47 protein-coding genes and 2 pseudogenes (1 of these 49 running past the window's edge) are annotated in these 57671 nt (G+C 65.0%); 28 read left to right on the forward strand and 21 right to left on the reverse strand.

Translation table 11 applies throughout. From position 1 onward, the window contains the following. The 7 genes and pseudogenes from IV498_RS06085 to folE all read right to left on the reverse strand — a co-directional run. Positions 1-467 (reverse strand): annotated as a pseudogene (locus tag IV498_RS06085) (hypothetical protein); the annotation flags it as partial. Positions 468-603: 136 nt separating this feature from the next. After that, entirely contained in the window at positions 604-1572 is a 969-nt protein-coding gene (locus IV498_RS06090; protein WP_269045677.1) for a J domain-containing protein, read from the reverse strand. Between the two features lie 23 nt (positions 1573-1595). Then, entirely contained in the window at positions 1596-2465 is an 870-nt protein-coding gene (locus tag IV498_RS06095) for a pyrimidine reductase family protein (protein ID WP_269045678.1), read from the reverse strand. After that, positions 2462-3397, reverse strand: coding sequence for a dihydropteroate synthase (folP, locus tag IV498_RS06100; RefSeq protein ID WP_269045679.1), 936 nt, complete (start codon positions 3395-3397; stop codon positions 2462-2464). The genes IV498_RS06095 and folP overlap by 4 nt, the downstream gene beginning before the upstream one ends. A gap of 15 nt (positions 3398-3412) precedes the next feature. Beyond that, positions 3413-3652: pseudogene (locus IV498_RS18845) on the reverse strand (oxidoreductase C-terminal domain-containing protein); the annotation flags it as partial. 12 nt (positions 3653-3664) lie between these two features. Next, a complete protein-coding gene (locus IV498_RS06105) occupies positions 3665-4666 on the reverse strand; it encodes an NAD(P)/FAD-dependent oxidoreductase (RefSeq protein WP_330059193.1) in 1002 nt (333 codons plus the stop codon). Positions 4667-4724: 58 nt separating this feature from the next. Next, entirely contained in the window at positions 4725-5486 is a 762-nt protein-coding gene (gene folE / locus IV498_RS06110; protein ID WP_269045680.1) for a GTP cyclohydrolase I, read from the reverse strand. 99 nt (positions 5487-5585) lie between these two features. Here folE and IV498_RS06115 point away from each other — a divergent pair, with 99 nt between their 5' ends. Genes IV498_RS06115 through mnmA form a run of 5 tightly spaced genes read left to right on the forward strand, consistent with a single transcriptional unit; the run spans position 5586 to position 9865 of the window. Then, positions 5586-6497, forward strand: coding sequence for a helix-turn-helix transcriptional regulator (locus IV498_RS06115; RefSeq protein ID WP_269045681.1), 912 nt, complete (start codon positions 5586-5588; stop codon positions 6495-6497). A 41-nt stretch (positions 6498-6538) separates the two neighbouring features. Further along, positions 6539-6961: a hypothetical protein gene (locus tag IV498_RS06120; RefSeq protein WP_269045682.1), complete on the forward strand. Its 423-nt coding sequence runs from the start codon at positions 6539-6541 to the stop codon at positions 6959-6961. Between the two features lie 51 nt (positions 6962-7012). Continuing rightward, the gene (locus IV498_RS06125; protein ID WP_269045683.1) at positions 7013-7330 is read left to right on the forward strand and encodes a hypothetical protein; all 318 of its coding nucleotides are present in this window, start codon (positions 7013-7015) and stop codon (positions 7328-7330) included. A gap of 49 nt (positions 7331-7379) precedes the next feature. Beyond that, positions 7380-8684 carry a cysteine desulfurase family protein gene (locus tag IV498_RS06130; RefSeq protein ID WP_269045684.1) on the forward strand — a complete coding sequence of 435 codons (1305 nt, stop codon included), beginning with the start codon at positions 7380-7382 and terminating at the stop codon, positions 8682-8684. Beyond that, a complete protein-coding gene (mnmA, locus tag IV498_RS06135) occupies positions 8684-9865 on the forward strand; it encodes a tRNA 2-thiouridine(34) synthase MnmA (protein WP_269045685.1) in 1182 nt (393 codons plus the stop codon). The genes IV498_RS06130 and mnmA overlap by 1 nt, the downstream gene beginning before the upstream one ends. Positions 9866-9950: 85 nt before the next feature. On the opposite strand, the gene IV498_RS06140 is transcribed toward mnmA, so the two are convergent. Beyond that, on the reverse strand, positions 9951-10493 hold the full coding sequence (locus IV498_RS06140) for a DUF488 domain-containing protein (protein ID WP_269045686.1): 543 nt from the start codon (positions 10491-10493) through the stop codon (positions 9951-9953). 112 nt (positions 10494-10605) lie between these two features. On the opposite strand from IV498_RS06140, the gene IV498_RS06145 reads away from it, so the two are divergent. From IV498_RS06145 to IV498_RS06165, 5 genes are all read left to right on the forward strand, one after another. After that, on the forward strand, positions 10606-11379 hold the full coding sequence (locus IV498_RS06145) for a type 1 glutamine amidotransferase (RefSeq protein ID WP_269045687.1): 774 nt from the start codon (positions 10606-10608) through the stop codon (positions 11377-11379). Between the two features lie 141 nt (positions 11380-11520). Next, a complete protein-coding gene (locus tag IV498_RS06150; protein ID WP_269045688.1) occupies positions 11521-13167 on the forward strand; it encodes an ABC transporter substrate-binding protein in 1647 nt (548 codons plus the stop codon). A gap of 200 nt (positions 13168-13367) precedes the next feature. Continuing rightward, a complete protein-coding gene (locus IV498_RS06155; protein ID WP_269045689.1) occupies positions 13368-14459 on the forward strand; it encodes an ABC transporter permease in 1092 nt (363 codons plus the stop codon). 2 nt (positions 14460-14461) lie between these two features. Next, positions 14462-15484: an ABC transporter permease gene (locus tag IV498_RS06160; protein WP_269045690.1), complete on the forward strand. Its 1023-nt coding sequence runs from the start codon at positions 14462-14464 to the stop codon at positions 15482-15484. Further along, a complete protein-coding gene (locus IV498_RS06165) occupies positions 15481-17217 on the forward strand; it encodes a dipeptide ABC transporter ATP-binding protein (RefSeq protein WP_269045691.1) in 1737 nt (578 codons plus the stop codon). Before IV498_RS06160 ends, IV498_RS06165 begins: the two co-directional genes overlap by 4 nt. Before the next feature lie 60 nt (positions 17218-17277). Here IV498_RS06165 and IV498_RS06170 read toward each other — a convergent pair whose 3' ends face one another. Continuing rightward, on the reverse strand, positions 17278-17937 hold the full coding sequence (locus IV498_RS06170) for an NADPH-dependent F420 reductase (protein WP_269045692.1): 660 nt from the start codon (positions 17935-17937) through the stop codon (positions 17278-17280). Between the two features lie 160 nt (positions 17938-18097). Between IV498_RS06170 and IV498_RS06175 the strand changes: the two genes are divergently transcribed. Together IV498_RS06175 and IV498_RS06180 are read left to right on the forward strand one after the other, a co-directional pair. Continuing rightward, the gene (locus IV498_RS06175) at positions 18098-18526 is read left to right on the forward strand and encodes a chorismate mutase (RefSeq protein WP_269045693.1); all 429 of its coding nucleotides are present in this window, start codon (positions 18098-18100) and stop codon (positions 18524-18526) included. Next, a complete protein-coding gene (locus IV498_RS06180) occupies positions 18523-19680 on the forward strand; it encodes a hypothetical protein (RefSeq protein WP_330059195.1) in 1158 nt (385 codons plus the stop codon). Before IV498_RS06175 ends, IV498_RS06180 begins: the two co-directional genes overlap by 4 nt. A gap of 30 nt (positions 19681-19710) precedes the next feature. Here the strand turns inward: IV498_RS06180 and IV498_RS06185 are convergent, their stop codons facing one another. From IV498_RS06185 to IV498_RS06215, 7 genes are read right to left on the reverse strand one after another with little or no spacing between them, the layout of a single operon-like run. Then, positions 19711-20508 carry a DUF4166 domain-containing protein gene (locus IV498_RS06185; RefSeq protein ID WP_269045694.1) on the reverse strand — a complete coding sequence of 266 codons (798 nt, stop codon included), beginning with the start codon at positions 20506-20508 and terminating at the stop codon, positions 19711-19713. Between the two features lie 31 nt (positions 20509-20539). Next, a complete protein-coding gene (locus tag IV498_RS06190; protein ID WP_269045695.1) occupies positions 20540-21511 on the reverse strand; it encodes a phosphotransferase in 972 nt (323 codons plus the stop codon). 17 nt (positions 21512-21528) lie between these two features. Then, positions 21529-22821 carry a DUF58 domain-containing protein gene (locus IV498_RS06195; protein WP_269045696.1) on the reverse strand — a complete coding sequence of 431 codons (1293 nt, stop codon included), beginning with the start codon at positions 22819-22821 and terminating at the stop codon, positions 21529-21531. 8 nt (positions 22822-22829) lie between these two features. Beyond that, entirely contained in the window at positions 22830-23864 is a 1035-nt protein-coding gene (locus IV498_RS06200; RefSeq protein WP_269045697.1) for an AAA family ATPase, read from the reverse strand. Then, complete coding sequence (locus IV498_RS06205) at positions 23861-25090, reverse strand: DUF4350 domain-containing protein (RefSeq protein ID WP_269045698.1); 1230 nt, start codon at positions 25088-25090, stop codon at positions 23861-23863. The genes IV498_RS06200 and IV498_RS06205 overlap by 4 nt, the downstream gene beginning before the upstream one ends. Further along, positions 25091-25801: a DUF4129 domain-containing protein gene (locus IV498_RS06210; RefSeq protein WP_269045699.1), complete on the reverse strand. Its 711-nt coding sequence runs from the start codon at positions 25799-25801 to the stop codon at positions 25091-25093. After that, positions 25798-27156 carry a hypothetical protein gene (locus IV498_RS06215; RefSeq protein ID WP_269045700.1) on the reverse strand — a complete coding sequence of 453 codons (1359 nt, stop codon included), beginning with the start codon at positions 27154-27156 and terminating at the stop codon, positions 25798-25800. Before IV498_RS06215 ends, IV498_RS06210 begins: the two co-directional genes overlap by 4 nt. Positions 27157-27496: 340 nt before the next feature. On the opposite strand from IV498_RS06215, the gene mtrA reads away from it, so the two are divergent. The 7 genes from mtrA to secA all read left to right on the forward strand — a co-directional run bounded on the left by mtrA (position 27497) and on the right by secA (position 37990). Then, positions 27497-28171: an MtrAB system response regulator MtrA gene (gene mtrA / locus IV498_RS06220; protein ID WP_269045701.1), complete on the forward strand. Its 675-nt coding sequence runs from the start codon at positions 27497-27499 to the stop codon at positions 28169-28171. A 23-nt stretch (positions 28172-28194) separates the two neighbouring features. Continuing rightward, positions 28195-30138 carry an MtrAB system histidine kinase MtrB gene (mtrB, locus tag IV498_RS06225; RefSeq protein WP_442951303.1) on the forward strand — a complete coding sequence of 648 codons (1944 nt, stop codon included), beginning with the start codon at positions 28195-28197 and terminating at the stop codon, positions 30136-30138. Next, positions 30138-31865 carry an LpqB family beta-propeller domain-containing protein gene (locus IV498_RS06230; protein WP_269045702.1) on the forward strand — a complete coding sequence of 576 codons (1728 nt, stop codon included), beginning with the start codon at positions 30138-30140 and terminating at the stop codon, positions 31863-31865. Before mtrB ends, IV498_RS06230 begins: the two co-directional genes overlap by 1 nt. Before the next feature lie 91 nt (positions 31866-31956). Beyond that, positions 31957-32922, forward strand: a complete 966-nt coding sequence (locus tag IV498_RS06235; RefSeq protein WP_269045703.1) for a ComF family protein — start codon at positions 31957-31959, stop codon at positions 32920-32922. Positions 32923-33065: 143 nt separating this feature from the next. Beyond that, positions 33066-33794 (forward strand): ribosome hibernation-promoting factor, HPF/YfiA family, encoded by a 729-nt coding sequence (gene hpf / locus IV498_RS06240; protein WP_269045704.1) that lies wholly within the window; start codon positions 33066-33068, stop codon positions 33792-33794. A 15-nt stretch (positions 33795-33809) separates the two neighbouring features. Then, positions 33810-35132 carry a winged helix-turn-helix domain-containing protein gene (locus tag IV498_RS06245; RefSeq protein WP_269045705.1) on the forward strand — a complete coding sequence of 441 codons (1323 nt, stop codon included), beginning with the start codon at positions 33810-33812 and terminating at the stop codon, positions 35130-35132. A gap of 41 nt (positions 35133-35173) precedes the next feature. After that, a complete protein-coding gene (gene secA, locus IV498_RS06250) occupies positions 35174-37990 on the forward strand; it encodes a preprotein translocase subunit SecA (protein ID WP_269045706.1) in 2817 nt (938 codons plus the stop codon). A gap of 90 nt (positions 37991-38080) precedes the next feature. Here secA and IV498_RS06255 read toward each other — a convergent pair whose 3' ends face one another. Both IV498_RS06255 and IV498_RS06260 read right to left on the reverse strand, forming a co-directional pair. Further along, positions 38081-38542, reverse strand: coding sequence for an Rv3235 family protein (locus tag IV498_RS06255; protein WP_269045707.1), 462 nt, complete (start codon positions 38540-38542; stop codon positions 38081-38083). A 248-nt stretch (positions 38543-38790) separates the two neighbouring features. After that, entirely contained in the window at positions 38791-39594 is an 804-nt protein-coding gene (locus IV498_RS06260; protein ID WP_269045708.1) for a LysM peptidoglycan-binding domain-containing protein, read from the reverse strand. A 135-nt stretch (positions 39595-39729) separates the two neighbouring features. Between IV498_RS06260 and IV498_RS06265 the strand changes: the two genes are divergently transcribed. After that, positions 39730-40347 (forward strand): hypothetical protein, encoded by a 618-nt coding sequence (locus tag IV498_RS06265; protein ID WP_269045709.1) that lies wholly within the window; start codon positions 39730-39732, stop codon positions 40345-40347. A gap of 148 nt (positions 40348-40495) precedes the next feature. On the opposite strand, the gene IV498_RS06270 is transcribed toward IV498_RS06265, so the two are convergent. Then, positions 40496-40756: a helix-turn-helix domain-containing protein gene (locus IV498_RS06270; protein WP_269045710.1), complete on the reverse strand. Its 261-nt coding sequence runs from the start codon at positions 40754-40756 to the stop codon at positions 40496-40498. A gap of 291 nt (positions 40757-41047) precedes the next feature. Between IV498_RS06270 and IV498_RS06275 the strand changes: the two genes are divergently transcribed. The 4 genes from IV498_RS06275 (at position 41048) to IV498_RS06290 (ending at position 49476) form a co-directional block, all read left to right on the forward strand. After that, positions 41048-41692 (forward strand): hypothetical protein, encoded by a 645-nt coding sequence (locus tag IV498_RS06275; protein WP_269045711.1) that lies wholly within the window; start codon positions 41048-41050, stop codon positions 41690-41692. Then, positions 41689-43011, forward strand: a complete 1323-nt coding sequence (locus IV498_RS06280) for an AAA family ATPase (RefSeq protein WP_269045712.1) — start codon at positions 41689-41691, stop codon at positions 43009-43011. The genes IV498_RS06275 and IV498_RS06280 overlap by 4 nt, the downstream gene beginning before the upstream one ends. A 59-nt stretch (positions 43012-43070) precedes the next feature. Further along, entirely contained in the window at positions 43071-47936 is a 4866-nt protein-coding gene (locus IV498_RS06285) for an NAD-glutamate dehydrogenase (protein WP_269045713.1), read from the forward strand. A gap of 61 nt (positions 47937-47997) precedes the next feature. Continuing rightward, entirely contained in the window at positions 47998-49476 is a 1479-nt protein-coding gene (locus IV498_RS06290; protein ID WP_269045714.1) for a sensor histidine kinase, read from the forward strand. 155 nt (positions 49477-49631) lie between these two features. Here IV498_RS06290 and IV498_RS06295 read toward each other — a convergent pair whose 3' ends face one another. After that, entirely contained in the window at positions 49632-49880 is a 249-nt protein-coding gene (locus tag IV498_RS06295; RefSeq protein WP_003804966.1) for a WhiB family transcriptional regulator, read from the reverse strand. Positions 49881-50058: 178 nt separating this feature from the next. On the opposite strand from IV498_RS06295, the gene IV498_RS06300 reads away from it, so the two are divergent. After that, entirely contained in the window at positions 50059-50595 is a 537-nt protein-coding gene (locus IV498_RS06300) for a hypothetical protein (RefSeq protein ID WP_269045715.1), read from the forward strand. Positions 50596-50664: 69 nt separating this feature from the next. Here IV498_RS06300 and IV498_RS06305 read toward each other — a convergent pair whose 3' ends face one another. Continuing rightward, positions 50665-54957: an FtsK/SpoIIIE domain-containing protein gene (locus IV498_RS06305; protein ID WP_269045716.1), complete on the reverse strand. Its 4293-nt coding sequence runs from the start codon at positions 54955-54957 to the stop codon at positions 50665-50667. Positions 54958-55285: 328 nt separating this feature from the next. On the opposite strand from IV498_RS06305, the gene IV498_RS06310 reads away from it, so the two are divergent. The 3 genes from IV498_RS06310 to IV498_RS06320 all read left to right on the forward strand — a co-directional run. Continuing rightward, positions 55286-56575, forward strand: coding sequence for a nucleotide sugar dehydrogenase (locus tag IV498_RS06310; RefSeq protein ID WP_269045717.1), 1290 nt, complete (start codon positions 55286-55288; stop codon positions 56573-56575). A gap of 68 nt (positions 56576-56643) precedes the next feature. Next, positions 56644-57240 carry an acyltransferase gene (locus IV498_RS06315; protein ID WP_269045718.1) on the forward strand — a complete coding sequence of 199 codons (597 nt, stop codon included), beginning with the start codon at positions 56644-56646 and terminating at the stop codon, positions 57238-57240. Beyond that, positions 57237-57671, forward strand: partial view of a DegT/DnrJ/EryC1/StrS family aminotransferase gene (locus IV498_RS06320; RefSeq protein WP_269045719.1) — the 5' portion only. It continues 657 nt past the right edge of the window; 435 of the gene's 1092 nt are visible here — the first part of the coding sequence; it begins with the start codon at positions 57237-57239; its stop codon lies off the right edge, out of view. Before IV498_RS06315 ends, IV498_RS06320 begins: the two co-directional genes overlap by 4 nt.

A 57671-nucleotide genomic window follows, 5' to 3' on the forward strand; every position in this document is an offset into this window, starting at 1 on the left:
GCCCCGGCCGGAACCGCAGAAGCCACGGCACCAACCACAGCAACGACGGGATCGGGACTGAGATCGGCAGCAGTGATGGGATCGGCGCCGGGGTTACTGGGGGGAGGAGCGGTGGCGCCGGGGTTGCTGACGGGAGGAGCGGCGGCGCCGGGGTTGCTGACGGGAGGAGCGGTGGCGCCGGGGTTACTGACGGGAGGAGCGGCGGCGCCGGGGTTACTGGGGTCGTTCATCCACGCCGGCAGTTCCGCCAAATCCAGCAGGTGTTGAATCCCGCAGGGGTCCAGCCCCAACAGTGCAAGCACGGCCCCCATCGGATCCAGCACTCCGGGCGCGTCATCATCGCGGCCCAGCCGGGCCAGCTCATCACAATGGGCCGCCAGTTCCCACGCCAATGGATTTTCGCCGTGCCGATCGGCCTCCTCGAGCCGAAGCCCAAGAACCGCATCGAAACCCTGAACCAAATCCATACCAACAGCCTACAAACAGCCACCGACAAAACTCCCGGCCCATCCACACACCATCAATGCACACACACGTCGAACCACACACATCGCCGCGAACCGGCATCAGGGCCAGGTCCCGAAATGGCGGAAAGCGAACCGCTCAGTACATGCCACCCAGCAGGCGACTCAGCACTGAAAGATCGACCACATTTGGGGTAGGTCCGGCGGCGAGGAAGTGTTTCACATCGCGAATCAGCCGCGACCCGTTGAGCACGTGGACCAGATCCGAGCCATCGGGCTCACTGCCCCGGGCGTAATCAATAACCGGCTCATACAGGTTTCCGCCGGGGCTGTGGACGCATATCCAGCCAGTTACATTGCATTCCGGAAAGAGCTCCTGCATGCGGCGGACGGCCGGGAGCATCCTCGGCGGTTCAAGAACTTTGGCGCCGTGGACCAGAGTGCCGCCGTTCCAGCGGTAGGCGCCTTCGGGCAGCAGCATGGACCCGATCAGCACCAACCGGTAACCGGTCAGCAGGGCATGATCGATGTAGCTGTTGTCCGCTGGGGAAACCAGGCCATTGATCAAACGCGCTGATGGTATGTCCGGCAGCACCTGCTGCATCAGCAGTTGGATGGTGCGTGCTTCGCGCTGAAGCCGGGCCTGTGCGCCAAACAAGCCACGCTTGCGCGGTGCACCGTGCACCTGCTGGGCGGCTCGGGCCAAGGGCAGCAGGGGCTGGGCACCCGCCGGAACGTCGGCATAGGCAGGCACGAAGACGGCGTCGTCGCGGGCGGAGACCTTCTGCTCCCGGGCCGACGTGCTGACGTTGAAGGATTCGGAGGCGCTGCTGCCGTTCGGCGATCCGAAACCGGCCGACGACGACGGTGCAAACCACGCGGGTTGGGCCCGGGATCCAGCACCGTAGGATTTATCGTAAGCGGCGCGGCGCTGGGGATCCATCAGTGTCTCGTACGCCGCCGTTACCATTCGGAACGCCTCGGCGTCTCCGCCGTGGTCGGGGTGGGCATGTCGGGCCGCCTTTCGGTAGGCCGTCTTGATATCCCGTTCGGTAGCGGTCACCGCGATGCCCAGTACTTGGTAGTGCGTGAGGATGGGGTCACTCACTCATTGGCCTTTCCGATGGGCTGTCATAGAGCGGTGTGGGGCGTCAGGCCCACTCCCGGCTTGGGCGCTGCCAGGTAGCGCAGGAAAAGCATATCCGCACTTTTAAGGATATGAGCCAGGGCCATGGCCTGTGGACCCGCGTCCGGGCTGCCGGCGGACCCCGCAACGGTGCCGACGGCGATGCCCGCTGCGATCCTAGGCGCCCCGCCGCCCACGAGGAGGGGGGAGAGGGAAAGGCACAGTTCGTCCACCTGACCGGCTTCCTGGAAGGAGCCAAACAGATGCGGGCCGCCCTCTGAATGGATGCGGCTCAGGCCGCGGGCTGCGAGTTCGGCAATCACTGTGGGGATGTCCAAAACCCGGGTGCCCGCGGAGACGACATCGGCCACGGCTGACAGCGCCCTGCGGTTGTCGGTCGGCGCCGCTTCGGTGGTGAAAATCAGCGGACGCACTGGAGCTGCCGCGAAAAGCTTGCTGTGTGGGTCAAGGTCAAGGTGGCCGGAGACGATGGCGAAAGCCGGGTGGGCGGGCTTGCCGTGCTGCAGGCGCCATTGTTGGGCGGCGGTGTCCAGCAGTTCGCCGGCGTAGCCCTCCGTGCGAACCGTTTGCGCCCCTACCAGCAGAACATCCGCGGACCGGCGCATCAGCGTGAAGATGCGCTGATCGGCAGCATTGCCCAATCCTCCGGAGCGTCCGGAAAGGGCGGCCGCGCCATCAAGGCTTGAGACGAAATTGAAGCTGACCCACGGCGCAGTCCCGGTTGGACCGGCATACCAGTCCAGCAGCTGCGCATCCGTGGCGTCCGGTACCGGGTCGGGAAAGATCCGGTCCACAGGTTCGCGGTAGGCGCGCTCCCTGCTCTCGGACTGTTGGTCTTCGCGATTCTGGCTCACCGGTGCACCGGGGCGTTGACATCGCCCATGTTGTGCAGCAAGTATTCCGGTTCCCTCCAGCCCAAGGCCGCCTCGGTTAACCGCACGGCCGAGTGGGCAGCCGAAACGTTGTGCATCCGCACGATCCGGGCACCGCCGAGCACACACATCACGGCGGCTGCCAGTGACCCTGCCATCCGCTGCTGCTTCTCTTGGCCCAATGTTTCGCCGATAAAGTCCTTGTTGGACACCGCCGCGAGGGATGGGAATCCGAGGGCGGCGATGTCGCGGAATCGGTGCGTCAGCTCGAGCGAATGCAGGGTGTTTTTGTTCAGGTCATGACCGGGGTCCAGAATGATCCGATTCTCGGCAATGCCCAGCTTCAGGGCGAGATCGACCTTGGCGCGCAGGAAACTCACGACTTCCGCCACCACGTCCTCATAGTGCGGTCGTGGAAAAACGGTCCTCGGGGATGCCAAACTGTGGGTGATCACCAGGTGCGCGTCGCTGGCGGCGACGACGGCAGCCAGGTCCGGATCCTGCAGGCCCGTGGTGTCGTTGATGACGTGAGCGCCAGCCGCGATGCTCAGCTCGGCTACCTTCGGTGTAAAGGTGTCCACGGAAATGATGACGTTGCTGCGCGCCGCCACCGCTTCGATGACTGGAACTACCCGCTCAGCCTCCTCCCAGGGGCTCAGCGCGGGACCTGGGGAAAATGGCACTCCGCCGATATCCACCCAGTCCGCGCCGTCGTCGACGGCCTGCAGCGAGGCGGCAACTGCGGCGTCCAGCGAGAAGGTGCGGCCGCCGTCGTAAAAGGAATCCGGCGTCCGATTAATGATCGCCATTAGTGCAACCTTGCGGCTGAAATCCAGTGTTCTGCCACCGAATTCGTGAATCGGATTCAGCAGCGGCGGCTGGAAAAACGGCGAAACTCCTGCGGGCTCGGGCATGTTTCTCCGTTCCTGTTAGACGTCCGTCAGCGCGGTCTGCGGGTCGGCGAGGCGCTGCGTATCCACTCTACGGCCGCTGCGGATCAGATCCTGGATGCCCTCCTGGACGTCCCAGACATTGACGTTCATTCCGGCCACCACCTTCTCATCGCGAACCCAGAAGGCGATGAACTCGCGCTGCTCCAAACTGCCCCGGACCACCAGGTCGGCGTTCCTGGCGCGCGCCCCGTAGCCGGAGTACTCCATCCCGAGATCGAACTGGTCGGTCTAGAAGTAGGGAATGGCGTCGAGCACGGCATCGTGGCCGAGCATCGACTTAGCGGCCACTTCGCCGCCGGCCAGGGCATTAGCCCAATGCTCGCTGCGCGCGTATTCCCCTGTGACGGGGTGCAGCACATTGGCCACATCGCCGGCTGCAAAAATGTCCACACTGCTGGTCCGCAGGCCGGAATCAACCTGTATGCCGTTGCTGATTTTCAGCCCGGCGGTCTCGGCCAGGGCGATGTTGGGAACGACGCCGACGGCGATCACCACCAGATCCGCGGGAAGAATTTCGCCGGTGCTGACGACGACGGCACTGACGTGTCCGTCGTCGTCAGCGTTGAGGCGGTCCGCGGAAGCCGGGAGCCGGAACTGCACGCCGGCCTCAAGCTGCCGGGAAACGAAAACAGATCCCGGTTGGCGCCCTATCGCCGCGCTCAGCGGCACCTCCTCGAGTCCAAGCAAAGTGACCTCATTGCCCAATTCCCGGGCGCTGGCGGCGACCTCCATCCCGATCCAGCCCGAACCGATGATGACCAGCCGACGCCCGCCCTTGGCTAATTGAGTGCGGAGCTGCCGGCTGTCCGCTTTGGTGCGAAAATACTGTACGCCCTCCAGTTCCGTACCCGGGAGCTCAAGAATGCGGGGTACGGCGCCGGTGCTCAGCAGCAACTTTGAGTACCTTAGGCTGTGGCCGCTGGTTAGGGTGACGCTGTGGTCCGCCGGATCGGTCCGGGCGGCCGTTTCGTCCGTGATCAGCCGCACGTCGTTGTCGCCGTACCAGGACTGCGGATAGGGCAGCAGCGATTCCTCGGTTTCCTTGCCGGTCAGGAAACCCTTGGACAGTGGCGGGCGCAGGTACGGAATGTCCTGCTCGGCCCCGATCAGCACTATGGGGCCGGTATATCCTTCGGAGCGGAGCGTGGCCGCAGCAGTTGCTCCCGTCAGTCCCGCTCCCACTATGACCATTGCTTCGCCGCTGCCATCGGCGCTGTTCATGCGGCTCATGGGACATCTCTTTCCACTGTTTAACCAAACCTTCCGGCGGGCGCCGGAGGGGATGGAGTCAGTTCGGGAACTGGCTCCGCAGCGGCCCTGACGTGCTCAGTTCTCCATCGAACGTGGAGGTGCGGGTGATGGTTCCACTGCTGAGCACACCGCGGAGCGACATGCAGGTATGTTCCGCTTCCAGGACAACGCCGACGCCGCGCGGATTCAGTGTCTGAACCAGCCAATCCGCCAGCTGCTGAGTTAGGCGTTCCTGGACTTGGAGGTCGCGGGCGAAATGCTCCAGACCACGGGCCAGCTTCGAAAGCCCGAAAAGCCGGTCGCCGGGGAGGTAACCCAGATGCGCAACGCCGCGGAACGGGAGCAAATGATGCTGGCAGAGCGAATGGAAGGGGACATTCTTCACCAGCACTAAGTCGTGGTAGCCCTCGTCATTGGGGAAAGTGGTCCAGGTCGTCGGCCGCGGAGTCAGCATTTCGGTAAAGGCGCCCACTACCCGGCGGGGAGTGTCCAGCAGGTGCGGATCATTGGTGTCGCGGCCCAGCGCATGCAGGAAATCCCGGATCGCCCGCTCAGCAGCTACCGCGTCAATGGCCGCGGCTGTGGGGGCCTTGTCGGGACCGATCCGGTCGGGACCGATCCGGTCGGAGGCCGCTGCGGAGCGGCGGCCTTGTGTGAACAATTGCAGATCCTCCAACCCGGTTTCCGGAAATTCGCGCTCCAAGTCGTCCGAAGCAGCCAAATCGGCAGCGTCCGCGTCGATGGCTTCCGGGTCGAAACTGGGCAGCAGCCCGGGGGTTTGCTGGGACTGAATGGACATGGTTCGCCTTCGTTCCTGGTCCTTCTAAAGCTTGTTTTTCTGACTTTAGAAGCGCAGACTCTTTAAGTCAAGAAGATTACTTTTAGAGATGGATTTCTCGTGACTGATGGAAACCGGAAGACGGCGGGACGGTTGTCGGCCCGCGAAACCACAGCGGATCGTTTCCTGCCGGATCCCAGCGCGTCCGGGCTGGTGACTGGATCCGCCCCGGTGACTGGATCCGATGGGCGGGCGGCCGGGGCCGGCGGGCTGGCGGGCGCACCCGATGAGCAGGGGGCCGGCGTGCCGTCGATCAGGCACCGTGACGCAGTGTCCGGCGAGTGGCCCGCGGCGTCAGGTGGGAATGGCTTGGAGCGGCAGGACCAGTTGGCTGCCGTTGCGGCGCTGGGCGATCCCGTTCGCCGGGCCTTGTTCGAGGCCGTTCGCCAAAGTCCTGTGCCCCTGGGCGTCGACAGCCTGACCCGGACGCTCGGGATTCCGCGCAGCACTGTGGTGTTCCAGCTGCAGAAGCTGGTGGACGCGGGCGTGCTCAGCATCGAATTCGCTAAGCCCGGCCGGCGCCGCGGTCCGGGCTCGGGACGGCCGGCGAAGCTGTATCTGCCCAGACAAGGTGAGGTGGCGGCCTCGGTTCCGGACCGGCATTATGATTTGGCGGCGCAGCTGATGGCTGCGGCGATTGAACGCTCCACCGCCAGCGGCTCAGCTGTCCAGCAGGCGTTGGCAGAGGTGGCGTTCGACGTCGGAAGCCGGCTGGGTGCCGACGCCGGCAGCATCGGCGAGGCATTGCGCCTTAACGGATTCGCGCCCCGGACCGACGGGAAGGGCGGATATTTGCTGCATAATTGTCCGTTCCATCGGCTGGCCCGAAGCCACACCGACGTGGTCTGCGGGATGAATGGTGCCTTACTTACAGGCGCCCTGCAGGGATGTGCGGATAAGGATCATGACGTGGTCCCCGACCCGGATGGACCCTACTGCTGCGCCCGGATCGTGCGCCGTCAGGTGGAGTAGCGCCGGTTCGGGCAGAGCGGATTCGGGCATAGGCTCACGGCATGGGGGCAAAAAGTGAAGACCTGGACGGGGCGGACGCCGGAGAATGGATCGCGGAGCGGCTTAGTGCTTACCGCGGTGTCTCCGGGGGCCGCTCGCCAGCCGCGGCGGTGGGCGGGACGGTCCCGGACTGCTTTGAAGCCTACGTCCGCATCTTTCACGCCGCCTCCTGGCCCGACGGCAGCCGCGCTGGCTGGCGCGACGTGGCCGCTGCCCAGGGCACCGTTTGGCATCCGGAGATGCAGTTCAACGCGATTGCCGGGCCGGCACACCGCCACCCCGGAGCGGATCTTTTTGGCGATCTGGGAGGGCTGGGAACTGGCCAACGACGCCAGCAACATGTCCAGCGCCACCTTCCTGGCGCAGGAGCAGGATGTGGACGAGCAAGCGCGGATGCAGGCGCAGCAGGGTTTTACCGGGCATAAGGAGCGGCTCCAGGTGCCCGTTTTCCCGTCCGATTTGCTTGCGGCCGACCGTTGGACGTCGGCAACGGGTTCCGCCGCTATTTGGTGGTCCGTGGCTCCGTACCAAATTTGCAGGTCCCACCCTGGCTGGACACCGGAACGGGGCTAAACTCCGAAACCCCGAATCTCGCCTGGCCCGCGGACCGGGCCTGGTGCCTCGCGACGGAGATCGACTTTGACTCCACGTTGGTGGGCGGCAGCGCGGAACTGATCGCCGCCGTCGTCGAACATCCGGGCCTGGAAGCGCTTGAGGTCGGCGTCGAAACCAGCTTGCATTGGGACGCGGACACCGTCAATCCCACCCCGCGTCCACCCAGGGCCGCCTCCTGAGAGCATCCTCCGTCTCCGGCCGGGTTCTCGGTTTGGGTAGAATGGGACTATGCCCGTGTACCTTGACCATGCGGCAACCACGCCTATCTCCGGACCCGCGTTGGCCGCACTCACTTCCGAACTCAGCCGCAGCGGCAACCCCTCGTCGCTGCACGGCTCCGGTCGCCGTGCCCGCGCTGTGGTGGAGCAGTCGCGCGAGACCCTCGCCGCGGCCGCAGGAGCGCACCCCTCTGAAGTGATCTTCACGTCGGGTGGGACCGAAGCGGACAACCTGGCCCTCAAGGGGCTTTTCTGGTCCCGGCGGGATGCCGATCCGGTACGGAAACGCATCCTGGTCTCGTCCGTGGAGCACGCGGCGGTGCAGGACACGGCGGCCTGGCTGGAAAAGCATGAAGGGGCCGAGGTCGTCTGGCTGCCGGTCGACGACGACGGCGTGCTGCGGCTTGATGCGCTGGCGGCGGAGCTCAACGGGGACAGGAGCAGCACCGGGGCGGGCGCGGATTCGGTGGCCCTGATCTCGGTGATGTGGGCCAACAATGAGGTGGGCAGCATTGCGCCGATCGCTGAGATCGTCGCGCTCGCAGCGGAGTATGGCATTCCGGTGCACTCGGATGCGGTCCAGGCGTTCGGGTCGGTACCGGTGGACTTCAGTGCCTCCGGCTTGGCCGCCATGTCCATCAGCGCACACAAGATCGGTGGCCCGGTGGGAATCGGCGCGCTGCTGCTGGGCCGCGCGGTGAAGCTGGTGCCGGTTCAGCACGGCGGCGGCCAGGAGCGCGACGTCCGCTCCGGCACCCTGGATACCGCCTCCATTGCCGCCTTCGCCGCTGCCGCCGCTGACGTCGTCGGGCATTTGCCCGAAGAAAGCGGACGTCTGGCGGCGCTGCGGGACGCTTTGATCAGCGGGGTGCGGGCCGCCGTTCCGGATGCGGTCCTGCGCGGCGTGGACCCTGCGCTGCGGCCCGAGGGGCGGCTGCCCGGTAACGCGCATTTCACCTTTCCCGGCTGCGAGGGCGATTCCCTGCTGTTCCTTTTGGACATGGCGGGCATCGAATCCTCCACCGGGTCCGCCTGCACCGCTGGTGTCCCGCGACCCTCACATGTGCTGCTGGCGATGGGTATAACCGAGGAAGCGGCCCGCGGTGCGCAGCGGTTCAGCCTGGGGCATACATCCACACCCACGGACGTTGAGCAATGCGTGGCAGTCCTGCCACAGGCATACGCGCGCGCAAAACAGGCGGGCATGGCCTCGCACGTGTCGAGCATTGAAACCGCAGGATCGAAGAGCAGGAATGCCGGGACCGCGCACGCCCCGGTGTCCGCGCCGCTAAGCCAGTCTGGAGTTGGAAAGTAATGCGAGTATTAGCCGCCATGAGCGGGGGAGTGGATTCCGCCGTCGCCGCCGCACGCGCCGTGGAAGCCGGGCACGACGTCGTCGGCGTGCATTTGGCTCTCTCCCGGATGCCCGGGACGCTGCGCACCGGCAGCCGCGGCTGCTGCACGGTCGAGGACTCCAACGACGCGTGGCGTGCGTGTGACAAGTTGGGCATTCCGTACTACGTGTGGGACTTCTCCGAGCGGTTCAAGGAGGACGTGGTCCAGGACTTCATCGACGAGTATGCCGCCGGCCGCACGCCGAACCCGTGCATGCGCTGCAATGAGCGGATCAAGTTCGCCGCACTCCTGGAGAAGGCGCTGGCGCTGGGCTTCGATGCCGTCTGCACAGGTCATTACGCCAAGGTGATCGACGATGGTCACGGCAATAAGGAACTGCATCGCGCCGCGGACTGGGCGAAGGACCAAAGCTATGTGCTCGGTGTGCTGACCCACGAGCAGCTCCAGCACTCGATGTTCCCGCTGGCGGAGACGCCGTCCAAGGCCGAGGTGCGTGCCGAGGCGGAGCGCAGAGGGCTGTCCGTGGCCAAGAAGCCGGACAGCCATGACATCTGCTTCATTCCTGATGGCGACACCGCCGGCTGGCTGGCGGAGAAGATCGACATGGCCACCGGGGATATCGTCAATGAAGCAGGGGCCAAGGTCGGCGAACATCCGGGCGCCAATGCGTTCACGGTGGGCCAGCGGCGCGGCCTGAAACTGGGAACACCGGCCGCCGACGGCAAGCCGCGCTTCGTGCTGGAGATCCGGCCCAAGGAGAACAAGGTGGTGGTCGGGCCGGAGGCCATGCTCGCGATGGACGAGATCCGCGGGATCAAGATCTCCTGGGCCGGGCTGCCAATTGCCGAGGCCGCGGCGGACGTTTCCGGGGAGGTGCAGGGTCCCGGGTCCGTGCGCCGGTCCCTTGACTTCGACTGCATGGCTCAGGTCCGAGCGCATGGCGATCCGGTGCCGGCCCGCGCCCGGGTGGAGTGGACGGCCGACGACGACGGCACCGTGCGTGAGGAGCTGCTGGTCACCCTGATTGAGCCGCTGCGCGGCGTCTCCCCGGGCCAGACGGTGGTGCTGTATCAGGGCACCCGGGTGCTGGGCCAGGCCACCATCGACGCGGCCCGATCACTGGCCCGCCCGGAGCTGTAAGCCAGCCGCGCGCAAGGTTGCGCCCGGCCGCAAAGGCCGGCTTCCGCCGTCGTTCGCGCCATCCGACCGCAGGCGTCCTGCGACGTCACCGCTTCGTGGACGAATCCGTGGTCTCATCCGGCGGATACGTGATCGCTTCGCCGTCCACCTGCGCAAAACTTGTCAGTAGGTGCTCCTTGGCGGACTTCGGGCTCATGATGTCCAGGACCTCCACGCCGCGCACCAGCAGGGCGTCGCCGATCAGCGATCGATGGCACCGCCAGGGCACGGCCTCCGCGCACATGATCGCCGTCGGCGCGGCGGCCGCAAAATCCATCAGCTCGGTAATCCCCGCGGCGAATTCGCCGGTCTGCATGTAATCCGCGTAGCCGCGGAAGGAGGCGTTGCGCCAGGCCGCGTTGATGCTGTCCTTTCGGCTGTGCCGCAGGCCACCCAACTGCGCCATTCGGCGGTAGCGGATGTCATGGGCGGGCAGGCTTGCGGCCAGCGCTTCCTCGGAGAACTGCGGATTGTGCCTGGACTTGGCGATGGTTCGCACGTCGACCAGGGCGCCGATGGAATGCGCTTGAAGCAACGCCACGAACTCGTCGATCGGATGGGTGGAGTGGCCAATCGTGAATATCCTCACCCAATGACCGTACCTCCCCGAACGCATCGGCGGTGCTGGTGGGTGCCGGCATCCTCTTTCACACGCCAAGAGATCTGGACCGAGGTCCAGCACGGAGGAATAGGCTGTTCTCGTGGCGAATAGTGTGCAGCAAGGTGTCCTGGTCCTTCAGCATGTGCCCTGGGAAGGCCCCGGGCTCATTGGCGCCGCGTTGGACCGCGTCGGCGTCCCCTTCAGCGTGCGCAACATTGTCGCCGAAGCGGATCCGCGGCTTCCCGGCATGGATGAGCTGGCAGGCCTGGTGATTATGGGCGGGCCGATGGACGCCGACGACGTCTTAGGCTACCCGGGACTGGCGCGGGAGGTGGCACTCATCCGGGACGCTGTGGCAGCCAATGTACCGGTGCTCGGGATCTGCTTGGGCCATCAGCTGCTCGCGATGGCGCTCGGCGCGCAGCTGCGCACCGGCGTGACCCGGGAGGTCGGCATGGCACCGGTGGAGGTCGTGGCCGGCGACCCCGTGCTCGGCGGGCTCGGCACAACGCCAGTCGTGCACTGGCATACGGACAACGTCGGGCTGCCTTCGGGGGCAACGTTGCTGGCGCGGACGGCGCAGTGTCCGAATCAGGCATTCCGCTATGGCAGCGCGATCGGCATCCAGTTCCATTTGGAGCTGGATGAGGTGCTGCTGCGGGCATGGCTTGACGACGGGCAGATGGCGGACCAACTGGTGGACACCACCGGGGCGCAACTGCTCGCAGACTTCAACATCGATGCCGCTGCGCGAACAGCCGGCGCGGAACAGGCGTTCGGGCCCTTTGTCCATGATGCCGCGGAACAGGCGGCACGGGCGCCCATTCGGGTGCGTTTCCGGGTAGGAACTTCGCCCCAGCCAAACGTTCGGTAGATAAATATCTGGTTGCAAATGCCGGGCCGGTGCCAGAAAAGCCCGCCGGGTCTGATAGAAACAAGGAATCACGAATGTGCGCTATCCCACAACGCTGTGGGCAAAAAGCGCATGTCGAAATTCCCGAAAGAAAGTTTGTAGATGGCTAAGAAGAAGATGGGCCTGCGTTGCGTTGCGACGTTCGCGGGCGTCTCGGCCCTGGCATTGACGGCCTGTACTGGCCCCAGCGGTGGCGGAACCGGCGCGAACAGTCCCGGTGCCGCCTCCGGCGGAGCCCCGATCGTGTTCGGCACCACCGATAAGGTCACCTTCCTGGACCCGGCCGGCTCCTACGACAACGGTTCGTTCATGGTGATGAACCAGATCTACCCCTTCGTGCTCAATTCCAAGCCCGGCAGCGCCGATCCGCAGCCGGATATCGCCGAATCGGCCTCCTTCACCTCGCCCAAGGTGTACACCGTAAAGCTGAAGCCCGGTCTCAAGTGGGCCAATGGATCCGCGCTGGACTCGGCCGACGTCAAGTTCAGCTTTGACCGCCAGCTGAAGATTAATGATGCCAATGGTCCGGCAGCTCTACTGGGAAACCTGGCCAGCGTGGACGCCCCGGATGCGACTACCGTCATCTTCAACCTCAAGGCCGGCAATGACCAGACCTTCCCGCAGGTTTTGACCAGCCCGGCCGGTCCGATTGTCGACAACGAGGCCTTTTCCGCGACCAAGGTGATGAATGACGAAGACATCATCAAGGCCAAGTCTTTCGCCGGCCAGTACATGATCGAGTCGTATAAAAAGAACGAGCTGATCAGCTTTAAGGCCAACCCGGACTATCAGGGACTGCTGGGCAAACCGGCCACGAACAACGTGACGGTCAAGTACTACGCGGACTCGAACAACCTCAAGCTGGACGTGGAACAGGGCAACATCGACGTTGCCTCCCGTTCGCTGACGGCCACCGACGTGGCCGACCTGAAAACCAAGACCGACAAGGTCAAGGTTGATGTGGGCCCTGGCGGCGAGCTGCGCTACATCGTTTTCAACTTTGACACAATGCCGTTCGGTGCCAAGACCGCACAGGCGGACCCGGCCAAGGCTCTGGCCGTCCGCCAGGCCATGGCGGATTCGGTCGACCGCCAGGCTATCGCGGACCAGGTCTACAAGGGCACCTACCTGCCCGTGTATTCCTACGTTCCGCAGGGCTTCGCCGGTGCCACGGAACCGCTCAAGGAAATGTATGGTGACGGCTCCGGCAAGCCGAGTGTCGACAAGGCCAAGAAGGCCCTTTCCGATGCCGGCGTCAGCACCCCGGTGGAGCTGAACCTGCAGTACAACCCGGACCACTACGGCAAGTCCTCCGGCGACGAGTATGCAGCCGTCAAGGACCAGCTGGACAAGACCGGACTCTTCAAGGTCAACCTGCAGTCCACCGAGTGGGTCACCTACACCAAGGACCGGGTTAAGGACGCGTACCCGATGTACCAGCTCGGCTGGTTCCCGGACTACTCGGACGCGGATAACTACCTGACTCCGTTCTTCTCCAAGAACAACTTCCTAAAGAACCATTACGACAACGCCGCGGTGCAGGACATGATTGCAAAGCAGCTGACCACGACCGACAAGGCCGCACGTGAGAAGCTGCTCGGCGACATCCAGACCGCGGTGGCCAAGGATCTCCCCACCCTGCCTCTGCTGCAGGGAGCCCAGGTTGCGGTTTCCGGCAAGGATGTGAAGGGCGTGAAGGACACCCTTGACGCTTCCTTCAAGTTCCGGTTGGGCGTGCTCTCGAAGTAGTCCCGCAGATGGCGGCCTAGCCGCTGACCAACACGGACCTGCATGTGGGGAGGCGGGGCGTCGTGCAGACGCCTCGCCTCCTTATGCGTTGAACGCCGGGCGGATCGGTGCTGGGTGTGTTCCGCGACGTGCCGGACGTGGACTTAGAAATGCCGCACGTGGTCTTGGAAATGAACTGAACAAAATAGAGCTAGGTAGCAATGACAACGTTGATTGATGCGCCCCCCAATGAGCAGGATGGTTTACTTCCCCCGAAGAAATCCCGTTCCGGCGGCGGGCTGGGCGCCTATATTGTGGTCAGGTTCTTCCTGATCTTTCCCACCATCTTCATTCTGGTGACGCTGGTGTTTTTCCTGATGCGGATCACCGGCGATCCAATTACTGCGGCGCTGGGGGACCGGCTGCCGCCGGAGGCCCTGGCAGCCAGGATCCATGAGGCCGGCTATGACCGGCCGGTAATTGTGCAGTACTTCGAGTACCTGGGTCAGATCGCCACCGGTAATTTTGGTCGCACCATTTCGGACAACCTGCTGGTGACGGACATGTTGGCCAGCTACGGCACCGCAACCCTTGAACTGGCGATCAACTCGCTGGTGGTGGCCCTGCTGGTAGGCATTCCGCTGGGCATGGTCGCCGCGCGGCACCGCGACAAATGGCCGGATGCGGTGCTGCGGTTCTTCGCCATTCTTTGCTACGCGACCCCGGTGTTTTTTGCCGGTCTGCTGCTGAAACTGGTATTTTCCGTGGCCCTGGGCTGGCTGCCGGTGGCAGGGCGGGCCAATTCGGCGGACGAAATTGCGCTCACCTCGCTGGTTTCGCCCACCGGCATCTACTGGCTGGACGCTATCCGCAGCGGAAATATGGCAGCCCTCGGTGACGTGATGGCACACGCCGTGCTGCCCGCCGTCGCCCTGGGCCTGCTGACTGGCGGCGTGTTCCTGCGGCTGGTCCGCACCAACGTAATCGGCACGCTAAGCAAGGACTACGTGGAAGCGGGTCGTTCCCGCGGCGTCAGCGAATTCCGGTTGGTGACCAAGCATGCTTACAAGCCGGCGCTGATCCCGATCATCACGGTGATGGGCCTGCAGATTGCCCTGCTCCTGGGAGGGGCGGTTCTGACCGAAACCACCTTCGAGTGGAAGGGACTCGGTTTCCAGCTGGCGCATTATCTGACCGCGCGCGACTTCGTGGCCGTGCAGGGCATTGTGGTGCTGCTGGCAGTCATCGTGGCACTGACCAACTTCATCGTGGACATTGTTGCCGCGCTGATCGATCCCCGGGTGAGGTACTGACCATGGCCAGGAAAAACCAGACTCTGGCTCAACGCCTGCCCATCCTGTCCCATCTGCGCAAAAGTGTCGGCCTGCAGCGCGGCATGCTGGTGACAGGACTGATCATCACGGCCATCTTCCTGCTGACCGCCGCGTTGGCTCCCGTGATCGCGCCCTACGGTTTCGCGCAGCATTTCGATACCCAGCAGCCCCCGTCGTCGGCCCATCTGTGGGGCACGACGGCGGGTGGTTACGACGTACTCTCCCGCGTCGTTTGGGGAACGCAGACGGCCGTCTTGGTGATTGTCATTGCCGTGGTTTTGTCCATCTTCCTTGGCGTGGCGCTCGGGCTGCTCTCCGGTTATCTGGGCGGCTGGCTTGATCGCGTTCTGGTGGTGATCGCGGATGCGATTTACGCGTTCCCGACGCTGCTGCTGGCAATTGTGATGTCCATCGCCATCAGCCACGGCCGCTCCGACCTGTGGAGCGGCATCTTTTCCGCAGCCATTTCCATCACCGTGGTGTTCATTCCGCAGTACTTTCGGGTGATCCGGGCGGAAACCATCCGACTCAAGGCGGAGCCCTTTGTGGAGTCCGCCATGGTGGTGGGCGCCTCCTCGGTGCGGATCATGGCACGACATATCTACAAAAACGCCACCCGGACGCTGCCGCTGATCTTCACGCTGAATGCTTCGGAGGCCATCCTGACCTTGGCCGGTCTGGGGTTCCTGGGCTTCGGTATTGAGCCGACCTCTGCCGCCGAGTGGGGGTACGACCTGAACAAGGCGCTCTCGGATACGACCGCCGGCATCTGGTGGACGGGCGTCTTCCCGGGTGCGGCCATTGTGCTCACCGTCCTGGGTCTGACATTGGTTGGTGAAAGCATGAACGATCTCAATGATCCGCGACTGCGCGGCCGGCGCCGTGCGGGCAAGAGCGCACCGCCGGCACCGATCGGTCCCGCCGGAATGGGCGCCGTGGGAACCAGAGGCGCCGGCACCAGCACGGTCGGAATCAGCAATACTGAGGATGAGGTAAAGGTATGAGTCGCCACGCAGCCCAGCTGGGCAAGGCCAGCAGCGTCAGCAATGCCAGCAATGTTCTCGATGTCCGGGACGGTCCGGTACTCAGCATTGAGCACCTGAGGGTCACGTTCGCCACGGACAGCGGGGACGTCAAGGCCGTCGACGACGTCTCCCTCACAGTGGCCGCGGGCGAGGTGGTCGCCATTGTGGGGGAGTCCGGCTCCGGTAAGACGGTCACGGCCAAGACCATCCTGGGCCTGCTGCCGGAGACTGCGATCAGCTCTGGAGCGGTGCTGATCAGCGGCAACAATGTGATCACCGTGACCCCGGCGCATCTGCGCCAGATCCGCGGCCAGGAAGTTGCAATGGTGTTCCAGGAAGCATCCACTGCGCTCAATCCGGTCTTCACCGTGGGATGGCAGATTGCCGAGGGCCTGCGGGCGCATGCGCCGCATGGCAAACGGGTCAGCAGAAAAGAGGCACGGGCCCGGGCCATCGAGGCGCTGAGCAAGGTGGGCATTCCCGATCCCCAGAAGCGGGTGGACTATTATCCGCACCAGTTTTCCGGTGGGCAGAAGCAGCGAGTGGTGATTGCCGCCGCCTTGGCCCTGAATCCCGGGCTGATTGTGGCCGACGAACCCACCACAGCGCTCGATGTCACGGTACAGGCGGAAATCCTGGAGCTGCTTCGGGATTGCCGGGACATCTTCGGGACATCCATTGTGCTGATCACGCACAATATGGGCGTGGTCGCGGATCTCGCCGACCGGGTGGTGGTGATGTATCAGGGCGATGTGGTGGAGGAGGCCGAGGTTGCCACGTTGTTCGCGACGCCGCAGCAGGAGTACACCAAGAAGCTGCTGGCCGCCGTGCCACGCCTGGGCCGTAATTCGGCCTCCGCGGGGCTGACGGAGCGTGCGCATCAGGAGGCCGAGGTGCTGGTGGAGGCAAAGGATCTGGTGATCGAATATCCGGGCCGGCTAGGCAGCCCGGGGTTCCGGGCGGTGGACCGGGTCAACTTCACCATCTCCGCCGGCGAGGTCTCTGGCATGGTGGGCGAATCCGGCTCCGGCAAGACGACCATTGGCCGGGCGATTGCCGGGCTGAACCGGACCACCGGCGGTTCCTTGCGGGTGCTGGGCTACGAAATGCTCAACTTCAAGGAGCGCACTTTCCGGCCGTTGCGAAAAGATATCGGGTTTGTTTTCCAGGACCCGGCGGCATCCTTTAATCCTCAGCTGACCATTGGCGAATGCGTCGCCGAGCCCATCGTGATCCATGAACAGCGCTCGCCGGCCGAGGTGGACAAGAGGGTTGCCGAGCTGCTGGAGGCGGTGCAGCTGCCACGGGCCTACGCGGAGCGCTATCCGCATGAGCTCTCCGGCGGGCAACGCCAGCGGGCCTCGCTGGCCAGGGCTTTGGCTTTGAATCCCAAGCTGCTGATCGCCGATGAGCCCACGTCCGCACTGGATGTCTCGGTGCAGGCCAAGGTGCTGGAGCTGTTCAAGGAGATCCAGGCAGAGTTCGGGTTCGCCGCTTTGTTTATCAGCCATGACCTGGCCGTGGTGGACATCCTCTCGCAGTGGGTCGGCGTGCTTTACAAGGGACAACTGGTGGAGCAGGGGATTGGCAGCCAGGTGATGGGCTCTCCAACGCACGACTACACCAAGCGGCTGATCGCCTCGCTGCCGGTGCCTGATCCGGCAGAGCAGGCCAAACGCCGCGAGGCGCACCAGGCGCTGCTGCGCGGCTGAGGAGGTTCCGTTCGGGCCGGGTCAGGCTCCACCGGCAGCACGCGGGTGGAGCCTGACCAATCAGGCCGAAACGATCCGGATATTGAAACGGCCACTTTGATCGAAGGTCATCATCAGCCGCAGCCACAGCGGTAGATACATCTCCAATGCACGGGCGGCGTCCAAGCCGCCCAGATCCCGGATGTGTCCGGCTTCCCAGCCCAGCTCACCCAGCAGGCCGACGACGACGGCCTTGGCATCGCCGTCGTCGCCGGCCACAAAGACGTCATGGTCGCCGCCCGCAACGAGCTGCGGGTTGACCATCAGATCCGCCGTCATCGTATTGAGCGTCTTCACCACGCGCGCCGCAGGGAAGACCCGCTGAATGGTCTCGGCCAGGCTGTCCGTGTTCACAACGGACAACGACGGCGGGAACCCGGCGGAAAAATCCAGCGGATTGGCGACATCGATCAGCACTTTGCCGTCCAGGTTAGCCGATCCGGCACTCTGCAGTGCCTGCAGTGAAGCCGTCCCGGCGGTGGCGTTGAGGATGACCTCGGCACCCTGGGCCGCGCCGGAGAAACTATCCGCGCGCGCCGATCCGCCGGCCGACGCCGCCCATTGAACCGCTTTGGGATTGGCGGCGTCCCGGGATCCCATGGTCACTTCGTGGCCGAGCTGGACAAATTTGCCGGCCAGCGTCTGGCCGACGCGTCCGGTCCCTAAGATTGCGATTTTCATGCTCACTCCTTTGACGGCATAGCACCACTACAGCCATCGCCGGCGACGCTGTCAATGGCCCCGCGGCGAACTGGCGTGAGCCGCGCCATTGCCGGGGCCCGCACCGGGCAGCCGGCGGTCACATTGTGGGCCGCCCAGGCCCAGCGCCTAGACTAAATCCATGACCGATTCCACCGACAGCCCCGCCGACGTGCCGGCTTTTGATGCCGAGGCCAGCTCGCTCGCCGGCCGGATCGCCCCGGAAGTCATGGCCGAACTGCTCTCCGTCCGGTCCAGCATCGACAATATTGACGCTGCCCTGGTCTATCTGCTCGCCGAGCGGTTCAAGGCCACTCAACGGGTGGGATTCCTCAAGGCCGCCCATCGGCTGCCGCCGGCGGACCCGGATCGAGAGGCCGCGCAGATAGGCCGGCTTCGGGCGCTTGCCGCGTCAGCCCATCTCGATCCCGGTTTCGCCGAAAAATTCCTCAACTTCATCATCAGCGAGGTCATCCACCACCATCAGGCCATCTCCGAGAACCATGCCGCGGGCCAGGATGACGCTGGAGATGGGTCGCCGACCGTCCGCAGCAACCCGGCACAGCAGTGAGCCGCCGCGAATCCGAAGCTCCTACGCCGAAACCGGAGTCCGGGACGCCAGCGGAAAACGGCCCTGTCCGAACCGGACCGGCCCAGGTCACCGCCACGGCGCTGGGCAGCTGGCCCGGCAGCGATCCGATGGAAGCGGTGCGCATTACCCGCGGCGAACTGGGCAGTCCGCATCTGCCGTATCTGGTGGAATTACCGGACCGTGGGGTGGGGGCGGACACCATTGGCCGCACGGCAGCAATGCTGGTGGAACTTCCGGTGGACGTGCAGCCCTTTGGCTGGCGTCTGGTGGATCGCGCCGGCGCTGACTACCGCCGAGCGGTGGCGATGCTCAGTTCGGACGTCAATATGCTCGCCGATGTTATTGGCACCGAGGAGCAGCCCGGCGCCGAGTTGAAGATCCAGCTGTGTGGGCCGTGGACTCTGGCCGCATCGCTGCATCTGCACTATGGCGAGCGCGCGCTTCTGGATTCCGGCGCGCGGCGCGAACTCGCCGAGTCGTTGGCCGCGGGGATGGCGGACCACTTGGCGAAGGTTGCCGCAGCAGCGCCGAACGCGCGGATTACCGTGCAGCTGGACGAACCGGAGATCAATCGGGTGCTGGCCGGCTCCATCCCCACCGCGAGCGGATACCGCACGCTGCGGGCCATTTCGAAAACCGAAGTGGCCCGCGGCTGGGAGCTGGTTCTGGCCGCGGCGCGTGCCGCGGGGGCAGCGGAAGTGGTGCTGGCCGTGCCGGGTGCAGGCTCCTCATTGGGGCTGGCTTTTTCCACCGGTGCCGACGCCGTTGCGCTGCCGGTCGGTGAGCTGGGAACCCAGGACTGGGAGCAGCTGGCCACCGCAATTGAGGCCGGCAGGAAAGTCTGGGCCGGGATCGCTGCGGCGCAGGAGCCGGGGGCCGATGCGGTGGCCGGCAAGCGCCGTGGTGCTCAGGGGTCAGCGCCGGGAAGGGACCAAGGAGCCCCGGGTGTGTCCCGGTTGGTGCAGTCGGTGACGCAGCCATGGCGCGGGCTGGGACTGCCCGTCAAGTCGCTGTCCGCACTGCGCCTTACCCCCTCGACCGGGCTGGCCGGGTACGCGCCGTCGACCGCGCGCGCCGCGCTGCTGAGGCTGACAGATACGGCTCGTGCCCTCAACGATGTGATGGCCGAATAACCCGGGCACCAGCGCGGAGCCGGCGTTCGGTTAGAGCCGGCTCTCCCATCGCTGCGGCCAAGCATAGGCAGGCAGCGAACCAGGAACCCCGTGGGCGGCGGCCTCGCTCTGGGGGTAGGGTATTAGCTCGTAGTCGAAGCTGCCGGCGTAGACCAGGACCACGCCTACCTGCGGTTGGATCACTTTGACCTGAATACGATGCTTCTTGGCTCCTTCATCCCACCATTGCTGCGCATAGGCCTTGGCGTCGAGGAGCGGCGGCAGGGGCAGACGGATCGGGCCGGCAAGCAGCCGCGATGCCTGTGAGACGCCTCGCAGCAAGCCGTTGTCGGTGACTTCCACCGCAAGGTCAGTGAGGAGCCGGTGGTGCTTTCCAACGTAGTCCACGAGGGCACTGGGGTTCGTCCGGTGAAGCCGGCCTGCCGATGAGGCGCCGCGGGCTTGGTCAGAGTTCGAGTTCCGGTTCGGGTCCGCGCTGCCGGCCGCCTGGGGCCGGCCCAGGCTCGTGGTGTCCTGGAACAGCCGGGTGCGGGACGGGAAAAAGATTTGTCGGCGGGCGGTCAGGCTGGAGCGGCCAAAAGGATCCAGTTGGGCGTGATTTTCGATCCGGAACGGCACCTGTTCGCCGTATTCCGGAAAGAACGCCTCCTCTGAGCTTGCCAGGCTCAGCAGCGGGCGCATCCACGGCTGCGGGCAGCCCGCGACGTCAAAGGTTCCGGTCCCCACCCCGTAGTTGCCGGAGCCTGGCTGGAGCGAAAAGTACTGCTGAACTTCCGGCTGCAGCCGGCCGAAGTCAGCCCCCAGTGCCTGCTCATAAATGCCACTCATGGTTGAAACCCTACTGTGCCGTCCGCCTCCGCTAACTCCAACCGCGGCGCTGGGCCAGCCAGCCGGTCAGCATTCGGGCGCTGTGTCTTCCGTGTGCGCGCAGCCGCGGACTGCTCGGAACCTCGGCTCGTGCGCCATTGAAAACGAAATAGGCGGCCAGTATGGCCAGCCAGGCGTCAATGTCCTGCGGATCCGCGCCACGGCTCAACTCTGAGCACTGCAGCCAGGCGTCCGCGTCCAAGCCGTCCTGCCAGGCATATGCCAGCACCAGCACCCAGTCCGCCCAGCGCGGGCCAACCGTGAGGAAGTTCCAATCGCAGAATAAGGCCACTGAATCGGCTTCCCGAATCAGGATATTGTCTGGACGCAGATCGTTGTGCAGTACGGACTGCCCCCGCAATGCTGATGCGCTGAGGTCCACCAGCATTTGCAGATCCGCAGCACTTTCGGGAGTCACCAGCGGCGCAAAAGCCGGCAGTTCGGCGCCGCTGGCGAGGTCGCCAAAAAGCCGCTTGAGGTCCGGATCTCCGGCCAGCTGTTCCGCGAGGGTTTGGCCCTTGAGCTGCGGCGGCAGTTCGCCCACTCCGGCTTCCACTGCCAGCAGCGATGCGTGCACTGCACCCAGCTCGGGTTCCGTCCATGGCCGGCCGGGCATGTGAGCTTGCACCGCATCGAAGCAAAGCAGCTGCCAGCGGATCCCTCCTGCATCGACGCCGTCGGCGGTCCGAAAGCCTGGCATGGGCAGCCCCGCCGGTAATGACTTCAGCACCTGGCCTTCGAGCAGATATGCGCCGTAGAGGAAGTCGTCGGTTTCCGGAGCCGCCTTGGCGAACATGCATTTGGACCCGCCCCGCAGGATCGCGGCAAAACCATGCGTAAAGCCGCCGCCGGCTGGCTCCACCGAAAGCACATCTTCGCCCAGATGCAAGGTCAGCGTCTTTCGGACGAGGGGCGGAAGGGCAGACCACGGAGCGCGCTGAGCCGTCTGCGCGTAATCGAACATGAACCTACCCTAATGGGCTACAGCCGGCCTGCGGCTTTGAGCTGGATGTACCGCTCCGCCAGCTGTGGTGGAAGTTCGTGTGGTGCGGCGTCAACCACCTCGGCTCCCAAGTGCCTCAACTGTGCCGTCACGGCCGCCCGGTCCAGCAGGGCGCGTTCGGCGGCGGCCGCGCGGAATATTGCGGAGACCGTGCTGCGGTCGGCGCGCATCCGTTCCAGCAGCGGATCCCGTACGGTGGCGACCAGCACAATGTGCTGGCGCACCAGCGTGGCGACCAGGGGAAGAAGACCTTCCTCGGCTGCTCCCGAATCCAGTGCGGTCAGCAGCACCACGAGCGAGCGGTGTGCGGAGACGGCGTGGACCTGGGCGGGAATCTGTGTCCAGTCAAGCTCGATCAGCTCAGGCTGCAAGGGCATTATGGCCTGGACCAGCGCGCTGAGCAGGTTTCCCTTCGCCGCAGAACCGACACGTGCGCGCAGCCGCCGGTCGAAGGCAAGAAAATCCACCCGGTCCCCGCCCCGGTCCGCGAGCACTGCCAGCAGCAGCGCGGCCTCGATGCCGGTGTCCAGCCGCGGCTCGTCCTCAATCCGGGCTGCGGAGGTCCGCGAGGTGTCCAGCACTATCACCACCCGGCGGTCCCGCTCCGGCCGCCAGGTGCGCACAACGATGTCCCGGCGGCGGGCGGTGGCACGCCAGTCGATGGAGCGGACGTCGTCGCCGCGGACATAGTCGCGCAGCGAATCGAACTCGGTACCAGCGCCGCGGATCTGAACCGCTGCCTTTCCATCCAGCCCGCGGAGCTGCCGCAGTTTGGCGGGCAGGTGCGCTCTGGCATGGAAGGGCGGCAGCACACGCAGGTGGCCCGGCGCCTGGATCGTGAGTTGGCGGGCGGCCATGCCCAGCGGACCAGAGGACCGGACGGTAACGTGCGGAACCGACAGTTCCCCGCGCCGGGTGGGGTGCAGCCGGACCGTGATGCGGTTCCTTCCGCCGGCCGGAATGCGGACACTCTGGCGCGGATTCAGCGCCCCGGCAGACGGCTGCCAACCGTCCTTCACCCATGCCCGCATCGTCCGGCGGGAACCATTGCCGATGACCAGGACGGCCGTGGCGGATTCCGTCAGCCGCACGCTGTGAGGTATCTCCCTGCGCAGCGTGGCCGTCCGGGGTGACGCGGCCAGCGTCAGGTCCAGGGCGAGCACGGCACCAAGCAGCAGCAGCCACAGCAGGATGGTCGGCGCCGCGGGAAAGCGCAGGATCGGAAACAGCCCGGCCAGCGCCAGCAGGACGAATCTCCCCGTGATGGCCATTCGGCGGCTCAGCGCGGAACGGGAACGGTGGCCAGGATGCTGGCGAGGATGTCGTCCGGCTGGACACCGTCCATTTGAGCTTCGGCGCTGAGCTCCACCCGGTGCCGCAGCGCCGGCAGCGTCAGTGCCTTGACGTCGTCGGGCGTGACAAAACTCCGCCCTCCCAGCCAGGCCCAGGCACGGGAGGTGTTCAGCAGCGCGGTCGCTCCGCGCGGTGAGACGCCCAGCTGGAACGACGGCGCTGCCCGGGTGGCGCGGACTATGTCCACGATGTAGGCGAGAACCTCCGCGGATATCTCCACTTGGCCAATGGAGGAACGCGCGCGGGCCACATCATCCGCCCCCGCCACCGGCCGCACCCCGGCCCCGGCCAAATTACTCGGGTCGAAGCCGTTGCTGTGCCGGCGGATCACCTCGATTTCATCCTCGCGCCCGGGCAGCGGCATCGTGAGCTTGAGCAGGAATCTGTCCAACTGCGCCTCCGGCAGGGGATATGTACCCTCAAATTCCACCGGGTTCTGTGTTGCGGCCACCATAAACGGCGAAGGCAACTGGCGCGAGACCCCGTCCACGGAAACCTGATGCTCCTCCATCGCCTCCAGCAGCGAGGCCTGGGTCTTTGGCGGCGTCCGATTGATCTCATCAGCCAGCAGTATGTTGGTGAACAGCGGGCCCTGCCGGAAGTTGAATCCGGAACTTTGCACATCGTAGATCAGGGAGCCCGTCACATCCCCGGGCATCAGATCCGGGGTGAACTGGATCCGATTTGTCTTCAGATTCAGGGCAGCGGAGAGGGCACGCACCAGCAGCGTCTTGGCGACACCCGGAACTCCTTCCAGCAGCACATGGCCGCCGGTCAGCAAGGCAATCAGCAGGCCCGTTACCGCGGAATCCTGCCCGACGACGGCTTTTGCCACTTCGGTGCGGACGTTGAGCAGGGCCTGCCGCGCTGGATCGGCCGCCAGCTGGGATTGGACTGGGGTGGCCGGCCCCGGCTGGAAGTTACCGTAGTCTGTCCGGGCCTCCGGAGAGGAATTGCTCATCGGGAAGTTACTTCTTTCTCTAGGATGTCCAGGTCCTGCGCCCACCGCAGCAGGGCCGCGTCCGTCGTCGGCCGGACCCAGACCAGGATGTCCGCCAGCTCCGCGGCGGAGCGGTTGCTGTGTCCGACTGCGGCCCGCAGTACGTCGTCCACGCCCGCAGCAGCCCCCAGTCGGAAATGCTGCGCCAGCCGCATCAGCGTACCCGCCCGCAGGCCCGCGGCCGCATGTTCGGTGGCTCGGGCGTCCTGATAAAGCCTCGCCCGGCCGACGGCGGTTTCGGCTGCCTTGACCACCACTGGCAGCGGTTCGGGCACCAGCGGACCGTCCCGCCGGCCTTTGAAGAGCATGCTCAGACAGGCAACGATCAGAAGCCAGATGCCGGCGGGCAGAACCCATCGGGGGGTCAGCTGCGAAAGATCTTTCGGTGCCGCAGAGGTCCGGAGATCCTTTAACGAGGGTGTGTACCACACCAGCTGTGGCGTTTTACCCAGTGTCCTCAGGGCCAGAGCGGCGTTCCCGCTGCTGGCGAGCCTGTCATTGCTGAGGATGGCGCTGTTGCCCAGCACCGTCGCCCGGCCGTCCGCCGTCGCAGCGAAAAGGCCGGAGCGCACCTGGCCGGCTCCGGCTGCCCGGACCGGAAAGCAAACCACCTCACCGTGGTACAGCTGGCCGTGTCCTGCGTCGATGCGCCCGGCCGCCACCGCGTCGCCGTTACTGCAGCCAGCCGGAACTGCGGAGCTGGCCGAGCTGTCCGGCACGGGCCCGGCTGCGGTAATGGAGCCGGTGACTGCCCGCAGCGTCAGCGGGCCCGGCTGCACCAGCACCAACGGCCCCGCCGCCGCCAGCCGGGTGAGCCCGGCCTTATCGAGCAGGGATCCGGGATCGTAAAGCAGCACCGTGCTGCGTCCGGGCCCCGCGCTGCCGACCGCAGTCATAGTGGCGTCGAGCGAATCGGTCGCCTGCACCGTGACGCCCTGGCTGTGCAGCACTCTGGCAACGGCCATGGCTCCATTGGGCCCGGGGTTGTCCACAGCCAGGGCCGCGGAACTGCGGGGGCCGAAATTGCCCAGCACAAGGATTCCCAGCGTAACCAGCAGGAAAGCTGAACCGATCAGGAGCCAAAACCTGTGCCGCCGCAGCCCCTCGCGGAACCGCTGTGGCCAAACTGGCAGGTTTTTCCGCCGCGCCGCCCCGGGAAAAGCCTCCGGACTCCGCTGCAACGTCATCTACAGCTCACTGATCGTGGCGGACGGCTGGTCGCGATAGTGTGGGCTGCTGGCTCCGACATCCGTGTCCAAGTTGCGCAGCCGTTCGAAGTCCTGTCGGGAAGGCAGAGTCCGGCCGTATCTGACACCGCTGAAAAGCTCGGCGGCGCTCCGCAGCGGGACAGCGAGGGAACCGAAGGCATGCATGAGCTCGTCGGCGGCTTCGTGGGCAGTTCGGCCAGGCTGCGGATCGAACACGGCCCGTTCTTCGCAGCCCCTGATGAGGGCACGGAACTGCGCGGTGACGGCGCCCGGGTAGTCAGCGGCGGCCGCCGCTGCTGCTGCCAGTCTGCGGTGTTCGGCCGAGGTCAATGGCTCGGCGTCCGCGAAGACCTCCGCGGACGGATCCAGTTTGCGGTTCAGGCGGGGCCGGACCAGCCACCCGGCAACGACGACCAAGGCCACGACCAGTGCCGCCAGCAGCACCAGACCCAGATTGGCGTTCAGAGCATTGAGCCCATCGAGGAGATCTGAAACGAATTCGGCCACCCAGTTCAAAATGATCTGTGCCAAGCCGGGTTTGGCCTGCTGATAGACCTGCTTGGCGAGTTCATCCGCGGCCAGACGTCGGGCCATCGCGCCGCTGGGCTGCACCGGAACGTCCAGCGCCAACACCCCCAGGATCGCCAAGGTGCCCGGGCCCGGTTGGACCGGCCCGCACCGTTGCATCATGGTGACGCGGGTTTCCACGGCGCAACAGTGGCGGCCCGGCCAGGAATACCGGCCGGGTCCGTTCCCGGGCCGCCTTCGTGCTCCTTCATCAGGACCACGTCGAAGCCCTCCTTCCGCATCCTCAGGTCCAAGTAGATCAGGGCCAGCACGCCGGATTGGAAGGCCAGGGCCACCGCACCCAGCAAGCTGGAGATCACCGTGGAGATGGCCTGCACTATGAGCAGTTGGGTGATCTGCTCCTGTGCTGTGGGATGCGGATTGACCAGCAGCGCGACCATGTTGGCCAGGAAGCTTACCGGCACGGCGATGACTCCGGTGATAACGCCCACGATCAGATTCGCCAGGAATGCGGTGCCGAACGTGCGCCACCAGTTGTTGGTGGTCAGGGTCCAGGACCGGCCAATGGAGCGGAAAATCCCGATGTTTTCGATGACCAGCGCGGCTGGGGCCACAAGCAGTTTGGCTCCAACCCAGACGAAGCCGAGAATCAGCGCCACCAGCAGCAGCAAAGTGATGACCGCTCCGCCGGCACCCATGGCCGTCACCAGACCCCAGCCAATGAGTCCAACCATGGTCAGCGCCAGCAGGACAGCGAGCACATAGAGCAGTGACAGCCCTATCAGCGAGGCGATCCGGCGGCGCGCCAGGGACCACATCTGGCTGAAGCCGGTGCCCCGGTTCAGGACGGCGCGTGCCACAGGTATGACCAGGACACCCTGCAGGATCATCGTCGTTACGGTCTGCAGCAGGACCGCGACGATGACGGCGCTCAGTGAGCCGACCAAAAATGAACTGAGCTGGCTGTCCGTGACAGTGCCGCTGGCCAGCGAGAGCAGCGGAAGGCCGCTGCCGACAACGACGGCGAGCAGCAGCAGGGACACGACGGCGGAAAAAGCCTGCATCAGCAGGGCCGAACCGAACATCGCCTTGCCGTTGCGCCGAGCCGCCTGGAAGGCGCCATCGAGCACCTCACCCAGACCGAGCGGACGCAGCGGAATCACGCCCGGCTTGGGCGGGGGCGCGTAGTGCTGGTAACCGGGCGCTGCCGGCTGTGGCCAACCGGATTGCTCTGGCCGGCCCGGTTTCTGTGGCCAACCGGATTGCTCTGGCCAGCCCGGTTGCTGCGGCTGTTGGCTGCCCTGGACCGAACCCGGTGGCGGGGCATACTGACCCCATCGCGGCGCCTGGCCCCATGGCGAAGGCGATGGGGGCTGGGAATAAGTCGGCGGCGCGGGCTGGACTGCAGGCTCGGCGATCGGGTCCGGCGGGGACACGTCCGGCCCGGGCACCGGGTCCGCGGAAAGTTCATCCTGCGGGTCCTGCCCGCCATTGGGTCGTTCCGGTCCCTGCGTCATGAACTACTCCCCAAAAAAGCTGGCCCCGGACCCGCCCGGCGGATCTGCCAGGATGGGCGATGATGACTGCTGTTCAGCCTATCCGTTGGCGGGGTCCTGGAGCCATATAAGCCGACGCCTTCCATGGCGGATTCCCGGCCGCTTTATTCTCCAGCCGGTCCGCCGGGCTGCACCGGGCCACGTCGGTAAGGCCTGAGCCGTTCGCACCTTCGGAGGCGCCCGCCCTGACGTTCTGCGGCGCTCCGCAGGGCCGCCGTCGTTCGCTCCGATGTGCAACCTGCCGGCGGGCGCGTCCGTTGCCCAACGAGACATTAGGCAGGGGATAGGCGAACATATAACTATGAAGGCACGCATTTTGGTAGTAGACGATGACGAAGCCCTGTCTGAAATGATAGGCATTGTGCTGCGTAACGACGGGTTTGATCCGGTCTTTTGCGCCAATGGGGAGCAGGCGCTGGCCGTCTTCCGCTCGGCCAAGCCGGATCTGGTGCTGCTGGACCTGATGCTGCCGGGGATGGATGGGATTGAAGTCTGCCGGCAGATCCGCGCCGAGTCTGACGTTCCGATCGTCATGCTGACCGCCAAGTCCGACACGTCCGACGTCGTACGTGGCCTTGAATCCGGGGCGGACGACTACGTGCCGAAACCGTTCAAACCGGCCGAGCTGGTGGCGCGGGTGCGCGCCCGGCTGCGGCCAGGTGATACCAAGGCCCCGGAGACGCTCACGATCGCGGATGTCAGCATCGACGTGGCCGGACACGTGGTGAACCGCGGCGGCAGGAAGATCTCGCTGACACCACTGGAATTCGATCTGCTCGTGGCACTGGCGCGCAAGCCGTGGCAGGTCTTCACCCGCGAGTTGTTGCTCGAGCAGGTTTGGGGATACCGGCATGCCGCCGACACCCGGCTGGTCAACGTCCACGTCCAGCGGCTGCGGTCCAAGATCGAACGTGATCCGGAGGCTCCCGAGGTGGTACTCACCGTCCGGGGCGTGGGATACAAGGCGGGACAGTAACAAAGGCAGCTTGGCGCGGGCGGATGGAAAATACCGAAGATTTCGAGGCGCCCGGAAAAGCCATGCCCGGTGCCGGGGCGCCGGCCGCGCCACGCACGGCAGCCGTGCCACGCACGCCAGCCGTGCCACCCACGTCGGCCGCCGCGCCACGCACGGCAGCCGTGCCGCCCGCGCCATCCGTGCCACCCACGTCGGCCGCGCCATCCGTATCTGCCGGAGCGCCCGGGCAAACGGGGTGGGAAGCCCGCCGGCGGCTGCTGCAGGATTTCCTGCTGCACCGGGCACGGGACTTTACGGCATGGCTGCGGCGGATGCGCACCCGGCTGGTCCGGCGCTGGCGGACCTCACTGCAGTTTCGAACCGTGCTGGTGACGCTGTTGGTTGCCTTCCTGGCCTTCGCCGGCGTGGGCGCCTTCTTGTCCAACCAGATTGCGAACGGGTTGTTCCAGGAGCGGCTGCAGCAGGCCAAACAGGAATCTTCACGCGGCATGACGCAGGTGCAGGAAAGCTTTGACAATGCCCAGCTCAGCGATCTGCCCAGCGTATCCACTTACGTCCGCGACACGCTGAAGCTGCTGGAGGCTGGCGGAGCCGATGAAAACCGCAAATATCTCATGGTGGAGATCCCCGGTCAGACCAATTCGCTTTCCGTCTCCTCGTCGGATTCCGGCGGAGTCACCCGGGCCATTATTCCGGCCGAATTGAGTACTGCGGTGCAGCAGAATTCAGGCCAGTTCTGGCAATCGATTCCACTTCCGATCGGAAGCAAGGACGTGCACCCTGCGCTTGCCTTGGGCAGCAGGGTGAATTTGCTGGGAACTGACTACGAGCTGTACCTGATTTATGACCTGAACAATGCTCAAGACACCTTGAACTACATTCAGTCCGTCCTGTGGCTGGGCGGCGGCGTCCTGCTGCTGCTGATCGGCGGGATTGCCTGGTATGTCACGCACAACGTGGTCCAGCCCGTCAGCCACGCTGCTGCGGTCTCCGAGAAGCTCGCCGCCGGCCAGCTGCAGGAGCGGATGACGGTCAACGGCGAGGACGAAGTGGCACGCCTGGCTACCTCATTCAATAAGATGGCCGCGTCCCTGCAGGTGCAGATAACTCAACTGGCGATGCTCTCGCAGATGCAGCAGCGGTTCGTTTCCGATGTCTCGCATGAGCTGCGCACACCGCTGACCACAGTCCGGATGGCTGCCGAGGTGCTCTATGACGCCCGCGGGCAGTTCGACCCGATCAACAAGCGCTCCGCCGAGCTCCTGTACCACCAGGTGGAACGTTTCCAGGCCCTGCTGGCGGATCTGCTGGAAATTTCCCGCTTTGATGCCGGAGCCGCGGTGCTGGATGCCGAGCCGCGCGACGTCTTCGCCGTCGTCGAGCATGTCCTGGATGGTGCCGCACCATTGGCCGAGCAGTGTGGATCCGAGCTCAGCGTGGTGTCAACCGTCCCGGGCAACAGCAGTGTCGCGGATATGGATCCGCGCAGGATCGAACGAATCCTGCGCAACCTGGTGGTCAACGCCCTGGAACATGGCGAAGGTCGAAAGGTGGAAATCTATGTGGGTTCCAATGCCGACACCGTGGCTATTGCCGTGCGGGACCATGGAATCGGCATGACTCCCGGCGAAGTGGGCAGGGTCTTCGACAGGTTCTGGCGGGCGGATCCCGCCCGGGCCCGGACCACCGGCGGCAGCAGTGGGCTTGGTCTCTCAATTGCCACCGAGGACACCAATCTGCATGGCGGCCGGCTGGAGGCATGGGGTGAGCCCGGCAACGGGTCCTGCTTCCGTCTGACCTTGCCGCGCCGAAGCGGGACGGCACTCTCCGTTTCTCCGCTGCAGCTTCCGCCGGATGGCGGTGATTCCGGCCTGGGCGGCCTTGAGCTGCACGGCGAGCCGGTGCCGGCGGACGAGGCGGCAATTAAATCAGCAACGGACGTGGTGTCCGGAAAGATAACACTCTGATGACAGTGCGGCCCCTGAGAAAACGAATCGCCCAGGCCCTTTGCGCCGGAATCACGGCAGTGCTGATGCTGCTGTCCGCGGGCTGTGCCGCGATTCCCAAGGACGGGCCGGTGGGCAGGAGTGATCTGCTGCCCGGGCGCAACAATCCGGTCAACATCGACTTTCGGCAGAACGCTCCAGTGCCCGGGGCGAGTGCGGCCAGCATCGTGGAGGGGTTCATTGCCGCGGGTACCGGCGTGGCGGACGACTTCCAGGTTGCCCGACAGTATCTGGACCGCAGCATAGCCAAGACCTGGAAAGCCGATACGCGGACCCTCGTCTACCAAGGAGGGTTCAAGGCCGTCAGCGACGGTTCCGGATCGGAGTTCAAAGTTGACTTCGACGTCGAATCGACGGTTGATCCCAACGGTATCCGGACGCCGGCGGCGCCCGGGGCGGTGGAAACCGTCAAGTTCTCGCTGACCAAGGTCGACGGGGAGTGGCGGATCAGCAAGGTGCCGGACGGCATCATGCTCCAGACAGCCAACTTCGACACCCTGTTCAGCGCCTATTCACTGTATTTCTATGATCCGACGTTTGCCTTCGCCGTCCCGGACGTCCGCTGGCTCAGCGGAAAGGCAACGACGACGACGACGTCTATTGTGCGGGCGCTGCTGAATGGCCCCGCGCCATACCTTTTGGGGGCTGTCGCCAGCGCCTTCCCCAATGGGATGGAACTTGTCCGTGATTCTGTGCCGGTGAACAACGGGGTGGCGCAGGTGGACCTGACCGCGCAGCCGCTGCTGGATGCGTCGGTGAAATCCCGGCAGCAGATGCAGGCCCAGCTGATGCTGACGTTGCGGAACCTTAACACCGTGACCTCCGTGACTTTGCGGGCGGATACCCGTGAGGTGGATCTGGGGACGCCGGACCAGGGCGTGCCGGCTCCGCTGGTGAACAATCAGGTGCCGCCGCATCAAGTGGCGCTGTACAAGGGCCAGTTGGTGCGTTACGCCGATGGTGCGAGCACCCAGATTGAGGGACTGCCCGCGCTGGCCAAGTACGCGCCATCGCACCCCGCTGTGTCTTACGGAAACAATTTGTACGCCTTCCTGAACGGTGATCACGGCCGGCTCTACGCGGTCAGCCCGGGGCAACCTGAGCGGCAGGTGGCCAGCGGAGTCGAGCTGACGGCGCCGTCTTTCTCCCCGCAGGACTGGCTCTGGACTGCCACCGGGGATCAGCGCGGAACTGTCATCGCCGTTCCGGCCGGAACCAGCAAGGGCCAGCCGTCGGCCGGTGTGGTGCTGAAGGTGCAGTGGCTGCAGGGGCGCACTGTGACATCCTTCCGGGTTTCACGCGATGGCAGCCGCGCCTTGGTGATTTCCGAACAGAACGGCGTCAGCACCGTGCAGATCACCGGCATCCTGCGCAGCGGCGATCTACCCAAGGACCTGACCCAGCCCATCACGCTGCTCAATTCGGTGAATGCCAGCGAGGGAGTGTGGCTGAATGAGACGTCGGTGGCCGTCATGAGGCCCTCCGCCACCGGCCCCGTGGAGGTGGAAATATTGAACCTCAAAGCTGCGGCTTCGCGGCTGGCACCCTTGAAGGGCATGCTGGGGTTAAGCGGCGGCAACGGCGTACTGGATCTCTATGCCGGAACGGCCGAGGGTCTTTTTGCCCGGGTCGGCAATGGCTGGTCGCTGGAAGCGAAGGGAGTGACCGATCCGGCCTTTGCGGGCTGACCCCTCCTGCACAGCCTCCGGCTGACCCGTCCCGTCCACCTGCCGGCGCTGTGGCATTGCCTGGCAGGCCGCCGCTGGCGAGGCTGGATGCATGAATGCACCAGTCCAGGATTCCCGGCCCGACCCCGGCGTGCCCACCCTCCGAGTGCCCGCCCCGGTTCTGCCTGCGCCCGGGCGGCCCGCCCGCGGCCGCGGCCGCGGCGTGCCCGCGCCCGGGCTGTCCGCCCGCGGTGTGCCTGCGCGATGCGGGCCGGGCCTCTACCTGCGGGCGGCGCGAGTGTGGCATGACTTCAGTTTGCTGATCTTGCCGGTCGATTGCGTGATTTGCGGAGCCGAGGACGTTGCGCTCTGCCGTTCATGTGCGGGATCGCTGCGCAAAGGTGTCAAGGCTCCGTTCCGTGCGGAAGAGGCGGCCCCGGCGCTGATGGATGTGGATGGGACGGTGCTGCTTCCCGCCGTTGCGGCCGGAGCCTACCGGGACGAGCTGGCCCAGGTCCTTCTGGCCTTCAAGAACCACGGTCGGACGGATCTCGCCGCAGCCCTGTCGGCAGCCCTGGCTGCGGCCCTGCAGGCGGCTGTGGGAAACCAGCCAAGGTCGAGCGATCCCATCCAGCTGGTGCCAGTCCCGACGAGCGGGACCAGTTTCCGGCGCCGGGGCTACGACCCGGTACGGGCCCTGTTAGCCGCCGTGCAGCGCCGCCGTGCCCTTCCTCCGAACACGGAGCCGAGCTGCCCGCTGCGGCTGCGCTACCGGGCGCCCTGGCGCCGCCTCAGCCAAAAAGGTCTGGGCCGAACGGCCCGCCGCGCCAATGTGCGCAACAGCATGTACGTCGCGGCCGGATTCCGGGATTCCCGGCGGCGCAGTGTGGCCGGCAGAAGGGTGCTTATAATCGACGACGTCCTCACCACTGGTGCGACGGTGGCGGAGGCTGCCCGTGCCCTGCGACACGCCGGTGCACTGGTCGGTGGAGCGGTCGTTATTGCCGCCGCGTCCGGTGCGGGACGGGTGCCGGGGGAGCACCCCTCCGCTCCCTTTGCGGGACTGGAGAAAAAATAACCGGACAAAAGGTGAATAACGTCAGCGGGTGAACTAACGTGATTGAACGGGTACCTCGCAGAGGATTGCCACCCGTCGGCGGCCAGGTGATGGCCGAACATCATTACCTGTCGTCGTGTCACCGAAGTCATTTGGAGGGCACCATGGAGTTCAAGATCAGCGGCCGGAATCTCATCGTTTCGGACCGTTTCCGCGAGTACGCCGGCGAAAAGATGTCGAAGATCGAACAGCTCGGCGACAAGGTCCAGCGCATCGATGCCAAGGTTTCCAAGGAGACCAATGCGCACGCGGCGGACGCCCAGCTCACCGTCGAACTGACGGTGCAGGGAAGGGGCCCTGTTATCCGCGCAGAAGCCTCCGCCGGAGACAAATTCGCGGCGTTTGATGTGGCCTACAACAAACTGCTGGAGAGACTGCGCAGGGCCAAGGACCGCAAAAAGGTCCACCATGGCCGGCATACGCCCAAGGCCGTGAGCACGGCAACCTCAACTTTGGAACCAGTCAGCGCCACCGGACCCATCTATATTCAACCGGAGGCCGCATCGCAGGCACCTGCGGCAGAGGCCGAGGAACGTTCGCCGTACGAGATTGACAATGATATTCCCGCGGGCGATTCGCCGGTGCTGATCCGCCGGAAAGTCTTTCCCGCCGCGCCTCTGACCCTTGATGACGCGGTGGACAGCATGGAGCTTGTGGGGCACGATTTCTACCTTTTCGTCGACTCCGCGACTAATTCACCCTCGGTGGTATACCGGCGGCGCGGGTGGACCTATGGCGTGATAACCCTCGACGCCGACTGTCACGATGAGGAGTCCGCTCCGGCGGACCAGATTCTCGCCTACCGCTCCCAGGACCAGGCGGCCCGCGCCTAAGACCAGGAGGCTTTTATGGGCGCGGTGCTGACCCTGTCCCAAGCACGGCGGATCGCCCTCGCAGCCCAAGGATTGGCCAAGGAGCGGCCCACCGGACCCGTCACGACACGGGCGGTGGGCCGGACCTTTGACCAGCTTCAACTCATCCAGATTGACTCCGTCAATGTGCTCGCCCGCAGTCACTACCTGCCTTTCTTCTCCAGGCTCGGGAACTACGACAGGACAATGCTGAAGCGTTTGGCCGGCACAAATCCCCGCCGGATGGTCGAGTACTGGGCCCACGAGGCCAGCTTTATCCGTCCCGTCCATTTCCAGGATCTTCGGTTGTGGCAGAGCCGCACCTGGGTGGGAGCCCATGTGCTGGCGCCCGAGCTGCGCAGTTCATTGGAGGAACGGATTCTTGCGGTTCTGGCACGCGGGCGCCCGCTGACGGCCCGCCAGCTCACCGAAATTATCGACCACAGGGAAGACAAGGCCGTTCAGGGCTGGGGCTGGAACTGGAACGCGGCCAAACGGGTGCTTGAGGATCTATTCGAACAGGGAACCATCAGTGTGGCCTCACGCACCGAACAGTTTGAGCGCCGGTACGCCATGACGGAGAAGGTGATGCCGTCCTCGGCCGCGCCGGCCGCACAGACCGGCCCGATCTGCATGCCGCACCGTGGGGCCGGCGTGCCGGTCGATCCAGGATCTGCTGCTGCTGGATCTGCCGCCGGGGAAGCGATGCTCAGGCTCATTGAGGCCGCAGCGAGGGCCCATGGGATCGGCACAGTGCGTTGTTTCTCGGATTATTTCCGGCTGCCAGCCAAGCCAGCCGCGCTGGCGGTGCGCACCCTTGAGGCGCAGGGGGTCCTGGAGCGGGTCTCCGTGCCGGGCTGGGAAGCCGAGCTCTACCGCCATAGCGAGGCGGTTCTGCCGCGTCGTGCCACCGGCCGGGCGCTGCTGAGCCCATTTGATTCCCTGGTTTTTGAGCGGCGCCGGCTGGAGCGGCTGTTCGGCTTCCACTACCGGATCGAAATATACACACCGGCGTCGAAGCGGCGGTTCGGCTATTACGTGCTGCCGTTCCTGCTGGGGGAGCGGTTGGTTGCCAGGGTGGACCTCAAGGCGGACAGGCAGCGAGGCCAGTTGCTGGTGCGGGGATCCTATCCCGAAACCGACGCGCCGCCACATACGGTCGAGGAACTGGCGGCTGAGCTCATCCTGATGGCCGGTTGGCTGGGACTTCAGGACGTCGTTGTCGAACCGGTGGGCTCCCTTGCGGCCGAACTTCAGCAGGCCCTGCAAAGCCGGCAGAGGAACGGAAGCGGCGTCCCATACGTCTCTCACGTAGACTGAACACGCCAGTTTTAGGCAGCCATAGATTGGGAGCTAGATCCGTGCCATCACTTCTCGAGCGAGTCCTCCGTACCGGTGACCGCAAGACACTGAAGCGTCTTCACGTCTATGCGGATGCCATCAATGCGCTGGAGGACACGTTTAAGACCTTCACGGATGCTGAACTCCGTGAGGAAACCGACAAGCTCAAGGCCCGTCATGCGGACGGTGCGGGCTTGAACGAACTGTTGCCTGAAGCCTTCGCCGCCGTGCGCGAAGCGTCCTCCAGGACGCTCGGCATGCGGCACTTCGACGTGCAGATGATGGGTGGCGCGGCCCTGCACCTGGGCAACATCGCCGAGATGAAAACCGGTGAAGGTAAGACACTTGTCGCCACTGCTCCGGCCTATCTGAACGCACTGTCAGGCAAGGGCGTCCATGTGGTGACGGTCAATGACTACCTGGCCGAATACCAGTCGGATCTGATGGGACGTGTCTACCGCTTCCTCGGCCTGACCAGCGGCTGCATCCTCTCCAATCAGGACCCAGCGGTCCGGCACCTGCAGTATGCGGCAGACATCACGTACGGGACCAACAACGAATTCGGCTTCGATTATCTGCGCGACAATATGGCCTGGGCCAAGGACGAACTGGTCCAGCGCGGCCACAATTACGCCATCGTGGACGAGGTTGACTCGATCCTGATTGACGAGGCCCGTACTCCGCTGATTATCTCGGGTCCGGCCTCCGGCGATGCCAACCGGTGGTATGGCGAATTCGCCAAAGTGGTGCTGCGCCTGACGGCCGAGAGCGATTACGAGGTGGACGAGAAAAAGCGGACCGTTGGCGTGCTGGAGCCCGGCATCGAAAAGGTGGAGGACTATCTGGGCATCACCAACCTTTACGAGTCGGCCAACACCCCGCTGATCGGTTTCCTGAACAACGCAATCAAAGCCAAGGAACTCTTCAAGCGGGACAAGGACTACGTCATCCTGGACGGCGAGGTGCTCATTGTCGACGAGCACACTGGCCGCATCCTGGCGGGGCGGCGCTACAACGAGGGCATGCACCAGGCCATCGAGGCCAAAGAGGGCGTGGAAATCAAGGCGGAAAACCAGACATTGGCCACCGTCACGCTGCAAAACTACTTCCGGCTCTACGGCAAGCTTTCCGGGATGACCGGAACGGCGGAGACCGAAGCCGGTGAATTCATGGGCACCTACAATCTGGGCGTGGTGGCCATTCCGACCAATAAGCCGATGCGGCGGATCGATCAGTCGGACCTGGTCTACAAGAACGAGGTGGTAAAGTTCGACGCCGTCGTTGAAGACATCGCGGCGCGCCATACCGCGGGCCAGCCGGTGCTGGTGGGTACCACCAGTGTGGAAAAAAGCGAGTATCTGTCGCAGAAGCTGGCCGCCCACGGGGTCAAGCACGAGGTGCTCAACGCCAAGAACCATGCCCGGGAGGCCGCGATCGTGGCTCAGGCCGGACGCAAGGGTGCCGTAACTGTTGCCACGAACATGGCAGGTCGAGGAACCGACATCATGCTTGGCGGCAACGCCGAGTTCAATGCGGTGGCAGCGCTGGCAGCCCGCGGTCTGGATCCGGAGGAGACCCCGGACGAGTACGAGGCAGCGTGGACGGAGGCCTTCGAGGACGCCAAGGGGTCCGTCGCGTCCGAGCACGACGACGTCGTCGGGCTGGGCGGGCTGTACGTGCTCGGCACGGAGCGGCATGAGTCCCGCCGCATCGACAACCAGCTGCGCGGCCGGTCCGGACGGCAGGGCGATCCCGGTGAATCGCGTTTCTACCTCTCGCTGACCGATGACCTGATGCGCCTGTTCAATTCCGGTGCCGCCGAGCGGCTGATGTCACGCTCGGTGATGCCGGACGACGTCGCGCTTGAATCCAAGCTCGTCTCCAAGGCGATCGCCTCGGCCCAGGGGCAGGTGGAAGGCCGAAACGCCGAGCAGCGCAAGAACGTGCTCAAGTACGACGATGTGCTCAACCGCCAGCGCGAGGCCATCTATGGGGATCGGCGCCGCATCCTGGAAGGGGATGACCTGCACGAGAAGGTGCAGTTCTTCCTGGAGGACACCGTCAACGAGATGATTGATGCTGCCACAGCCGAGGGCCACAGCGAGGACTGGGACTATAACGCGCTGTGGAGCAACTTGAAGACGCTCTATCCGGTCACTGTGAGCGTGGAGGAGATTCGTGAAGAGGCGGGTGGACCGGGCCGGATAACGCCGGAACTGCTCAAGACGGAGCTGCTTTCCGATGCCAAGCTGGCGTATCAGGGCCGCGAAGATCAGCTCGGCGCCCCGACCATGCGTGAGCTGGAGCGGCGGGTGGTGCTCTCGGTCGTGGGACGTAAGTGGCAGGAACATCTGTATGAGATGGACTACCTCAAGGAGGGAATCGGGCTGCGGGCCATGGCGCAGCGCGATCCGTTGGTCGAATACCAGCGTGAGGGTTTCACCATGTTCCAGGCCATGATGGGGGCCATCCGCGAGGAAAGCGTTGGCTTCTTGTTCAACCTGGAGGTTCAGGTGGAACAGGCACCGGCAACCCAGGTCGGGCTGGTCGCAGCGCCAGCGGGACTGCTGCAGCGGGTTGCGGATGCCTCCGGCGAGTCGGCAGCGCTGGTCCCGGCCAGCGGAGCGGGCGAGGCCGATCAGGAATCGGCACACTTCACCGCACCCGGGCTGCAGGAGCCGGAAAGGCCTGCCCAGCTGCAGTTCAGTGCACCGGACGTCTCCGGGGAAGCGGAGACCCATGTGGAGCGCCGCGCCACGGCAGACGGGAAACCGGCATCGGTCAAGGCAGCCGCCGGCACCAAGAACAGCGCCAAAAACAGGAAAAAACGCAAGTAGTCGGGTCGGTGTTGAGGAACCGGGTGTCCGGCGCGCAGGCCCCGACGGCGGAACGTGTGCTGGACTCACTGATGCGCGCCTGAGGCTGCATCAGCCGATGACCAGCACGGTGACCTTCCAGACGCCGCCGGCTTTCTCCAGCCGCATAGCCACGGCCCGTGCCCGGCTATGTTCCGAGACGACGAGCGAGGATTCGTAAACACCGGGGGCGACGGGGCAGCAGTGCACCGAGCGGACCAGCGGATTGCGGTGCAGCTGGCGCACGTTGCCCTGGCTGGTCGCTGCCTGAGCGGCGCGGGTCAAGGCGGCGCGGACTTGGAGCGCATCAAAGCTTCGGGGGTCCAGCCAGCGTGCCAGCTGTTGGACGGGCCGGATTCCGGCCAGCACTTCGATGGCGGCTTGGCCGATTTTTGCGGCCATGGCCGTAACCAGACCGGTTTCGTCCGCGGCGTCCGAAGGACGCGGGAGGGCTATGACCGCAGCAGCTGCGCCGCGTGCGCGGGCTGCTCCGCCGCTGACTGGATCCGACCAGGTTCGGTGTCGTGCCGGCATCGGTATAACCGGCGCAAGTCCATCGGGCGGATCCAGGTCCGGCGCGGGGCGGGTCCGGATCGGCACAGCAGTTCCGCCTGAGGCATGGTCGTGGATCGGGGATGATGCCCTGATCGGGGTCGGCTGTACCTCCAAGACTGGTTCCGCGTCCCGATTTCCAACTGGGGCATATCCTGACTTAGGTGCTGTCGTGGCAGTCATGGCTTTCCTTTGCGCTGGTCCCGGATTGATCGTTCCCCGCCCCGGGGTTATGGAGGTGGCGGCTGCAGTATCTGACCCGGATGCAGCACATTCGGATCGCTGCCGATAATGGCGCGGTTCTCGTGGTACCAAAGCGGCCACTGCGCGGCAATCTCAACGTCCGTGGCGAATGGACCAAGCTCCCGTGCGGCTATGGTCCACAGCGTGTCCCCGGCGAGGACCACTAAGGCATTTTCCACCGCTGGGATTTGCCGCCCGGACGCCGGTCGGGCGGCCCCTTCCGGTTCGGCGGATGCGGCACTGCTGGCAGCGGGGCGGCCGCCGGGCAGCAACGCGCCCGGAAGGAACCACGATGGCGCTCGCCGCTGTGCCGGGGCGAGGAGTCCCGGATCCGGGATGGGCGCCCGAGGTTGCCAAAGGGGATTTACCGGTTCCTGGTCAGGCCTGCCGGAGGGGCCGGACGTCGATGCGGCGCTGCTGGACACCGAAACGGCTGCCGGGGGATGCCACAGCGGATCCACCACAGTTGAGGCGTGGGCCAGCGGGGCGGCGAGCAGGTTCAGTCCCATCACCGCTGCAGCCAGGCGTCGCATAAAGGCCGGAGACAGGCTGCCTGCCGCCGCGGCCAACCGACTTAGGCCGGCTCGGTAGAGAATCGCCGCGACGAACGCCAACAGCATGCCCGCCAGCCACCAGATCACCGCTCCGACTCCAATGATGGCCGCCGCCGCACCCAAAACATCCGCAAAACCGAGCGAATGCTGCAGATGGCCCTCGATTGTCCAATGGCGCCAGATGGAGCTGCCCGCGAAGGCCAGAGTCGCAGCCAGCGTGAGGATGGTAAGCGCCATGGCGGCGTCCGCCCGCATTCGCTTTTGCATCGTTCCGCCCCATCCGGCTTCGTTTGATGTTGTTTGGTACTGTTTCCTTCGTTTAAGTTAGTTTGGGCGTCTGGAATTGGTTTGTCCAGCTTTTGTTGGGCCCCTGTGGACAGTGCACTTCTTGACGCTCCGCAGTGGTGCTTCTACGCTGGCCGCATGCGCTGGGATGGGCTTTTCGGGGATATGGAGGCGCAGCTTGCCGCCGCCCGCCAGCAGGATCTGGAAACCGAAATCAGTGAGCGGGTTCGACTGGAGCTTGCCGGAATCTCGCTGGCGGACCGGCTCCGCGCGGCGGCAGGTTCTCAGCTGCACATCACCGTGCGCGGGCAACTACAGTTTTTCGGAACCGTTTCCTGTGTGGGGTTGGACTGGTTGCTGTTATCCGTCAGCACCCGCTCGGTCCTGCTGCCGCTGGGCGCTTTGGTCCGTGTTTCGGGGTTGGGGCCGCAGGCGGTGGAGCCGGTCGGCAGGGTGGGCATTTCTCTGGCGTCGGCGCTGCGGAACCTGATGCGGGACCGCGCTGGTGTCGTGTTGTATCTGGCCGACGACGGTAGTCCTGACGCCGGACTGACGGGTGTTCTGGACGGCGTGGGACAGGATTTTGTCGAATTCTCCGTGCTGCCGGCCATGGAGCCGGCGCGTTCACACAAGGTGACCGCACGGTATGTCGTGCCCTTTTCGATGCTGCTCGCGGTGGCCTCGCAAGCTGAGGACCGCCCATAGGTTCCACACCACGGATGCTTTGGAATGCCTGCGCTGGCCCGCGGTTCGGTGGCGTACACCGGGTCGGCTTCCCATTTGGGCTGATGCGGTCAATGATGAGGGACGAGCTCAAACAACTGGGCCGGCGAATCTCCTCCGAAGGCATTGCCTACCCCTGAGGCTGCCCTCCGCGGCTACGCAGTGGAGGGCTTTTCCGGTCAGCGGATCCGTCCCGTGCTGCGCTGGCCGACTTCTCATAGGCCTGGGCGATGAATTCCTCCAGCATTTGCGCTTCGACGCGCCACTGGCCCCGACCCCCAATTTGGATGGCAGGAAGCTCGCCCGAGCGGACCAGGGCGTATGTTTGGGAGGATGAAATATTGAGTACCTCGCCGACGTCCGTCAAGGTCAGGAAACGCTGCTCAGCCATGGCGCGCCTCTTCGGCGCTGAACCATACCCGCCTGCGGTCATGTGCATCACCTTCGGCGGTCCGCGCCACAGCCGAGTCGAGGAACAGATTGCATGGCATACCTGCATTGTGCCATGTGGTTGCCTGAATCGATCGCTTATCCACAGCCCGGTGGCTCCCGTTGTGCACCATTTGCGGGCAATTCCTGCCAGGGGGTTTCATTCCGTTCCCCGAACCGCTAGAACTAGGAGGACGAGGCACCCACCGGTGCCTCAGGGCGGAACTTTCGGGGAGCCACTTGTGGGGATCGAATGAGCCTGCGCGCACCCGTGGCGGCCGGCCGGTTGAAGAAGCCGACGTGGAAGGATCCACGGCTGCTGGTGGGAATTCTGCTCGTGCTGGCCTCGGTAGCCTCCGTCGTTGCCCTGGTGGACGGAGCTGACACCACCATCGAGATGTATGCGGCCAAGGACACCATTGTCATCGGGCAATCCATTCAGGCCGGCTCGCTGGAGCGGGTGCGCGTCAATCTCGGCGACGTGCGCGGCGCCTATTGGGCGACTGCCGAGGAGCTGCCAGCCGGTCAGGTGGCGGTCCGGCTCGTACCCAGGGGCGAGTTGCTGGCCAAAGCAAGTGTTGGCAGTGTCGATGCGCTGGACCGGAAACCGGCCGCGTTGTCGGTCGAGGAAGCCTTGCCAAAGGAGGCCGTGGTGGGGTCCAGAGTGGATGTTTGGATTTCAATGCCGGATGCCCGCAACGGCTATGTCCCGCCCACCCTGCTCTTGCCCGGAGCGGAAATTTCGGATCTGACGCCCGGCTCCACGGCACTTGGCGGCACCAGGATGACGACCCTGCACGTGCTGGTTACTGATCGCCAAATGCCGCTGCTGCTGGGCGCGCTGGCCAACAAGGCAAAGGTTGCCGTGGTTTGGAATCCGGCTGGCGGCCAGCAGTGACTATTCCGATTGTTGCCGTTGGTGAGGGGTCCGAGGAGCTGATCGGCGGCTTGGAGCGGCTGCATGGGCCTGTCACAGTGGTACGTCGCTGCGCCGAATTGGCGGAGCTGTTGGCAGCCTGCCAAAGTGGGCTTGCCCGTGCTGCGTTTATTGCCGAGGGAAGCTCGGAACTTACGGCCACGCTGGTCGACCGGCTGGCGGCTGTGGGGGTGGCGGTCCTGGTGCTGATGGACGACGTGCGCGAGGCCGGACGGTTGCGTGGCATCGGGGCAGTGGTGGTCGGTGCGCAAACGGATGCAGCCGCGCTGGCGGAGCAGATCACGGACGTCGTCGGTGCCAGAACCGGCACGCGGCCCGGTTCGATTGGGCCGGTGCTTCCGGAGGGCGGCATGCAGGCAGCCGGAATGCGAACGGATGCAGAGCGCACCGGTCCGGGTGGAGTTGCCGGATCGCACCAGGACGGCGGAACGATTCTGGCAGTGTGGGGACCAGCCGGAGCACCGGGTCGAACCTTGGTGGCTGTCAATATCGCGGCCGAACTTGCCGCATCAGGCAAATCCGTGCTGCTCGTGGACGCCGACACCTATGGCGCCAGCGTGGCCTCCAGCTTGGGCCTGTTGGACGAGTCGGCCGGACTGGCGCAGGCCTGCCGGCTGGCCGACCAGGGACTGCTGAACGTGGAGTCGCTGACCAAGGTAGCCACCCCGGTGATCTTCGCCGGGGGACAACTGCGGGTGCTGACGGGTCTTACGCGGCCGGACCGCTGGCCGGAGCTGCGCAAGGCCGCGCTGGGAATGGTGCTGGCCCGCAGCCGCGAGGTCGCCGACGTAACGGTCATCGACTGCGGATTCTGCCTCGAATCCGATGAGGCATTGAGCTACGATACCGTGGCACCGCAGCGCAATGCGGCAACATTGGGCAGCCTCGCCGCCGCCGACCTGATTTTCGCTGTTGGCTCCGCGGATGCAGTGGGGGTGCCCAGACTGGTGCGCGGACTGGCCGAACTCCGTGCCGCCGTGCCAGGAACCACCACCAAGGTGGTGCTGAACAAAATGCGGACCGGGGCCGCCGGGCGGGGCCCGGAACGGGCGTTGAAGCTGGCGTGGGAGAGATTTGGCCCGGGCAGTGAAATCGATCATTTTCTGCCGTGGGACCCCTCACCCGCCGATAGAACCATGCTCGCCGGCCAGCTCCTGCGCGAGGCCGCTGCCGGCTCCGTTCTGCACCGGGCGATCAGCGCCCTAGTTTGTGCACCCGTCCAGCGGAGCCGCAAATCCGCTGTCCTATCTGCCACAGCACGGCTGCGCGTTTCGCGCTAGGCTCGGGTTCGGGGCCGCAAAGAGGCGGTTCCAGAAACTTTGACGGAGGCGTTTTTTTCATGTCGTCTGGATCCAACACGGTCGATTCCCCGCTGGTCCCCCTCGCTGTTGATCCGCTCATAGCTGACTACTACGAACACATGGCCGCCGAGGACTCTCAGGGCTATGACCAGCAGACGCTCGCGGAAAGGGTCCACACCCATTGCCGGCTGGCACAGGACCGCAGCCCTGGTTCGGTGAAGGTTGAAATCGTCAACGAGGCGCAGCGAAGCGTTGTATTCATCGTTACCGACGACATGCCGTTCCTGGTCGACTCCGTCAACGCCGAACTGGTCCGCCAACAGGCGGCCATCCAACTTGTGATCCACCCGATGTTCGTGGTGACCCGCAACCGTGAAACCCATGCGCTGGTCGCGGTGGCCCGGGTGCCTTCCCATCTCGGTGTTGCCAGCGGCGACACCGCGGCGATGCCGAACCTCTCCCACTTCGTTGCCCGCGGGGACAACATCTCCTGCATGGAATCCTGGATCGCCGTTGAAATCGAGCGCACCGGGGACGAGGCACGGGACGCCCTGGTGTCGGGACTAATCAAGACCCTTGCCGACGTCCGCGCAGCGGTCGAGGATTGGCAGCCCATGCGGGAGCGTGCGCTGCGCTGCGCCGGGTTGCTCGCTGAGGTGAACGCCGCGGAGAACATCGTTGACCTTTCCGAAGCGGAGGACCTGCTGCACTGGATGGATGCAGGCAATTTCACCTTTCTCGGATACCGCGAGTACGACCTCGTTCGCCAGGATGGAGAGGATGTCCTCCTCAATCGGGAAGGCAGCGGCCTGGGCCTGCTGCGGGACGGCGCGGATTCCCGGCAGATCCAGCACCTGACGCCAACGGGGCAGCAGAAGGCGCGGGAAAAACGCGCGCTTGTCATCACCAAGGCTAATTCGCGCTCCAGCGTCCACCGCGCGGCGTATCTGGACTACATCGGAGTTAAGTCCTTTGACGCAGCCGGCAACGTCAGCGGCGAGCAGCGCTTCATTGGGCTGTTTGCCTCCACTGTGTACACCGGATCGGTACGCAACATTCCGGTGGTTCGCGAAAAGGTTGACGCCGTCCTGGCCCACTTTGGATTTCCGCCGGATTCCCATTCCGGCAAAGACCTTTTTGCGGTCCTGGAAACCTATCCACGTGATGAATTGTTCCAGATCGAAGTGGCGGACCTGATCGCTACCGCGCAGGGGATCCTGCGACTGCAGGAGCGTCGTCGGACCCGTTTGTTCCTGCGCCCGGACATTTACGGCCGGTTCATGTCCGCGATCGTCTTCGTCCCGCGGGACCGCTACACCACCCCCGTCCGGCTGCGGATCGAAAGCGAACTCACCCGCACATTCGCCGCGGAGTCCATCGACTTTGAGGCGAGGATGAGCGAGTCCGCGCTGGCCCGGCTTTTCTTCCGGATCCGGCTGCCCAAGGGCGCCCACGTCGGCACTGTCGACGCCGCCGCCCTGGAGCAGCGGCTGGTGATGGCCGCGCGGTCCTGGGCCGAAGGCATCACTGAGGTGCTGCACTCGGCGCATCCGCTGGAGGATGCCGATCACTTGGCCGACAAATGGGCCGAAGCCTTTCCCGCGGGCTACCGGGTCAACTTCGAGGTTGAGGACGCGCTGGAGGATATCCGCCGCTTCGAGGAGTTTGACGCGAACTACAAAGCCCAGCTGGCCGCCGGCTCAGGAACGGATTCCTGCCGGCCGGGAATGCAGGTCTATGTGCCGGCCGGAACGCAGGAGGAACCCCACGAGGATGCCCGCGTCAAGCTCTATATGGCGGAACCGAAGAGCCTGAGCCAGATCATGCCGTTCTTCCACAACCTGGGCCTTGAGGTCCTCGACGAGCGGCCCTTCGAGATTGAGACCAGGGACCGCCGGGATTTTTTTCTCTACGATCTTGGTCTGCGGTATCCGGCTGGAATTGACCCGATCGCCACGGGGGCGCTGCTTTCCGAAGCCTTCGGTGCGGCCGTTACCGGTGCCAGCGAATCGGATTCCTTCGATCGGCTGGTCCTGCGCGAAGGCATGGCCTGGCGCCAGGTGGTAATTCTGCGCAGCTACGCCAAGTACCTGCGCCAAATGGGCAACACCAACTCCTACGGATTCGTGGCCGACACTCTGCTGGCCAATCCCGTCGTCGCCCGGGCCCTCGTTGAACTGTTCGAGACGAGCTTCGATCCGGACATCGAGGCGAAGGGCCGGCCGGAACGGCTGGAGAACGTGCGGGGCCGGCTGGCCGCGGCGCTGGAGCAGGTCCCGACCCTGGACGCGGACCGGGTGCTGCGCACCCTGCTGAATCTGGTCGAGGCCTCGCTGCGCACCAATTATTTCCAGAACAAGCCGTACCTGAGCGTTAAACTCAGTTCCACTTCGATCGAGGGATTGCCGTTTCCCCGGCCGCTGTACGAGATTTGGGTGTATTCCCCCCAGGTCGAGGGGGTCCATCTGCGGTTCGGCAAGGTGGCCCGTGGCGGCCTGCGCTGGTCTGACCGGCGCGAGGATTTCCGCACTGAAGTCCTCGGACTGGTCAAGGCACAGACGGTCAAAAATGCCGTCATTGTGCCGACAGGCGCCAAGGGTGGTTTCTTCGCCAAGGCCCTGCCGGATCCGGCAGTGGACCGCGCCGGATGGATGGCCGAGGGCATTGAATGCTACAAGACCTTCATCCGGGGCCTGCTGGACCTGACCGATAATCTGCTCACCACCTCCGACGGTGAACAGCTGGTGCCGCCGGCCAACGTAGTCCGGCACGACGACGACGATTCCTATCTCGTGGTGGCGGCGGACAAAGGCACGGCGTCGTTTTCCGACATCGCGAACTCGATCTCCGCCGAGTACGGGTTCTGGCTCGGCGACGCCTTCGCCTCCGGTGGATCGGTCGGGTATGACCACAAGGCCATGGGCATCACCGCCCGTGGTGCATGGGAATCCGTCAAGCGTCACTTCAGCGAACTGGACGTGGACACCCAAACGGAGGACTTCACCGTCGTGGGCGTCGGTGACATGTCCGGGGACGTTTTCGGTAACGGCATGCTGCTCTCCGAGCACATCAAGCTGGTCGCGGCTTTCGATCACCGGCACATTTTCCTGGACCCGAACCCTGACACTGCGGCATCCTTCGCGGAGCGCCGCAGGCTCTTCGAGCTGCCCCGCTCGTCCTGGGCGGACTACGACACCACACTGATCAGTGACGGCGGTGGCGTGTATGCGCGCCACGTCAAGGCCATTCCGATCTCCGAACCCGTCCGGTTATCTCTGGGGTTGCCGGAGGGAACGCAGCGGCTTAGCCCACCGGAACTGCTCCGCGCCATCCTGCTGGCCCCGGCGGATCTGCTCTACAACGGCGGCATTGGGACGTACATCAAGGCCAGCACGGAAACGCAGGCCGAGGTGGGTGACAAGACCAACGACGGAATCCGGGTGGACGGCCGGGACTTGCGCGTCAAGGTTGTTGGTGAGGGCGGAAATTTGGGTATGACCCAGCGCGGCCGCGTCGAAGCCGCCCTGCACGGGGTAATCCTGAACACCGACGCGATCGACAATTCCGCTGGGGTGGACTGTTCGGATCATGAAGTGAACATCAAGATCTTTGTGGACCGGATGGTGGCCGCCGGAAATCTGGACCCGGCGGACCGTGCGGCTTTCCTGGCCGAGATGACCGACGAGGTCGGCCGGCTGGTGCTCGAGGACAATGTGGACCAGAACATCCTGCTGCTCAACGACAGGCTTCGGGTAGTGGAATGGAGCCCCAGCTATGAACGGCTGATGGACTGGCTCGAAGCCTCGGCGGACCTCAAGCGCGACCTTGAGGCGCTGCCGTCCACGGCGACGCTGCAGGCGAGGCTGGAAAGCGGCCAGGGACTCACCTCACCGGAGCTTTCCGTACTGGCGGCCTACGCCAAGATCGAACTTGCGTCCGCGCTGCGGGACAGCGATCTGGCCGACGACCCCTGGTTCCGGCAGACGCTGCGGAAGTATTTCCCTGCACAGCTGGCGGAACGTTTTGACGCGGAGCTGGATACGCATCCACTGCGGCGCGAAATCATTGCCACAGTAGTGTCCAACGACATGATTAACCTTGGCGGCATAACGTTCGTCTTCCGGACCATGGAAGAAACGTCGGTGAGCGAGGTCGTCGTCGCCCGGGCGTTCGTGGCGCTGCGCGAGATCTACCGGCTCGACGAACTGGTCGACGCGCTGAACCATTTGCCGGCGTCGTTCCCCACCGAACACTGGTGCAGCATCCACCTGGATATGCGCCGGCTGCTGGACCGGGCGGTTCGGTGGCTGGTGAATCAGGGTACCGGTCAACGCTCCATCGAGGACGTGGTGCGGCAGTTCCGGCCGGTTGTGGACGAACTGGGTGGCCGGTTGGAAGGTTACCTCTGCGGTGAGGACAAGGAACGCGTGAAGACGTGGCTGGCACGCTCGGCCGAATGGGATGTACCCGCCGGATTGGGTAAGCGGTGGGCCGAGCTGTTTGAAAGTTTTGCCTTGCTCGACGTGGCGAAGATTGCCGAACACATTGACGAGCCGGTCGACGACGTCGCAAAGGTCTACTATGCGCTCTACGATCGATTCGGTGTGGACCGTCTGCTGGAGCGGATATCGGCGCTGCCCCGCAAGGACCGCTGGGAGGCGTTGGCCCGGGCCGCGCTGCGTGACGACCTTTACGCCACTTCCGCGGACATGACAAAGGCCGTGATGCAGGGTACCGACGCCCAGCAGGAGGCGGTGGAGCGGATCGATGAGTGGGAGAGCCAGAACGCGGAACAGCTGCAGCGGGCCAAGAAGATGTTCGAGGAGGTCAACCAGCTCGAGCGCGATGACATGGCCTCGTTGTCGGTAGCATTAAGGCTTCTGCGCTCTATCGTGCGCCGCTGACGCCCGACCGGGCTTGGGCCTGCGGCCCGGGACCGGTGCGGCCCATCAAGGAGACACCGCTGTGGCCATTTTTACCGACCCCATCAGGGAACACGCTGACTTTGGGCCAGGAGACGCCGAGTGGCTGCACCTGCTGGTGGGCGACTGGCAACTGGTGGCGGACCTGGCCTTCGCAGATTTGGCCTTGTGGTTTCCGCATCCGGAGCTGGAATATGTCGCTTTGGCCCATGTGCGCCCTTCCACCACGCACACGGTCTTTCATTCGGACTTCGTCGGCGACAAGATCCGCAGCGATCTGGCGCCGCTGGTGAACCGGGCCTGGAACAGCCAACTGATCGAACGGTCCGGTGAAACCAGCGGCTGGAGTTCGGACATGGCGATGCGGGTGGAGGCGGTGCCGATGGTCCGCAACGGCCGAACTCTGGCCGTGGTGACCTCGCATATGGATCTGTCCAGCTCACGGATGCCGTCCCGGCTGGAGCTGACTTACCGCCAATGTGCCTATGATCTGCTGAAGATGGGCACGCTCGGGCTGTGGCCGGATTTTGCTTCTCCCACCGGGTCACGGCGTGGCGCACCCAGGGTTGGCGACGGACTGATCCGCCTTGATGCCGAGGGCATCGTGCAGTACGCCAGTCCAAACGGAGTGTCGGCGTTCCGCCGGCTTGGCGACATCGAATCCCTGGAGGGGCGGTCCTTGGCCGAGGTCACAGCGGGTCTGCTCACAGACCGTCGGCTGGTGGACGAAACGCTGCCGCTGGTGGTGACCGGGCGAATGCCATGGCGCACGGAAATCGAATCGCGGGGCGTGAGCCTTTCCCTGCGCGCCATTCCGCTGCGCGACGCCCATGAGCGTTTTGGCGCCGTGGTGCTGTGCCGTGATGTTTCCGAGCTGCGCCGCCGGGAGATGGAACTGGTGACCAAGGACGCCACGATCCGGGAAATCCACCATCGGGTGAAGAATAATCTGCAGACGGTGGCGGCGCTGCTGCGCATGCAGTCCCGCCGGATGCGCAGTGAGGAGGGCAAACTCGGCTTGGAACAGGCCATGCGCCGGGTGGCGACGATCGCCCTGGTGCACGAGACGCTGTCCCAGGGCCTGGCCCAAAGCGTTGACTTTGATGAGCTGATTGGCCGGCAGTTCCGGCTGTCCGCGGAGGTGGCGTCCCCCTCACAGAAGGTTCACACCGAGCGGGCGGGTGTTTTCGGTGAGCTTCCCAGCGACTTCGCGACCCCGCTGGCGCTGGTGATCAACGAACTGGTGACCAACGCCGTCGAACATGGCCTTCAGGATCGCGGCGGGACGGTCTGGCTGCTGGCCGGGCGGAGTATTGGGGAAGCCGGCGAGGAGATCCTCAAAGTCACGGTGGCCGACGACGGTGTCGGGTTGCCGGACGGAGCGCACGCGGAGGGGCTGGGACTTCAGATTGTGCGCACCTTGGTCACCAGCGAGCTGGGCGGAACGATGCGGTGGTCCCGCCGGGACGGGGGCGGCACCGCCGTCGAGCTGGAAATGGTGCTGCACAACCGTGCTTCATAAGCGCGCTCATGCTTCCGCCGGGAAGACTGCCGCCTTCCGGCGGAGGACGAAGCCCTTACCGGGATCAAAAAACCGCCGGCCCGGTGCGGACCGACGGTTCTTGAAAGAGAGTTTCGGCTTCGGTCGACCATCCGGGGGCGGTCGTCCGAAGCGTGCTAACTGGCCCGGCGGGCCCGGGCCGCACGCCGCTTAAGCGCGCGCCGCTCGTCTTCGCTCATCCCGCCCCAGACGCCCGCGTCCTGGCCGGACTCAAGGGCCCATTGGAGGCAGGTGTCAACGACCGGGCAGCGGCGGCAGACACTCTTGGCTTCCTCGATCTGAAGCAGGGCCGGACCGGTGTTTCCGACGGGAAAAAACAGCTCCGGGTCCTTGTCGAGGCAGGCCGCGCGGTTACGCCAATCCATGCTGATCACTCACTCCTTTGAAACGATGCCGCAATCCCTGGAACGGGTGCTTGTGAAAAGATTCACTTGCGGATGCATAAGTAAAGGGGGCACAAAGGGCCCCCTTGGTCACTTCGTTAAGCGTTTCACGTTAACTGTGTGTAAACAAGAGGTTTAAGCTTAGTATTGGCTGCATGCCGTGAGCGATGTATCACATCGACACGCGCTGCCATGGCCTTGGAACGACTATGTCGGGTACTGTGCCTTTGTGTCAAGACCCCCAAAAAGTGCCTCCCCGCATCCCGATCCGGCCGACTCGGTCCCTCTTCCGCCCGGATCGCCGCGGCGCCCGGCCGCAGTGCTGGTGGCCGCCGCGTTGCTGGCGTTGGAATCCCTTGCCGTGCTTGCCGTGGCCGTCTGGTATATCGTGGAACTGCTGAGGGTCACCCCTGTTTCGATGGGGGGCGCGATCTTTATGATTGTGCTGCTGTTCGGGGCGGCAATTGGGCTCGGGGCCGTCGCCATCAATCTGTACCGCGGTTACCGCTGGACGCGTGCGGCGGCATTCGTTTGGCAGCTGCTGATGCTGGCCATCGCCGTTCCCATTCTGCTCGCCGGCCGGCCGCTGCCCGGACTGACGCTGCTGCTGCCGGCGTTCGTGGTCGCCGTTCTGCTGTTCACGCCCAAGGTGGTTGCTTTCACGCTGCGTTCCCGCGGCGGCACGCCCGTGCTCTAGCACTCACCGGCAGCGCATTTTGTGGGTGTGGGCGCTGCGGGGCGGATCCCGCGGCAGGGTTTGTTCCGCTCATGGCGCCGCATGGGCCAGCTGCAGCCATTCCATGCCTCCATTTACCATCAGTACCGCTCGTCCCGGTGGCGGGGACTGGCCCCAGACCTCCAGGCGGACACCGAAGAAATCGCCATCCTGGGACCGCCGGGGAGCCAGAACCAATCCGGTTCCGCTGTTCCGCCCCCAGGCCGTCAGGGGCAGACGGCCCAGCGCCGCCGGATTGTTTCCGGCCGTGGCGACGATGAGCGCCCCCGCCCCCTGCAGGAAAGTCAGGGCTTCGAGTTCGGCAGCCGATAACCTGTCAATGTCATCCGCACAAAGAGTCGTTCCGGCAAAACCCTCTTCCCGATCGTGGCGCCTGCCCCAACAGTCCCTCCAGTAATCCGCGTCCACTGCCGCGGAATCGGCCGCAGCCGAGGAACGTGGACCGAGCCACCCTTTGCGGTCCGGATTGAGCCGCCGAAGTGCGGTGAGCAGATTTGTCTTTCCGGAACCCGGAGCCCCGATGGCGAGCAGGACCGCCCCCGGGGACAGCCGAACACTGACCGGAGAATGGCCGTCCCCGCCCAGCCCCAGCAGCAGGTCCTCGGCGCCCGGACCTGTTCCGGCGCGAACAGCATCCTGGATCGAAACATAACCGGGCAGCGCCCGGACACGGAACGGCAACCGGAGCGCCGGCTGGACTGAGGCCTCCGGCCGGGGCGCCGGATGTGACCCGAGGCGGATCATTTGGGCCAGATGTCCCAGTGCGGGACCGCCGGCGTCGGCTTCGGCGATCGGGCCCAGTGCGCAGGCACGATCTGTCACCGGCTCAATGCGCGGCAGGCGTGGCCACGCCGACATGGCTTCGGCACTGGCGCCACAGGGGAAATACAGCCGGTTGGGAATGGAAGCCACAAACCGGGCGGTGACCAGTTCGCGGTCGCCGCTGATAATCGCCACGGCGTCGGCGTTCTTCCCGTCGCGGATGATGTCCGCCAGCAGGTCCTCGGCCCATGGCCACGGTCCCGACCGGATCGTCGAGAGCCAGCGGCCCCACGCCGTGACGGCAAGGCCCAGCAGCGGCGGTCGCTGGGCCGGAGCCCTCCCGGCGCCGCCCACCTCGGCGCCGCCCACCTCGGCGCCGCCCACCTCGGCGCCGCCCACCTCGGCGCCGCCCACCTCGGCGCCGCCCACCCCGTAGCCTGTATGGCGCGTCCGTCCACCGAGCTCTTGGCTGAACCTCTGGAGTAACCGGACCACTGCTCTCATATCCTCGGGCAGCAGGTAGGCACCGACCGCCGGGTTGTTCCTGAAGCCCAAAAGCGATCCGTCGCCATCCAGGCAATACAGCGCATCGCCAGGGACATCCCGCGCGAGCAGCCCCGCAGCGGCCAGTGCAGCTGCGGTGGACGCGCCACGGCCGGGGGGACCGATCAGCGCCAGATGAGACTGATCAACCGGGCTCCACACCAATGGCACCACGCGCTGGCGTTCCGGGACATCAAGCAGGCCAAGGGGGACGGCATCAGTGCGCCCGGCCGCCGAGCCGGCCTCGGAGCCTCCGTGGGTGCTGGGCCAGGCCGCCATGTCGGCTGCGTCCAGCACGCTCGGCAACTCTGGCGCCACGGGGGAGGGCGGCAGCGGCAGCCGCACCTCGGCCTGGACCGAACAGAGCAGGGCAACCAGTTCCGTTGCAGGATCCGCCGGCACCGGCACCGACATCGACACCGGCGCTGCGCTGCGCTGCGGGGTGGAATTTTCCGAGACCGCGGTCAGGGTCGGGGTAATCAGGGCACTGCCCCCGGCTTCTGCCCGGGGACTGCATCGGAACTGTTCCAGCGTCGCCGCCTGAAACTCCACCGGAACGTCATTGCCGCCTTGGAAATAGGCTCGGCCGGGCAGCGCTACTGGAATCCGGGCCGCGAGTGGCGAATCGATCACGTCGAGGGATTCGAAGCTGGATTTGACCCGCAGGCAGATGCTGCTGGTGACGTTGGCTCGAATGTCGGCGGAAATCGCGCCCTGTGGTCGTTGAGTGGCCATGATCAGATGGATTCCAAGGGATCGACCCACGGCGGCGATGTGCATTAAGTCGGTCAGTGCCTGCGGAACCTCGTCCATCAGGACCCGAAATTCATCGATTACGATGACCAGCCGCGGAATCGGCTCGAATCCTGACGGACGGGTGAGGACATAGGAGGCCAAATCCCGGGAGGCCGCCCGTGACAACAGGTCTTCGCGTTTATGCACCTCCGCGTTCAGTGAGGCCAGAACCCGGTCCATGGCACTGCCGGAAAGGTCCGTCACCAGGGCAAAGCAATGCGGCAGTCCGGCCAGCGGCGCTAAACCGGACCCACCCTTGAAATCGATGAACAGAAATGAAACGAGGCAGGGTGGGTGATGCAGCGCCAGTGCGACCACCAGGGTCCGCAGGAGTTCCGTCTTGCCTGAACCGGTGGTGCCGGCCACCAGCAGGTGCGGACCATCCCGGTCGAGGTCCAGCAGCAGGGAGGCTTGGGCGCTGACTTCGACGCCGGCTCCGGTGACTCCGATGGGGACCGGGCGAAGGGGGGCCGCCGCGAAACGCTGCCAGTCCGCGGTGATGGCTTCGGCGGACAAATTCGCCGGATCCGCGAGAATGTAGTCACCGGGCGCCGGTCCCAGTCCGGGCGCCGGTACCAGTCCGGGCGCCGGACGTGCGCGGGCTGCGCGCCCGCCGGGTTGAGCAACGGAGCGGATCCGCACGTAGCGCTCAAATGTCCGGGTGCTCACCAGATCGGGCACAAATTCGAGTCCGGCATAGGAACCGACGAGCCGGCCATTCTTGACGGCCAGCAGGACCGTCCGGTCTCCGGGTGGCGCCGGAGCGTCCGGCGAGGTACGGCAGCGGATCAGCATCCGGAAGGCTGATCCGGCTGGCAGCGGCAATCCTGGACCGCTTCCGGCGCTGGAGGTGCCATGTCTTGTGCCCACGGCGGTGAAGTTGTCTTCGTCATCAATAGAGATCATTACTGGCAGCGGATCCTGACCCAGCGGGTCCGTCGACACGTCCGGGCGGGTGGTGAGCCCGACCAGCGGCAGGAAGCGTGCGGCCAGGGGCAGCCGCTGCGGGGATCCGGTCACCACGGTGGGCACACACGCCGCATCCAGCTGCATTAGGAGGAATCGCAGCAGGCCATCGACGGCGTGGATCGGCCCACTGACCAGCAGTTCCGGTACCTGCTCAGATTCCACCAGGACGGGCATGTCCGGCAGCAGCGGAGGTTCGAACTCCGGATCGAAAGGCTCGAGGGAGATATTGGCACGCTGGCGAGCGGTCCCCATTCGGAGCCGGAATCCGCCGTCGTCGGCCGCGCACCGCTTGTCGAACCTCATGCCGGAGCCGGTTTTGAGATAAAGATCCGCCGCAGAGGGTGCAGCCGAGCGGCGGCGCTCGCCGTCAGATAGAACAGCATTGGCCAAATCAGTTCGGAATTTTCTGCGGCGCTTCCGCCCTCCGGCCAGCGGAACAGCGGCGGCCACGACGGACATGGCGCTGAAGGCCATGTACATCCACTGCCCGGTCAGAATGGCAAGGCAGGTGCCAAGCAGCAGTGACAACCCGCTCACGGCCACGGCGGTCCACGCGCCGCGGGAGCTGCTGCGGGGGAACCTAATTAACAGCGGCGGCACCGCAGCCGACCCTGCCAACCCCGCGGGCGCGGCCGACCCTGACCCTGCCGCCCCCGAGGACCCTGCGAATCCTTCGGACGGGCCGCATGAGGCCTTGAGGCCGGGGGGAAGCACGGGTAGGAACATGAGAGTGGCCGTGCTGGAGCCCACCCTGAGGATCTGGCCGACCGCCAAGGTCTGCTTGGGAGCAGCCAGACCGTCCACCTCGACCGGATGGGAGGACCCGGCGGCGGTGACAGTCACGCACCGGGCACCGATGACCAGGTCCGCGCAATGGCGGGACAGGCAGGGATCACCGATGTTGATCTCGACCCAGCCTCGTCCAATCCGGTACCGGCCGCGCTGGAGCGGGAAAACTGCCCCGGCATCGGGACCGGACTGGACGGCCAGCACCAGTGCCGGTATCGGACTGCGTCGATGGACCGGCGGCGTCGTGCCGGCCACCACGACGGCACCGCTGATCAGGGGAGCGGTGCCCACGATCAGCTGCTCCACAAGAATGCCGGCGATGCTGAACAGGACTCCGGGCCAGCGAAACGAAAGCCCTTCGGCCACGGTGCGCCCCGGTGCGCCCCCCGGTGCGTCGACGGAAAGTTCCGTTGCTTGGATCTGGGGACCCGCGGGGGCGGCCACCAGGGTCAGTTCCAGTCTCATCTGCACCTCCGCGGTCGCCGCTCCAATGCTGATAAATCGTAGCTGCCTCCGCGCCGCCGGAGGGAGGGTAGACCGCTTCCTGTGGAGGCCCCGCGGTCATTGACCCACAGGTGAGGAGGAGACGTCTGGTGCACGAATTAACTCCCAGCCCGCAAGCGTTGCATGGCGGACCAACGTGTTTGTGTCCACGTGAACTCCGCCACGACCCTTTCCTGACACTGCGTGAATGACATGGAGTACCCGGAAACCTCGGTACGCTTGGTTGAGAATCAGCGTCATTTGAATTATGTGGTGACCCGCTTTTTATCTGAGATAAAGGACAGAATCTGTGAAGATCGCCGTAATTGCCCTCGGAAAGATTGGCCTGCCGCTCGCCGTCCAGTTCGCCGCCAAGGGCCATGATGTCGTCGGCGTGGACGTGAATGCCCAGACCGTGGATCTGGTCAACGCTGCCAAGGAACCGTTTCCCGGTGAGGCGGGGCTGCAGGATCAGCTCTCGGCTCTCATTCCGTCCGGGCGGCTGCGCGCGACGACGGACTATGCTGACGCCGTTCCGGATGCGGACGCGGTGGTGCTGGTAGTTCCGCTGTTTGTGGATGCGCAGGCAAAACCGGACTTCGGCTGGATGGATGCGGCCACCGCGGAGCTGGCCAGACATCTGACGCCGGGGACACTGGTTTCCTACGAAACCACACTGCCGGTCGGTACGACACGCACACGGTGGAAGCCGGCTTTGGAAGCGGGCTCCGGCCTGCGCGAGGGCGAAGACTTTCACCTGGTGTTTTCTCCTGAGCGGGTTCTGACCGGCCGTGTGTTCGCGGATCTGCGCAAATACCCGAAGTTGGTGGGCGGACTGTCCGAGGCAGGAGCCGCACGGGGTGTGGAATTCTACGAGGCGGTGCTTGACTTCGACGAACGCCCGGACTTGAAGCGGCCCAACGGTGTTTGGGACCTCGGCTCGGTGGAGGCCGCAGAATTGGCGAAACTCGCCGAGACCACCTACCGGGACGTGAACATCGGTCTGGCCAACCAATTCGCCCGGTTTGCCGCCACCGTGGGCATCGACATTTACCAGGTGATAGAGGCTTCCAACTCCCAGCCGTACAGCCACATCCACCAGCCCGGTATCGCTGTGGGTGGGCACTGCATCCCGGTCTACCCGCGGCTCTACCTCTGGAACGATCCCAGCGCCACAGTGGTGCGGGCCGCCAGGGAAGCCAACGCGGCGATGCCCGATTACACCGTGGGTTTGCTTGAGGGCGCCTACGGCGATCTGACGGGTGCGCGCGTTGTGGTCCTGGGGGCCTCCTATCGTGGCGGGGTCAAGGAGACCGCTTTCTCTGGCGTTTTCGATGCTGTCGCGGCGCTGACCGCACGCGGAGCCAGCGCGCTGGTCCATGACCCGCTCTACTCGGATGCCGAACTGGCCGGGTTCGGTTTCGAGCCTTACCATATGGGTGAACCGGTGGATGCCGCCGTCGTCCAGGCAGACCATGCGGAATATCGTGAACTCCGTCCCGCGAACCTGCCCGGGGTGAAGTACTTCAGAGACGGACGCCGGATCAGCAGTGCGGATCAGTGGCCAGGTGTGGGCTACCGGGTTATCGGCAAAGCCTAAACTGGCACGATGGCCGCGGACCCTGCCGGGCTGCCCGGTTCAACCGTTTTTCTGAAGAGGAGCACACCATGAGCAACGTCGCCGCCAGCGCGGACGTCTCTGAACAGGCGACCCTTGGTCTGGGAACGAAAGTCTGGCACTTGGCCCAGGTGCGCGAAGACGCAAGTCTCGGCGAGAACTGCATCGTGGGCCGAGGTGCATACGTCGGAACGGGCGTGCAGATCGGGAAGAACACCAAAATCCAGAACTATGCCCTCGTCTATGAACCGGCACGGCTGGGCGACGGCGTTTTTATTGGACCGGCCGTGGTGTTGACCAACGACACCTACCCGCGCTCGGTCAGCCCGGACGGCACACTCAAAAGCGCCCACGACTGGGTTCCGGTTGGCGTTACGGTGTGCGATGGAGCCTCGATCGGCGCCCGCGCCGTTTGCGTGGCTCCAGTGACCATCGGACGCTGGGCGACAGTCGCGGCGGGAGCCGTCGTAACCAAAGACGTTCCGCCGTTCGCCTTGGTGGCCGGTGTCCCGGCCCGGCGGATCGGATGGGTCGGTAAGGCCGGTCATCCGCTGCGCGCTGAAGGCGATTTTTGGACTTGCCCGGCAACGGGCGATAAATATATTGAAGAGGGAAATTCCCTGAAAGAGGCAGAGGAAAACGCATGAGCCAGGATTTCATTCCCGCAGCCAAGCCGATCATCGGGGACGAGGAGCGCGCCGCCGTTGACGCCGTCCTGGCCAGCGGCATGCTTGCGCAGGGCCAGCAGGTAGCGGACTTTGAGCGCGAGTTTTCCGAGGTGCTGCTCGACGGACGCGCAGCTGTGGCGGTGAACTCAGGAACTTCGGGGCTGCACCTCGGGCTCCTTGCAGCCGGCGTGGGCCCAGGTGATGAGGTCATCGTTCCGTCCTTCACCTTCGCGGCAACCGGCAACTCGGTTGCGCTCACCGGTGCCACCCCCGTCTTTGCCGATATCGAGCTCGATCACTATGCCCTGGACGTTGCGCACGTCGAGTCGCTGATTACAGAGCAGACCAAGGGCATTATGCCGGTGCACCTTTACGGCCACCCCTTCGACGTTGAAGGGTTGGGAAAACTG

The sequence above is a fragment of the Paenarthrobacter sp. Z7-10 genome, assembly GCF_026932795.1.
GTDB lineage: Bacteria > Actinomycetota > Actinomycetes > Actinomycetales > Micrococcaceae > Arthrobacter_M.

Excerpts from the sequence above, each read along its gene's own strand:
- IV498_RS06260 (WP_269045708.1), bottom strand. The coding sequence starts at position 39,594 with ATGGCGCTTACCATCCTCACGCTGGCTGCGACTCTGGCCTTCGCGGGC.
- IV498_RS06210 (WP_269045699.1), bottom strand. The coding sequence starts at position 25,801 with ATGATGCAACGGTGCGGGCCGGTCCAACCGGGCCCGGGCACCTTGGCG.
- IV498_RS06295 (WP_003804966.1), bottom strand. The coding sequence starts at position 49,880 with ATGGATTGGCGTAACCGCGCGGCCTGCCTCGACAAGGACCCGGAGCTG.
- IV498_RS06165 (WP_269045691.1), top strand. The coding sequence starts at position 15,481 with ATGAGTCGCCACGCAGCCCAGCTGGGCAAGGCCAGCAGCGTCAGCAAT.
- IV498_RS06130 (WP_269045684.1), top strand. The coding sequence starts at position 7,380 with ATGCCCGTGTACCTTGACCATGCGGCAACCACGCCTATCTCCGGACCC.
- mtrB (WP_442951303.1), top strand. The coding sequence starts at position 28,195 with ATGGAAAATACCGAAGATTTCGAGGCGCCCGGAAAAGCCATGCCCGGT.
- mnmA (WP_269045685.1), top strand. The coding sequence starts at position 8,684 with ATGCGAGTATTAGCCGCCATGAGCGGGGGAGTGGATTCCGCCGTCGCC.
- IV498_RS06155 (WP_269045689.1), top strand. The coding sequence starts at position 13,368 with ATGACAACGTTGATTGATGCGCCCCCCAATGAGCAGGATGGTTTACTT.
- IV498_RS06305 (WP_269045716.1), bottom strand. The coding sequence starts at position 54,957 with ATGAGACTGGAACTGACCCTGGTGGCCGCCCCCGCGGGTCCCCAGATC.
- IV498_RS06245 (WP_269045705.1), top strand. The coding sequence starts at position 33,810 with ATGGGCGCGGTGCTGACCCTGTCCCAAGCACGGCGGATCGCCCTCGCA.
- folP (WP_269045679.1), bottom strand. The coding sequence starts at position 3,397 with ATGCCCGAGCCCGCAGGAGTTTCGCCGTTTTTCCAGCCGCCGCTGCTG.
- IV498_RS06195 (WP_269045696.1), bottom strand. The coding sequence starts at position 22,821 with ATGGCCATCACGGGGAGATTCGTCCTGCTGGCGCTGGCCGGGCTGTTT.
- IV498_RS06270 (WP_269045710.1), bottom strand. The coding sequence starts at position 40,756 with ATGGCTGAGCAGCGTTTCCTGACCTTGACGGACGTCGGCGAGGTACTC.
- hpf (WP_269045704.1), top strand. The coding sequence starts at position 33,066 with ATGGAGTTCAAGATCAGCGGCCGGAATCTCATCGTTTCGGACCGTTTC.
- IV498_RS06185 (WP_269045694.1), bottom strand. The coding sequence starts at position 20,508 with ATGAGTGGCATTTATGAGCAGGCACTGGGGGCTGACTTCGGCCGGCTG.
- IV498_RS06315 (WP_269045718.1), top strand. The coding sequence starts at position 56,644 with ATGAGCAACGTCGCCGCCAGCGCGGACGTCTCTGAACAGGCGACCCTT.
- IV498_RS06175 (WP_269045693.1), top strand. The coding sequence starts at position 18,098 with ATGACCGATTCCACCGACAGCCCCGCCGACGTGCCGGCTTTTGATGCC.
- IV498_RS06275 (WP_269045711.1), top strand. The coding sequence starts at position 41,048 with ATGAGCCTGCGCGCACCCGTGGCGGCCGGCCGGTTGAAGAAGCCGACG.
- mtrA (WP_269045701.1), top strand. The coding sequence starts at position 27,497 with ATGAAGGCACGCATTTTGGTAGTAGACGATGACGAAGCCCTGTCTGAA.
- IV498_RS06230 (WP_269045702.1), top strand. The coding sequence starts at position 30,138 with ATGACAGTGCGGCCCCTGAGAAAACGAATCGCCCAGGCCCTTTGCGCC.
- IV498_RS06105 (WP_330059193.1), bottom strand. The coding sequence starts at position 4,666 with ATGAGCCGCATGAACAGCGCCGATGGCAGCGGCGAAGCAATGGTCATA.
- IV498_RS06255 (WP_269045707.1), bottom strand. The coding sequence starts at position 38,542 with ATGCCGGCACGACACCGAACCTGGTCGGATCCAGTCAGCGGCGGAGCA.
- IV498_RS06200 (WP_269045697.1), bottom strand. The coding sequence starts at position 23,864 with ATGAGCAATTCCTCTCCGGAGGCCCGGACAGACTACGGTAACTTCCAG.
- IV498_RS06150 (WP_269045688.1), top strand. The coding sequence starts at position 11,521 with ATGGCTAAGAAGAAGATGGGCCTGCGTTGCGTTGCGACGTTCGCGGGC.
- folE (WP_269045680.1), bottom strand. The coding sequence starts at position 5,486 with ATGTCCATTCAGTCCCAGCAAACCCCCGGGCTGCTGCCCAGTTTCGAC.
- IV498_RS06235 (WP_269045703.1), top strand. The coding sequence starts at position 31,957 with ATGAATGCACCAGTCCAGGATTCCCGGCCCGACCCCGGCGTGCCCACC.
- IV498_RS06120 (WP_269045682.1), top strand. The coding sequence starts at position 6,539 with ATGGGGGCAAAAAGTGAAGACCTGGACGGGGCGGACGCCGGAGAATGG.
- IV498_RS06160 (WP_269045690.1), top strand. The coding sequence starts at position 14,462 with ATGGCCAGGAAAAACCAGACTCTGGCTCAACGCCTGCCCATCCTGTCC.
- IV498_RS06285 (WP_269045713.1), top strand. The coding sequence starts at position 43,071 with ATGTCGTCTGGATCCAACACGGTCGATTCCCCGCTGGTCCCCCTCGCT.
- IV498_RS06215 (WP_269045700.1), bottom strand. The coding sequence starts at position 27,156 with ATGACGCAGGGACCGGAACGACCCAATGGCGGGCAGGACCCGCAGGAT.
- IV498_RS06205 (WP_269045698.1), bottom strand. The coding sequence starts at position 25,090 with ATGACGTTGCAGCGGAGTCCGGAGGCTTTTCCCGGGGCGGCGCGGCGG.
- IV498_RS06170 (WP_269045692.1), bottom strand. The coding sequence starts at position 17,937 with ATGAAAATCGCAATCTTAGGGACCGGACGCGTCGGCCAGACGCTGGCC.
- IV498_RS06190 (WP_269045695.1), bottom strand. The coding sequence starts at position 21,511 with ATGTTCGATTACGCGCAGACGGCTCAGCGCGCTCCGTGGTCTGCCCTT.